The 57,671-nt window shown below is 48.8% G+C and carries 54 protein-coding genes and 1 pseudogene (1 of these 55 running past the window's edge); 4 read left to right on the forward strand and 51 right to left on the reverse strand.

Annotation, left to right across the window (positions count from 1 at the left end):
• The 21 genes from folD to C557_RS0108980 form a co-directional block, all read right to left on the reverse strand.
• Positions 1 to 48, reverse strand: partial view of a bifunctional methylenetetrahydrofolate dehydrogenase/methenyltetrahydrofolate cyclohydrolase FolD gene (folD, locus tag C557_RS0108880; protein ID WP_018751505.1) — the 5' portion only. The gene continues 810 nt to the left of window position 1, outside the view; 48 of the gene's 858 nt are visible here — the first part of the coding sequence; it begins with the start codon at positions 46 to 48; its stop codon lies off the left edge, out of view.
• Positions 49 to 165: 117 nt separating this feature from the next.
• A complete protein-coding gene (nusB, locus tag C557_RS0108885) occupies positions 166 to 615 on the reverse strand; it encodes a transcription antitermination factor NusB (protein ID WP_018751506.1) in 450 nt (149 codons plus the stop codon).
• A 148-nt stretch (positions 616 to 763) separates the two neighbouring features.
• Positions 764 to 997: a DUF2273 domain-containing protein gene (locus tag C557_RS0108890; protein ID WP_018751507.1), complete on the reverse strand. Its 234-nt coding sequence runs from the start codon at positions 995 to 997 to the stop codon at positions 764 to 766.
• 14 nt (positions 998 to 1,011) lie between these two features.
• A complete protein-coding gene (gene amaP, locus C557_RS0108895) occupies positions 1,012 to 1,551 on the reverse strand; it encodes an alkaline shock response membrane anchor protein AmaP (protein ID WP_018751508.1) in 540 nt (179 codons plus the stop codon).
• Between the two features lie 90 nt (positions 1,552 to 1,641).
• The gene (locus C557_RS0108900) at positions 1,642 to 2,049 is read right to left on the reverse strand and encodes an Asp23/Gls24 family envelope stress response protein (RefSeq protein WP_018751509.1); all 408 of its coding nucleotides are present in this window, start codon (positions 2,047 to 2,049) and stop codon (positions 1,642 to 1,644) included.
• Between the two features lie 113 nt (positions 2,050 to 2,162).
• Positions 2,163 to 3,506 (reverse strand): acetyl-CoA carboxylase biotin carboxylase subunit, encoded by a 1,344-nt coding sequence (gene accC / locus C557_RS0108905; RefSeq protein WP_018751510.1) that lies wholly within the window; start codon positions 3,504 to 3,506, stop codon positions 2,163 to 2,165.
• A gap of 72 nt (positions 3,507 to 3,578) precedes the next feature.
• Positions 3,579 to 4,073 (reverse strand): acetyl-CoA carboxylase biotin carboxyl carrier protein, encoded by a 495-nt coding sequence (accB, locus tag C557_RS0108910; RefSeq protein ID WP_018751511.1) that lies wholly within the window; start codon positions 4,071 to 4,073, stop codon positions 3,579 to 3,581.
• A gap of 172 nt (positions 4,074 to 4,245) precedes the next feature.
• Positions 4,246 to 5,028 (reverse strand): SpoIIIAH-like family protein, encoded by a 783-nt coding sequence (locus tag C557_RS0108915; protein WP_018751512.1) that lies wholly within the window; start codon positions 5,026 to 5,028, stop codon positions 4,246 to 4,248.
• A 33-nt stretch (positions 5,029 to 5,061) separates the two neighbouring features.
• On the reverse strand, positions 5,062 to 5,700 hold the full coding sequence (spoIIIAG, locus tag C557_RS0108920; protein ID WP_018751513.1) for a stage III sporulation protein AG: 639 nt from the start codon (positions 5,698 to 5,700) through the stop codon (positions 5,062 to 5,064).
• 35 nt (positions 5,701 to 5,735) lie between these two features.
• Positions 5,736 to 6,500, reverse strand: coding sequence for a stage III sporulation protein AF (gene spoIIIAF, locus C557_RS0108925; RefSeq protein WP_018751514.1), 765 nt, complete (start codon positions 6,498 to 6,500; stop codon positions 5,736 to 5,738).
• 40 nt (positions 6,501 to 6,540) lie between these two features.
• Complete coding sequence (spoIIIAE, locus tag C557_RS0108930) at positions 6,541 to 7,740, reverse strand: stage III sporulation protein AE (protein ID WP_018751515.1); 1,200 nt, start codon at positions 7,738 to 7,740, stop codon at positions 6,541 to 6,543.
• Between the two features lie 73 nt (positions 7,741 to 7,813).
• Complete coding sequence (gene spoIIIAD / locus C557_RS0108935) at positions 7,814 to 8,203, reverse strand: stage III sporulation protein AD (protein ID WP_018751516.1); 390 nt, start codon at positions 8,201 to 8,203, stop codon at positions 7,814 to 7,816.
• 10 nt (positions 8,204 to 8,213) lie between these two features.
• A complete protein-coding gene (spoIIIAC, locus tag C557_RS0108940; RefSeq protein ID WP_009225775.1) occupies positions 8,214 to 8,417 on the reverse strand; it encodes a stage III sporulation protein AC in 204 nt (67 codons plus the stop codon).
• Between the two features lie 61 nt (positions 8,418 to 8,478).
• Positions 8,479 to 8,997 carry a stage III sporulation protein SpoIIIAB gene (gene spoIIIAB, locus C557_RS0108945; RefSeq protein WP_018751517.1) on the reverse strand — a complete coding sequence of 173 codons (519 nt, stop codon included), beginning with the start codon at positions 8,995 to 8,997 and terminating at the stop codon, positions 8,479 to 8,481.
• Entirely contained in the window at positions 8,990 to 9,988 is a 999-nt protein-coding gene (gene spoIIIAA, locus C557_RS0108950) for a stage III sporulation protein AA (RefSeq protein ID WP_018751518.1), read from the reverse strand. Before spoIIIAA ends, spoIIIAB begins: the two co-directional genes overlap by 8 nt.
• An 87-nt stretch (positions 9,989 to 10,075) precedes the next feature.
• Positions 10,076 to 10,342: a YqhV family protein gene (locus C557_RS0108955; protein WP_018751519.1), complete on the reverse strand. Its 267-nt coding sequence runs from the start codon at positions 10,340 to 10,342 to the stop codon at positions 10,076 to 10,078.
• Positions 10,343 to 10,449: 107 nt separating this feature from the next.
• On the reverse strand, positions 10,450 to 11,703 hold the full coding sequence (locus C557_RS0108960) for an aspartate kinase (RefSeq protein ID WP_018751520.1): 1,254 nt from the start codon (positions 11,701 to 11,703) through the stop codon (positions 10,450 to 10,452).
• A gap of 205 nt (positions 11,704 to 11,908) precedes the next feature.
• Positions 11,909 to 12,466: an elongation factor P gene (gene efp, locus C557_RS0108965; RefSeq protein WP_018751521.1), complete on the reverse strand. Its 558-nt coding sequence runs from the start codon at positions 12,464 to 12,466 to the stop codon at positions 11,909 to 11,911.
• A gap of 71 nt (positions 12,467 to 12,537) precedes the next feature.
• The gene (locus tag C557_RS0108970) at positions 12,538 to 13,611 is read right to left on the reverse strand and encodes a M24 family metallopeptidase (protein WP_018751522.1); all 1,074 of its coding nucleotides are present in this window, start codon (positions 13,609 to 13,611) and stop codon (positions 12,538 to 12,540) included.
• 50 nt (positions 13,612 to 13,661) lie between these two features.
• The gene (aroQ, locus tag C557_RS0108975) at positions 13,662 to 14,114 is read right to left on the reverse strand and encodes a type II 3-dehydroquinate dehydratase (protein ID WP_018751523.1); all 453 of its coding nucleotides are present in this window, start codon (positions 14,112 to 14,114) and stop codon (positions 13,662 to 13,664) included.
• A gap of 76 nt (positions 14,115 to 14,190) precedes the next feature.
• Entirely contained in the window at positions 14,191 to 14,730 is a 540-nt protein-coding gene (locus C557_RS0108980) for a YqhR family membrane protein (protein ID WP_018751524.1), read from the reverse strand.
• Positions 14,731 to 14,924: 194 nt separating this feature from the next.
• On the opposite strand from C557_RS0108980, the gene C557_RS0108985 reads away from it, so the two are divergent.
• The gene (locus tag C557_RS0108985; RefSeq protein ID WP_018751525.1) at positions 14,925 to 15,923 is read left to right on the forward strand and encodes a DUF1385 domain-containing protein; all 999 of its coding nucleotides are present in this window, start codon (positions 14,925 to 14,927) and stop codon (positions 15,921 to 15,923) included.
• Positions 15,924 to 15,930: 7 nt separating this feature from the next.
• Positions 15,931 to 16,254, forward strand: a complete 324-nt coding sequence (locus tag C557_RS0108990; protein ID WP_018751526.1) for a hypothetical protein — start codon at positions 15,931 to 15,933, stop codon at positions 16,252 to 16,254.
• A gap of 173 nt (positions 16,255 to 16,427) precedes the next feature.
• Here C557_RS0108990 and C557_RS0108995 read toward each other — a convergent pair whose 3' ends face one another.
• The 23 genes and pseudogenes from C557_RS0108995 to adhE all read right to left on the reverse strand — a co-directional run bounded on the left by C557_RS0108995 (position 16,428) and on the right by adhE (position 48,180).
• Positions 16,428 to 17,402, reverse strand: coding sequence for a patatin-like phospholipase family protein (locus tag C557_RS0108995; protein ID WP_018751527.1), 975 nt, complete (start codon positions 17,400 to 17,402; stop codon positions 16,428 to 16,430).
• 80 nt (positions 17,403 to 17,482) lie between these two features.
• Positions 17,483 to 19,117, reverse strand: a complete 1,635-nt coding sequence (locus C557_RS0109000) for a family 10 glycosylhydrolase (protein ID WP_018751528.1) — start codon at positions 19,115 to 19,117, stop codon at positions 17,483 to 17,485.
• Between the two features lie 167 nt (positions 19,118 to 19,284).
• Positions 19,285 to 19,710, reverse strand: coding sequence for a transcriptional regulator MntR (mntR, locus tag C557_RS0109005; protein ID WP_018751529.1), 426 nt, complete (start codon positions 19,708 to 19,710; stop codon positions 19,285 to 19,287).
• Positions 19,711 to 19,834: 124 nt separating this feature from the next.
• Positions 19,835 to 20,548, reverse strand: a complete 714-nt coding sequence (locus C557_RS0109010) for a cytochrome c biogenesis CcdA family protein (RefSeq protein ID WP_018751530.1) — start codon at positions 20,546 to 20,548, stop codon at positions 19,835 to 19,837.
• A 30-nt stretch (positions 20,549 to 20,578) separates the two neighbouring features.
• Complete coding sequence (locus tag C557_RS0109015; protein WP_018751531.1) at positions 20,579 to 21,382, reverse strand: metal ABC transporter permease; 804 nt, start codon at positions 21,380 to 21,382, stop codon at positions 20,579 to 20,581.
• 75 nt (positions 21,383 to 21,457) lie between these two features.
• Positions 21,458 to 22,222 carry a metal ABC transporter ATP-binding protein gene (locus C557_RS0109020; RefSeq protein WP_018751532.1) on the reverse strand — a complete coding sequence of 255 codons (765 nt, stop codon included), beginning with the start codon at positions 22,220 to 22,222 and terminating at the stop codon, positions 21,458 to 21,460.
• A 34-nt stretch (positions 22,223 to 22,256) separates the two neighbouring features.
• The gene (locus C557_RS0109025) at positions 22,257 to 23,288 is read right to left on the reverse strand and encodes a metal ABC transporter solute-binding protein, Zn/Mn family (protein ID WP_018751533.1); all 1,032 of its coding nucleotides are present in this window, start codon (positions 23,286 to 23,288) and stop codon (positions 22,257 to 22,259) included.
• Positions 23,289 to 23,392: 104 nt separating this feature from the next.
• Positions 23,393 to 23,541, reverse strand: a pseudogene (locus C557_RS25400) (DNA-binding response regulator); the annotation flags it as partial.
• A 331-nt stretch (positions 23,542 to 23,872) separates the two neighbouring features.
• On the reverse strand, positions 23,873 to 25,900 hold the full coding sequence (gene metG, locus C557_RS0109030) for a methionine--tRNA ligase (protein WP_018751534.1): 2,028 nt from the start codon (positions 25,898 to 25,900) through the stop codon (positions 23,873 to 23,875).
• Between the two features lie 432 nt (positions 25,901 to 26,332).
• Positions 26,333 to 26,554, reverse strand: a complete 222-nt coding sequence (gene yidD / locus C557_RS0109035; protein ID WP_018751535.1) for a membrane protein insertion efficiency factor YidD — start codon at positions 26,552 to 26,554, stop codon at positions 26,333 to 26,335.
• Between the two features lies 1 nt (position 26,555).
• A complete protein-coding gene (locus C557_RS0109040; RefSeq protein ID WP_018751536.1) occupies positions 26,556 to 27,011 on the reverse strand; it encodes a Fur family transcriptional regulator in 456 nt (151 codons plus the stop codon).
• A gap of 70 nt (positions 27,012 to 27,081) precedes the next feature.
• Positions 27,082 to 27,552 (reverse strand): sugar phosphate isomerase/epimerase family protein, encoded by a 471-nt coding sequence (locus C557_RS0109045; protein ID WP_154656190.1) that lies wholly within the window; start codon positions 27,550 to 27,552, stop codon positions 27,082 to 27,084.
• A 13-nt stretch (positions 27,553 to 27,565) separates the two neighbouring features.
• Positions 27,566 to 30,871 (reverse strand): glycerophosphodiester phosphodiesterase family protein, encoded by a 3,306-nt coding sequence (locus C557_RS24140; RefSeq protein ID WP_018751538.1) that lies wholly within the window; start codon positions 30,869 to 30,871, stop codon positions 27,566 to 27,568.
• A 371-nt stretch (positions 30,872 to 31,242) separates the two neighbouring features.
• Entirely contained in the window at positions 31,243 to 33,453 is a 2,211-nt protein-coding gene (locus tag C557_RS0109055) for a copper amine oxidase N-terminal domain-containing protein (protein ID WP_018751539.1), read from the reverse strand.
• Positions 33,454 to 33,697: 244 nt separating this feature from the next.
• Positions 33,698 to 35,320 carry a beta-N-acetylhexosaminidase gene (gene nagZ / locus C557_RS0109060; RefSeq protein WP_040676675.1) on the reverse strand — a complete coding sequence of 541 codons (1,623 nt, stop codon included), beginning with the start codon at positions 35,318 to 35,320 and terminating at the stop codon, positions 33,698 to 33,700.
• A gap of 11 nt (positions 35,321 to 35,331) precedes the next feature.
• The gene (locus C557_RS0109065; RefSeq protein ID WP_018751541.1) at positions 35,332 to 36,939 is read right to left on the reverse strand and encodes a response regulator; all 1,608 of its coding nucleotides are present in this window, start codon (positions 36,937 to 36,939) and stop codon (positions 35,332 to 35,334) included.
• A complete protein-coding gene (locus C557_RS0109070) occupies positions 36,914 to 38,758 on the reverse strand; it encodes a cache domain-containing sensor histidine kinase (protein WP_018751542.1) in 1,845 nt (614 codons plus the stop codon). The genes C557_RS0109065 and C557_RS0109070 overlap by 26 nt, the downstream gene beginning before the upstream one ends.
• Before the next feature lie 47 nt (positions 38,759 to 38,805).
• Positions 38,806 to 39,633, reverse strand: coding sequence for a carbohydrate ABC transporter permease (locus C557_RS0109075; RefSeq protein ID WP_018751543.1), 828 nt, complete (start codon positions 39,631 to 39,633; stop codon positions 38,806 to 38,808).
• Positions 39,633 to 40,517: a carbohydrate ABC transporter permease gene (locus C557_RS0109080; RefSeq protein WP_018751544.1), complete on the reverse strand. Its 885-nt coding sequence runs from the start codon at positions 40,515 to 40,517 to the stop codon at positions 39,633 to 39,635. Before C557_RS0109080 ends, C557_RS0109075 begins: the two co-directional genes overlap by 1 nt.
• Before the next feature lie 83 nt (positions 40,518 to 40,600).
• Entirely contained in the window at positions 40,601 to 41,986 is a 1,386-nt protein-coding gene (locus C557_RS0109085) for an extracellular solute-binding protein (RefSeq protein WP_018751545.1), read from the reverse strand.
• Between the two features lie 207 nt (positions 41,987 to 42,193).
• A complete protein-coding gene (gene pflA / locus C557_RS0109090; protein WP_018751546.1) occupies positions 42,194 to 42,934 on the reverse strand; it encodes a pyruvate formate-lyase-activating protein in 741 nt (246 codons plus the stop codon).
• Between the two features lie 118 nt (positions 42,935 to 43,052).
• The gene (gene pflB / locus C557_RS0109095) at positions 43,053 to 45,314 is read right to left on the reverse strand and encodes a formate C-acetyltransferase (protein ID WP_018751547.1); all 2,262 of its coding nucleotides are present in this window, start codon (positions 45,312 to 45,314) and stop codon (positions 43,053 to 43,055) included.
• Between the two features lie 250 nt (positions 45,315 to 45,564).
• The gene (gene adhE, locus C557_RS0109100; protein WP_018751548.1) at positions 45,565 to 48,180 is read right to left on the reverse strand and encodes a bifunctional acetaldehyde-CoA/alcohol dehydrogenase; all 2,616 of its coding nucleotides are present in this window, start codon (positions 48,178 to 48,180) and stop codon (positions 45,565 to 45,567) included.
• A 440-nt stretch (positions 48,181 to 48,620) separates the two neighbouring features.
• On the opposite strand from adhE, the gene C557_RS0109105 reads away from it, so the two are divergent.
• Positions 48,621 to 49,337 (forward strand): Crp/Fnr family transcriptional regulator, encoded by a 717-nt coding sequence (locus tag C557_RS0109105; RefSeq protein ID WP_018751549.1) that lies wholly within the window; start codon positions 48,621 to 48,623, stop codon positions 49,335 to 49,337.
• Between the two features lie 196 nt (positions 49,338 to 49,533).
• Here C557_RS0109105 and C557_RS0109110 read toward each other — a convergent pair whose 3' ends face one another.
• The 6 genes from C557_RS0109110 to C557_RS0109135 all read right to left on the reverse strand — a co-directional run bounded on the left by C557_RS0109110 (position 49,534) and on the right by C557_RS0109135 (position 55,338).
• Entirely contained in the window at positions 49,534 to 50,316 is a 783-nt protein-coding gene (locus C557_RS0109110; protein ID WP_018751550.1) for a formate/nitrite transporter family protein, read from the reverse strand.
• A gap of 72 nt (positions 50,317 to 50,388) precedes the next feature.
• A complete protein-coding gene (gene nirD / locus C557_RS0109115; protein ID WP_018751551.1) occupies positions 50,389 to 50,733 on the reverse strand; it encodes a nitrite reductase small subunit NirD in 345 nt (114 codons plus the stop codon).
• 23 nt (positions 50,734 to 50,756) lie between these two features.
• The gene (nirB, locus tag C557_RS0109120; RefSeq protein ID WP_018751552.1) at positions 50,757 to 53,195 is read right to left on the reverse strand and encodes a nitrite reductase large subunit NirB; all 2,439 of its coding nucleotides are present in this window, start codon (positions 53,193 to 53,195) and stop codon (positions 50,757 to 50,759) included.
• Positions 53,196 to 53,489: 294 nt separating this feature from the next.
• Positions 53,490 to 54,056, reverse strand: coding sequence for an FAD-dependent oxidoreductase (locus tag C557_RS0109125; protein WP_018751553.1), 567 nt, complete (start codon positions 54,054 to 54,056; stop codon positions 53,490 to 53,492).
• A 60-nt stretch (positions 54,057 to 54,116) separates the two neighbouring features.
• Positions 54,117 to 54,434, reverse strand: coding sequence for a winged helix-turn-helix transcriptional regulator (locus tag C557_RS0109130; protein ID WP_018751554.1), 318 nt, complete (start codon positions 54,432 to 54,434; stop codon positions 54,117 to 54,119).
• Positions 54,435 to 54,627: 193 nt separating this feature from the next.
• Positions 54,628 to 55,338 (reverse strand): TerC family protein, encoded by a 711-nt coding sequence (locus tag C557_RS0109135; RefSeq protein WP_018751555.1) that lies wholly within the window; start codon positions 55,336 to 55,338, stop codon positions 54,628 to 54,630.
• A 455-nt stretch (positions 55,339 to 55,793) separates the two neighbouring features.
• Here C557_RS0109135 and msrA point away from each other — a divergent pair, with 455 nt between their 5' ends.
• Positions 55,794 to 56,765: a peptide-methionine (S)-S-oxide reductase MsrA gene (msrA, locus tag C557_RS0109140; protein ID WP_026263388.1), complete on the forward strand. Its 972-nt coding sequence runs from the start codon at positions 55,794 to 55,796 to the stop codon at positions 56,763 to 56,765.
• A gap of 27 nt (positions 56,766 to 56,792) precedes the next feature.
• On the opposite strand, the gene C557_RS0109145 is transcribed toward msrA, so the two are convergent.
• On the reverse strand, positions 56,793 to 57,458 hold the full coding sequence (locus C557_RS0109145; protein ID WP_018751557.1) for a YitT family protein: 666 nt from the start codon (positions 57,456 to 57,458) through the stop codon (positions 56,793 to 56,795).
• Positions 57,459 to 57,671 lie beyond the last annotated feature (213 nt).

Below are 57,671 nucleotides of genomic sequence, written 5' to 3' on the forward strand. Positions count from 1 at the left end.
CCGAATATCCTCTGAGATTTGTTTCCCGTTAATGATAGGTGCTGACATGTCATCTCTCCTCTGCTCTGTGTAAGGTAATTCAAAAAATCTGCTTTTGATCACGAAGCGGGTAAGGCAGCGCGTTCAACGTCGAGTCTTGAATTCACCCCGTGCCAAGCGAAAATTTTATCGTTTGCTCTTCAACTGCTCGACATCCTGAATCATCTTGCCAAGTACGCCATTCACGAATTTACCGGAATCTCCGGTTCCGAAGTGCTTGGCCAACTCAATGGCTTCGTTGACGGCCACTTTGCCCGGAACATCATCACGAAATACCATTTCGTAAGTAGCAAGTCGAAGCACCTGCCGATCCACTTTGGACAATCGGCTAAGCTGCCAGCCCTTCAAATAGTCGACCAACAATTCGTCAATGGCCTCTTTATGCCCCCAGGTCCCCTCAATCAGTTCCAGCACAAACGCTTTGGTTGCATCGATGTCGGACAATTCCACTTCACTTTCATTTTCCCCCGCCGCTTCCGTCAGCAGCATCATCACCGCTTCTTCCGCATCCACCTCATTCATTTCCATCTGGTACATGCTCTGCACCGCAATTTCTCTGGCTAATCGCCGTTTCATGGTTTTCCTCCTAAAATTAATCTCAAGCCGTATATCCTTGGTTGCAAATCGCCCTACCCGGACAAAAAAAGACCCGTAACAGGCTTACTCCACAAAATGGGCAAGAAGGTTCCTCAGCTCTTTTTCTGGAGAAAGCATATTACAGGGATCATTTAAAAGGGCGCCAGCGTGAAGACAACCATTCCCAAATTCGGCCCCAGGGCAAGAAAGGGCCTTCCTCCAAGTCCTTCTGTTTGCCTACAGTATATCCGATAAACAACAGTAAGGCACAGAACAGCATATTCCAAAAATCAAAAAACATATAGATTATCCATAAGAACAAGGCCGTCGCTATTCCGAGCAAGCGTCCTCTATAATTCTCCCATAATTCCTTCCAAAACATCCCGCTGCTCACCTCTATTCAACCCGGCTTTTGATCACCGGTGAATGAACCAGATTGGCGATGTATACCGAGACATACGTTACGGGAATCCCCGTAATCTCCTCTACATGGTCATGAACCTGCTTCTGCACTTCTTCCGTCAGCAACGGAATAGAGCTTTCTCCATCCACCATGGCACGAACTACAATTTCCAGGCCAGCTTCTGTAATGCGAATACGTGTCTTGACTTCCTTAATACCGCGAACACGGGATGCCGCCTTGAACGACAAGTTCTCAATCGTCTCTACCGAAATTTGAATATCGCCGTATTCCGTCCGCTGGTCGATCGAAGACATCGACGTCCGATCTCTGCGCACTGATATGTAGAAAAAGCGGATGCTCAAGAGCAGCAAGATAATGATGACCGTCCACACACTGATGTAATAAGCTTGGTGCTTCAGTACATCGCTATCCAGAGGTATGGCCTTCGTCAGCAAAAGAATCGCGAACAAGGTTAGTATAATAATGCTCAAGCTATAGATAAACAGCAACAATCGATCTAAAATTTTGGCCACGGCAAGTATAGCCTCCTTGGTACAGCGTGTCCACGCTGAAAATTACAGTAAACCCCTGACCCAGAACGGTCGGGGGTTTATGAACCAACATTATTTCACCCGGTGAGCCGGCTCCAATTCTTCAACACGCTCCGTTGCTTTGAAGATGACGTCGTGAATATGTACGTTCACTTCCACTACGTTCAGCCCCGTCATCGTTTCGATCGAGCGTTTGACATTGCGTTGAATTTCGGAAGCTACTTCAGGCAGACGATTGCCGTATTCCACAATCACCGACACGTCCACAGCCGCTTCGCGTTGTCCAACTTCCACCTTGACACCCTTGGACAGGTTCTTTCTGCCAAGCAGTTCAGCAATGCCTCCAGCAAAGCCCCCGCTCATTCCGGCAACACCTTTGACTTCAACGGTAGCCAGACCAGCGATAACTTCAATAACCTCCGGGGCAATCTGAATTTCACCGATCTCCGTGCGTTCAAATTCCGTAGGCAATGTGCTCATTCTATTCATCCACCTCTCAATAAGTATGACGCCGCAATAGCGGGTATAGCTGCGCACTTATTATACATACTATATCATTTCGGGTTCATTATGACAAACGAGCAAGCAGCTTCTTAAATCTCGTTTTCTTCCAGAAATTTAATATCAAAATCACCCTTGAGAAAGGCAGGATGCTCCAGCAATCTCTGATGAAAAGGAATGGTCGTATGAATGCCTTCAATCGCAAATTCGGATAAGGCCCGCTTCATCTTGGCAATAGCTTCTTCCCGCGTTGCTCCCCAAACGATCAGCTTCGCAATCATGGAATCATAATGCGGAGAGATCGTATATCCCGGATATGCCCCGCTGTCTACACGCACGCCCGGACCTCCTGGCGGCAAATAAAATCCGATTTTCCCAGGGGACGGCATGAAGTTGCGTGCAGGATCTTCGGCGTTGATACGGCACTCGATGGACCAGCCGTTCAGTTCAACATCCTCCTGATTAAACGAAAGGGGATTGCCCTCCGCTACGGAGATCATCTCCTGAATCAAGTCAATACCTGTAACCATTTCTGTGACCGGGTGCTCAACCTGAATTCTGGTGTTCATCTCCATAAAGTAGAAATGACCATCCGGGCTCAACAGAAATTCCAGCGTACCCGCCCCCGAATAATTCACAGCAAGCGCTGCGCGTACGGCAGCTTCACCCATTTCACGGCGCTTCTCCTCCGTAAGTATAGGGCAAGGCGCCTCCTCGATCAGCTTCTGGCGGCGGCGCTGAATCGAGCAATCCCGCTCGCCCAGATAAACCGCGTTGCCATGCTTGTCGGCAATGATTTGAATCTCTACATGCTTCATGCCGGTTAAAAATTTCTCCAGATATACGCCAGCATTGCCGAAGGCCTTCTGGGCTTCCTGCTGAGCTGTTGTAATCTGCTTGATCAGCGAATTCTCGTCCTCCGCAATGCGGATTCCCTTGCCTCCGCCCCCGGCCGTAGCCTTGATGATGACGGGATAACCGATATCACGGGCGATCATGATTGCTTCATCGATATCCTCAACGAGGCCATCCGTACCTGGAATAACGGGTACTTTTGCATCCTTCATCGTCTGTTTGGCTACCGCCTTATCTCCCATTCGCGTAATCGCTTCGGGAGAGGGGCCGATAAACGTAATATTGCAGGAGCCACAGATTTCTGCGAAATCGGCATTTTCGGCCAAAAATCCATAGCCTGGATGGATGGCATCACATTCTGTCAAAGTAGCAACGCTCATCAGATTGGTCAAATTCAGGTAACTGTCCTTGGACAGGGTAGGCCCGATACAATAGGCTTCATCAGCCAAACGCACATGCAGCGAATCCTTATCTGCCTCAGAATATACCGCCACCGTGGAAATGCCCAGTTCGCGGCAGGCGCGAATAATCCGAACCGCAATTTCGCCGCGGTTTGCGATTAATACTTTGTGAAATTTCATAAGTGTCTCATGTCCTCCTTTGGAAAGCGACGCCCCTCACTCTTGGACAGGTGCGGGTGCGATACAATCTAGCTACTCCGGCTTCACCAAGAAAAGAGGTTGTCCGTATTCTACCATTTGACCATTTTCCACGAGAATTTCAGCAATTTCACCCTTGACTTCAGCCTCAAGTTCATTCATCAGCTTCATCGCTTCGATAATGCAGACCGTTGTTTTCTCGCCTACCTTATCTCCGATGTTGACAAAAGGCTGGGCTTCCGGGGAAGAGGAACGATAAAAGGTCCCTACCATCGGTGAAACTATCGTATGTAAATTAGCGACCGATGCACTGGCTCTCACCGATTCCTCTGCTTGCTGGGTTGCGGTCTCAGGGACAACAGGTGCGTTGGCGGCGGTTGAGAAATGCGGCATTGCTGCCGGTACGACCGAAGATTGCATGTGAACAACCTCACTGACTCCAGGCTTACGAATACACAAACGAGCGCCTTCATTTTCAATCTCCAGCTCTTGCACGGATGTCTTGTCCAGTAGTTCGATCAATTCTTTGATTTCATTCAGTTTAAACATGTTTTCACTCTCTCCTTCAGCTTTATAGGGAAAGCTTTAGCCCAGTGACAAGCATTTACAGTCCATAACTTTATGTATTATATCACAATCGATCAAAATGGAAAGAGCCCAAGTTTACCCGGGCTCTTTCCAAGCAATTATGGGCTTGCCGCTTCCAAGCTCACCGCTTTCGTTACTGTGTCACGTACTGCACGCTGACCTTGTCTTGAGTGATGTCCAATTCCTTGATAATCAAGTCCATGATGCCAACCGCTTCCTTGGCCTCCATCTTCTCGCTGACAACGACAACCTTGAACTTATCATCCGCCTCGGTCACGACGGCATTGGCATATTGCTGTTTAAGCTTTTCTTCGATGTCATAAATCTTGGCTTCCTTCTCCTCAAGTGCGTTCAATTGCTGCTGGGCCATTGCGGATTCACTCACCGGTTTGTCCGTATCGCTGATGGTTTGCATCAGCTCTTCCTGCTTCTTCATGTTCTCTTGTGTCCGCTCGAATTGATAGGCTGTCAAAGTATCCATAGAAGACACACCCTGAGCTTCCACTTCGCTCAATACATCTTGGTCGGTTACATTTGGAGCAGCGCTCTTTGTTGAGCTTGTATCTGCCTTCGCAGTCCCGGTTGTCGGTGTTTTCTCAGTGGATGTGGTCTCTTCCTTGGTCACCGCGGAATCCTCCGCGCCTTCCTCCTGACCTTCCGGCAAGATTGCGGCATCCTCATCTGTAATTGCGTTGCCGTTCTCACTACTGCCATCCGTTGTTACTTCTGAAAGAATAACATCGTTCCCCAGCGTTTGATCCTCGTTGCTTGGCAATACACCGCTGTCCGCCACCTGTTGCCCGTCAACCGGAGCGGATGGGGAAGGTCCATCTTCCGTAAACAGATAATAAGCGGATAAAATGACCATCAGGCTGAGCATAGACACTAACCAAATCGTTTGTCTTTTGGATTTCATGTTTAAATTCCTCCTAGATAATGGGGTTGTAATTTATTGAGACTGCTTGCGCGGCACGACGGAAATCCGGTAGGCGGGAACGTTCAGACCCTTCTCGACGGCATCCACAATCAGCCCCTTAACCGTCTTGTTTTCCGCCCCTCTGGCCACGACCAGCACTCCTCGAACCTTGGGCTTGATCTTCTTGGTGACGATGGGCTGCTGCCCCACCGAAGCATCGTAAGTGACAATCTGACCGTCTCGTGTATATTGGGTAATATGCCGTTTGCCTCCGTCCGCGTCGCTTTCCTCCGTAAGTTCCTGCGAATCCTTCATATTGCGCTGGACCACGATTTCCTCAGTTGAATCAATAGTCACCAGCACATCGACAGCGCCAACGCCGACAATTTTCTCCAAAATCTCCTTAGTCTTGTTCTCCAGGCTCGACTCAATTCCGACAAAATCATCATTTTCCGGCTCGCCCGCAAGCCCGGGCAACTCTTGCATTACCGGAGGCTCCCTGCTGCCCCCTCCCTCGGTATCCACCTGCTTCACGTTGACAAATGAGTTGAACAACATGATGGCGACACCCACTAGTCCGAGAATCAAGAGCAAACGGAAGGTATTCACCGTCTTCTTGCCTTCTGCTCCGCGGCCTAACCATTGTTCCAGCTTCTTCAGCCATCCCGGCATATGTTTCACCTCCCTGACTTTTTGAACTCTTACTTTTAAGCGGGCGAATCCATAATCGTAACCGTCTCTTCCTCCACGCCCCATTGCTGCCGAAGCAGTTGTTCGATTTGCCGAGTCAACTGATGATCCGAGGTTTGGCTCGTTCCTTTGGAAGCTGCTTCATCGGTTTCTACCGGATCTGTGTTCGCAATCGCTGCCTTGCTGTCTAACGGTCTGCCTGCATCGTCCTCGGTCTGCTGATCGAGTTCGATCTGAATCTTTGGCACCGGTGCAATCGTCACTTGTTCCCGCCGCTTTGCAGCGCGTTGCCCTTCTTCCTCATTTGGCACGATCTGGGCCATGACAACCTCCACCGAAGCGATGATTGGCTGCGGGGGATTAGAATCCTCGGTCCCCGGCTTAGTAGCCAGCTTAACGGTTACGCGATCTACGAAGCGCCCTGTCTCCCGTTCAATCTGATCCTTCATCTGCCTTGCAGCTTCCTCTCCAGCCCAGACCAAGGCTTCCTCTTCCCGTTTTTGCTTCAGCTTCTCTCCTTGCTTTAGAATGGCCTCGGTGCTCTCCCCCAGTTGCTGATCGTCTAGTCCGTCCATGCCTTGGGAGAATGCCACCTTCAATTGCTGTGCTGCATCCGCCGAGAATAGCTTGATGATCGGTGAGAGCAGGGTTAATAAAACCAGAAGGCTGACGACGAACCTGACGTAACGCTCCATAGCGCGGTTAGGCAAGAGCAGCTCGATAAAAACAGCAATCAACACGATAGAAATAATTTCCCGCAGCCATTCGGCCAGCCAGTTCACGTGCTCACCACCTTGTGTTCGTGCATCAGAATGAAGAGGTCTATCTCATCATGACCGTGATGTTCCCCGCTGTAAGCATGATGGTAATGGCCAAGAAAAACATCAGGCCAACCGCCGCCAGGGCGGCAAATACATACAGCATGCTCTTCCCGATGGTCTCCAGGCAGGTCACGATGGGGGAATCCCCTAACGGCTGCATCACCGCTCCCGCCAGGTTAAAGAGAAGCGACAAGGTAATGATCTTAATAGCCGGAAACGCGCAAAGCAGCAACAGAATAATGACGCCCACCAGACCTATGGAGTTCTTGACCAGCAAAGAGGCGGAAATCACTGTATCCGTGGCATCCGCAAACACCTTGCCAACCACCGGAATGAAATTTCCGGTTAAATATTTGGCGGCCCGCAGCGTTACCCCGTCTGCCACCGAACCGGCAATGCCCTTCACGGAAATGATCCCAAGGAAGACGGTCAGCAGGATACCCAGTAGAGCCATGCTAACTGTACGTAACAGATTGGCAAGTTGGGTCAGCTTGTACTTATCCGATAATGAGCTGACGATATGCAATACGGCTGAGAAGAACAACAACGGGAAGATCACGGTATGTACGGCTGTTCCTACCATATGTACCATGAACACTACCAAGGGATGTGTCACCGTAACCGTCACCGCGTTCCCCATGGAGGCCAGCAGGGTAAAGAGCAGCGGGACCATGGCCATCATAAAATCAATCATGCCGCTGATTGCATTCGTCGCATAAGTAATCGACACCCGGAAGCTGTTGATGGCCAACACCAAAATCACCATATAGCAGATGGAGTAAGCCACTTTGCTGACCTGTTTGCGCTCGAATGCGGTTTGAAGCGTCTCCAGAATCAGGCTGAAAATGGAGAGCAATACGATGGTGACCAGAATATGTCCGTTGTAGAGCACCTCATGCCACATATACCGCATTAATCCCGACAAACCGGATTTAAGGCTGAAGCTCTGATCTTGCTGTAACAGCAGCTCCATAAAGGTAGGGACCTTCTGATCGGGGAAAAATCCGCCATACTCCTTCATGAGCTGCTGCCAGTAAGCTTCGACTTGATCAATGGGCAACTCTTCCGCTTGACGCTCCATCCAGTTATCATCCGCTCCCGGAGCGGCGGAGGCCAGAAACGGCACATTCCAGAACAAAATGAAGCCCAGAATGAGCAGGAATAGCGTTTTTCCATGCCCACGTCCGTTGGTGGTCTCCATCCTCTCTCCCCCATTCTCATGCAGTGTTTATTTATCCGTCAGGCGTTCAGCATTCGGGAAGATTGGACGAGCGCTAAGCCGGCAGCAGCTTGATAACAGTTTCCACAATGATGCTGATAATCGGAATGGCAAGCACCATGATGAAGACCTTTCCGGCCATTTCAATTTTGCTGGCAATGCTCTCTTGTCCGGCATCCCGCACAATTTGTGCCCCGAACTCAGCGATATAAGCAATTCCGATAATTTTCAGCAGCGTCTTGAGGTAGATCATCTCGACTCCGGATTTGTCGGCCAAGTCCTCAAGCACCTCGATAATGCCGCCAATTTTACCGATGAGATATAAAAAAATGAGAATTCCGGTACTTGCGGCAATCAGAAAAGCGAAGATCGGCTTGGTTTCTTTAATGACCAGAATCAGTACAGTTGCAATCAGGCCAAGCCCGACAATTTGGATGATTTCCATAGGAATTCACCTACTGAAACAAGAAGATCGATTTAATTTCCTGAAACAGACTGTCAAGCAGCCGGATGACCATGAATAGAACAACGACGAATCCGATCAGCGTCACCCAATGCGCCATGTCTTCCTTGCCCATCTGCTTCAATACAGTATGGATCATGGCGATTATGATACCGATGCCCGCAATCTGAAAGATGGCGTTCACTTCTATGTTCATTGATTTGGCACCTCGCTAACGATTTCACAGGCGGCAATCGGCCGTGGAGGAAATGGGTAATTTAGTAGAATAAAATGACAATGAACGCTCCGCACAGCAATCCTAAACTTCGATACATCTTCTCATAACGGGCCTGGTCTTCACGCGCTGCGGATTCCTCGCTCTCCAGTTGCCGGACCGCTGTGGACAGATGACCCAATTGATCCCGGCGGTCGCTTGTCCCGAGGGTGTAGCTTAACTGCCGGATCACCTCCTGCTCAGCCCCTTTCATAGCGGTATTCCCCCATAGCTTCGCAGCGGCATGCTCCAGACTCTGTTGGGCTGTCCATTGCTGACCTGAATCCATGTTGTCCGCTGCCTTGACGAATAGGGATCTGATCGGCTCTTGGGCTTGCTCTCCGATACGGCGCATCGCATCGGGGAGCGGTGTAAAACCATACATTATCTCGGTCTCCAGGCGTTTCAGAGCCAGAATCAGACGGCGAATCTGATGAGGACGCGCTGCATATTGCCTGGCATGAAGCCATCCGGCCAGCGTGGCTGCCAACAGAACGAGCGCAGCTCCGAACATTTTAACCATGCTCTTCCCTGCCCTTCCACTCCGTTCCCGCCAACGGTATCTCTCTTCGCTTGCTATCCCATAACTTGAATGCCAGTCCTTTCTCCGAGCGCGAGAGCACCACATACATCTGAAAAAAGAAGGTATCCGTTAACTTAGCCAGTGCGGGCCGGGAGGATAAATCGTCAACGCTTGATCCATGCGCCGTAGCGATGACCCGAACCCCGGCATGAAGCGCTTCAGCCAATGCTTCCACATCCTCGGGCCGCCCGATCTCATCCACAATCAACACATCCGGAGACATGGAGCGAATCATCATCATCATGCCTTCGGCCTTGGGACAGCCATCCAGTACATCGGTCCGCGGACCCACATCAAAGCCAGGCACCCCCCGCTTGCTTCCGGCAATCTCAGAACGTTCGTCGATGACGCCTACCTTGCGGCCGGGCCAAGCTGCAGCCGGATGCCCCCAGGTTCCGCTGCTGATCTGACGGGCCAAGTCGCGGATCAAGGTGGTTTTACCATGCTGAGGTGGTGAAAGAATAAGCGTGTGATGCACCGTTCTGTACTTGAAATCCAGCAACTTCGGCAGAAGCGGGTTGGCAATTCCCTTAATCTCTCTGGCGATTCGTACGTTAAATCCACTAATATCCCGTAAGTGCTCTACTTTTCCTCCACTTAGCAAAGTCCTTCCCGCCAGCCCAATCCGATGGCCGCCCGCGATCGTGATGAAGCCTTTCCGAAGTTCCTCCTCCATCGTATACAGCGAATGGTTCGTAATCAGATCAAGCAGACGATTGCTGTCTTGCTTCTCAGGCTTGTACGCCGACTGAGGATTTCTTGTGACCTCTCCCGAAGGTGTCAGGAAGTAATAGTGGCCACCTGTGTTAATCTCAAGCGGCCGCCCCTCTCGGATGCGTATCTCTTCCAATTGGGGAAAGATAGAAGACGGCAGCTTGAGCAGTAGACTTTGGAGGTTGTCGGGAAATACAGCCAGCCAGCTTGGGCCCATGAACACACCCCCTACCAAGCTTGATGTTCTTGATTTTGCTATATCTCATATGTATGCCTGTACTTTGTCTTTATGCTAGGGAATCTATCATTTCTTCAAAATGCCAATTAAGAGACACACAACCCCTAAGCCAATCCATAACATCTTCCCAAGCGACAATCTATCAGCCATGCCGGCAAGTCCGATAAGGGTCGTAACAATCAGTACGGATGGCCCAACAAAGGCTAGTGCCGAATTAACAACCAGGGCCTTGTCGACTCTTCCCAGCTTGAGCATAAGCAGCGCTGCAATAATCTCTATCATTCCTGACGTGATACGCAAGCTTGCCATGCTCGCCACAAACTTATCAAGCATATGAACCTCCCCCTTGTCCCATCTCTTAAACGATATGCCTGGTTTCCCTTATTTAGCATAAAAAAAAGAGCCCGCAGCTCGCGAGCTCTTTGAATCCTCTATATCGTTTACCGGCGATCCTGTGGACCTCCAACAAAAGCCGTATTCTCCGTATCCAGACCATAAGCGCTGTGGAGCGCAGTAATGACCTCGTTCAGCTTGCTTCCGTCAATGACACAAGAGACTTTAATCTCCGATGTGCTTACCATAACAATGTTAACCCCTTGCTTGGAGATAACTTCAAACATTTGGGCAGCCACCCCCGGATGGCTCACCATACCGGCACCAACGATGGACACCTTGACCAGCCCTTCTTCCGAAGTTACCTTATCATAAGGCAGTGCGCCGCGAATCTGCTCCAGAACCTTTAATGCCTTGTCGCAATCGGACAAAGCCACTGTAAAGGAGAAATCCGCTTTGCCGTCCTGTACCCCGCTTTGGACGATAATGTCCACATCAATCTTGGACTCGGCCAATGAACCAAATACCTTGGCCAATACGCCAGGAACGTGCGATACACCCAGAATGCTGATTCTGGCTACGTTCTTATCGTAGGCGATCCCGCTAACTACTACGCCTTGCTCCATCTTGACTTCCTCCTTCACAACCGTTCCTTCATTATTGTTAAAGCTTGACCGTACCACAAGACGAACCTGATGCAGCTTGGCGTATTCTACCGCACGGGGATGCAGCACCGCCGCCCCCAAGTTAGCCAGCTCCAGCATTTCGTCATAAGAGATTTCGTTCAGCTTGCGTGCATTTTTGACGATTCTCGGGTCGGTGGAGTAAATACCATCCACATCTGTATAAATTTCGCAGCAGTCAGCATGGGTAGCTGCCGCCAAAGCAACTGCAGTTGTATCGGAACCACCACGACCGAAGGTCGTGATCTCGCCCTCCTCGGTCATGCCCTGGAACCCGGCTACAATAACGATATTTCCCGCCTCCAGCGATTTCAACACCCGCTCCGGCTGAATATCGGTAATCCGCGCCTTGCCGTGCACCGCCTCTGTACGGAAGCCTGCCTGCCAACCCGTATAAGAAACCGCTTGAGCACCCATTGCCTGAAGCGCAATCGACAACATCGCAATGGAGATTTGCTCACCGGTAGTCATTAGCATGTCCATTTCCCTTGCCGGGGGTTCTTTACTTAACAGCTTGGCCTGATCTATCAGATCATCCGTCGTATCTCCCATAGCAGAAACAACGACCACCACTTGATTTCCTTCCTGCTGCTTCTCGATAATGCGCCGGGCAACCCGCTGCATCCGCTCCGTATCGCCTACGGAACTTCCTCCAAATTTCATTACATATAAAGCCAACTCCAGACCCTCCCTAATGATGCTCCACTTATGTGCGCAACCACTGTTTGAACCAGTAACGCTTTAAACCAGTATAATACGAATGACCCGAAGGTCGTCAATGGTTTACAAAAAAATTCCTCCACCCCAGCAAGGGTGGAGGAGCCTGCGGCAAGCTATGGGCCCGCTAAGCAAGGACCTGCCTGCATTCGCGTAAATTCATGAGTTATGCCCGCGAAATATATTTACCTTCACGGGTATCAATCAGAAGCACATCATCTTCATTGATAAAGAGAGGAACCTGAACGTTGAGTCCCGTTTCTACCTTAGCATTTTTGGTAGCACCGGTTGCCGTATTGCCTTTGATGCCCGGCTCGGTTTCAACCACCTTAAGCTCTACGCTGTTCGGCAGGTTAATGCCCAAAATTTCACCTTGATAGCTAACGATCTTTACATTCATATTCTCCTTGAGGAAATTCAGTTCCCATTCCAGTTGCTCTTCTGTCAGCGAGAATTGATCATAGGTTTCGTTATCCATAAATGTATGCTCTTTCCCACTAGCATACAAATACTGCACATCGCGGTTCTCGATCATGGCACGGCCAATCGTTTCCCCAGCGCGGAACGTTTTCTCCACGGTGTTGCCGTTGCGCAAATTCTTCAGCTTGGAGCGAACGAAAGCTGCACCCTTTCCCGGTTTTACATGCTGGAACTCCAGCACCGTAAAAATGTCACCGTCTACTTCAACGGTCAGGCCTGTCTTAAAATCGTTTACTGAAATCACAAAAGTACCTCCTCAAGTGGGTTAACAACATTTATTAAGATTGTGGATTTAACATACCATAAATACAAGGTTTAGCCGAGTGCTATGAAATCCTTGGTGGATTCTGTCAGCCGACGGTTGCCGGTCTCCGTAATGACGATGTCGTCTTCAATCCGGACGCCGCCAATCCCGGGCAGATAAATTCCCGGCTCTACGGTGACAACCATCCCCGGTTGCAGCACGGTATCGCTGGCCTTCGACACCCGCGGTGCTTCATGAACCTCCATGCCGAGCCCATGGCCTGTGCTATGCCCGAAATACTCCCCGTAACCATAGCTGGCAATACAATCGCGGGCCAAGGCATCCGCTTCCCGCCCCGTCATACCAGGACGTATCCCTTCGACAGCACGCAATTGCGCCTCCAAGGTAATATCATAAATCTCCCGCAACTTCTCGCTTGGAGTCCCGATCGCCACGGTACGGGTAATATCAGAGCAGTAATCATTCATAAGTGCTCCGAAATCCATCGTCACCAGATCGCCAGGCTGCATGATCCGCCCGCTGGCCCTTCCATGCGGCAAGGCCGAACGTTCACCCGAAGCCATAATCGTATCAAACGATGGACCTGTGGCGCCGTTCTTGCGCATGAAGATTTCGAGCTCAAGAGCTGCATCCCATTCACTAATACCAGGCTTGAGAACATCAAGCATGTGCATGAAGGTTTGATCCGCCAAATCAGCGGCTGCCTTCATCAGTTCCAGTTCACCATCGTCCTTGAACATCCGCAGTTCTTCTACCAGACCGCTCACTGGCACAAGTTCAACCGGCTTTAACTCACGCTCATAGGACCGGTAGGCGGCAAATGACATTAACTCCTCTTCAAAGCCCAGGCGTTTAATGTTTGCCCCGCTCAGCACGCTATGCAGCGCTCCGGTAACCGATGCTCCATGGTCTACGATTTGAAAGCCTTGCGCCTGGTCGGCTGCCTGGATTAAGTAACGAAAATCCGTCAACAGCCAGGCATCCTGCAAGGTCACTATTACATAACCTGAACTTCCTGTAAAACCCGTCACATAGCGGCGGTTCACTTCTCCGGTAATCAATACGGCCTCCAGGTTCTGCTTGTTCATTGCTTCACGAAGCCGGATAACACGAGTGTTCGCCATCGTAAACTCTCCCTTAATATATGAACTTTATCAACCGGTCTCCAGATATCCTAGCTCTGGGAATGGGCTTGTTCCAAGTGGCGCTTAAGCGCCATTAAACCCATTTCATAGCCATAGGAACCAAAGCCGGCAATTTGTCCAAGCGCTACCGGGGCAATGACCGACGTGTGCCGGAATGCCTCCCGCTTATGGATGTTGGACAAATGCACCTCAACGACAGGAATGTCTACCGACGTCAAAGCATCGCGAAGAGCATAGCTGTAATGCGTCAGTGCACCTGGATTAAGTAAAATTCCGTCCGAACTGCCATAGGCAGCATGAATCCGGTCAATCAGTTCGCCTTCATGGTTCGATTGAATAAACTCCAGCTCCAGGCCGCTAGTCTCAGCTAGCTGAACCAAGCTTGCTTCAATGTCCCCAAGCTTCTCGGCACCATAGATTCCGGGCTCGCGTACGCCGAGCATATTCAAATTCGGTCCGTTCATCACCAGGATGCGATACATAGCAGCTCCCCCTTCCGAAAATAACCAAAAGTAATTTTAACATAGAAGAGAGTCGCTTGAGAAGCTTTTTTGTCCGTTATTGGAGCGCATGCTTCGTTGTTTTCTTTGGCTCTCTGGCCCGCTCATCCGTATATTCCTCGGCAGCGGTGTAGCCGATAAACAATCCCCATAACAAATAGAGACAGAACTCGCTGATGATGGTCATCACAGGCAGCTTTTCAAATGGAGGGACCATATTTAGCCAAGGACCAAGGAGAACGAACAGCAGCACCCACCAGACCACACCGTATATAAGTCCCGGTATCGGCCCCCTTAGCTTGCGAAGAGCAAGCGTATAAATGGTAGTCGCCAGCAAGGACAGCCCGATAAAAGACGCCCAGCCTACGTAATATCCGGCCTGCGTATGCAGAAATGCATTTTTAAAAAACGGCTCCACCAGATACCCTGGAACCACCTCCGTAAATCCCATGTAAAAAAATAAAGCTTTGACGCCACCCCAGATCAGTCCTGCAAAACAACCAATCTCCAGTGAGAACAACCAGATATTCGTATTTTTTCTCCGCTGCTGCCTCCATGGCTGAGTACGTTCCTTAGCTGCTTGCTTCTGTTGTTTCAACTAATAATCTTCCCTTCTAAATTAGAGGTAGTCCTGAAAAGCTGACTTTTTGAACTCACATTGAAGTTAATTATGTTGGCATTAATTTTTGAAGATTAGTATGCTCATCTCCAGAAAGACTAAACAAACTAGAATTTGACCGTAAAGTCCGTTACAATGGAATCATTACAGAATTCAATAGGAAGGTGACTTATTTGCCTGAGCAAACTGCACCCGTTATTTACGGCGGTCAAGCCGTTATTGAAGGCGTTATGTTCGGCGGCAAGCATGTGAACGTAACGGCCGTACGCCGCAAAAGTGGCGAAATTACCTTTTTGGAAGTACCCAAGCAAGACAAGCAGTGGGTTAAAAAGCTGCGCAAGATCCCGTTGTTGCGTGGGCTGGTCAGTATCATTGATTCGAGTGCCAAGGGCTCCAAGCATCTGAATTACTCGGCGGAAGCGATGGCTGACGATGAGATGGAGCCGGAGGAACGAGCTAAGCAGAAGGAAAAGGACGAGTCGGGCTTCTCCCTGACCATGCTGGTTGGCGTAGCAATCGCCGGGGTCATTTCCTTTATCGTCGGCAAGCTCATCTTCACCCTGGTCCCAGCTCTGCTAGAACAGTACCTGTTCCAGTACGCATTCTCCAGTCAAACCATGCATACCCTAATCGAAGGCGTCATCAAGATTGTATTGCTGCTTGTCTATCTATGGCTGATGTCGCAGACCCCGATGATCAAGCGTTTGTTCCAGTATCATGGCGCAGAACACAAGGTCATCTCCGCCTACGAGGCTGGAGAAGAACTGACACCCGCCAATGTGCAGAAATATAGTCGCCTGCATTACCGTTGTGGCAGCAGCTTTATTATTTTAACCGTTATTGTGGGCGTTATTATTTACTCATTGCCTATCTTTAGTTGGGATAACGTTTGGGAACGGATGTACATTCGTGTATTGCTGCTCCCATTAGTGATTGGTCTTTCCTATGAATTGTTGCGGCTGACAAATGCAGTCCGTGAAGTGCCTGTGCTCCGTTTTCTCGGATATCCAGGGTTGTGGCTGCAATTGTTAACAACCAAGGAGCCTAGCGATGAGCAAGTGGAGGTATCCATTGCTTCATTTAACCGCATGCAGGAGATGGATGCTCGACTGGAGCAAGCGGGTGTTGCGGAGGCAACAGTCAATGCTGCATGGGATCCCTTGAAAGGATGAGATGGGCATGAGAAGACAACGCATCTTTTTATGGATTATCGCGTTTTTGTCGGTATTCGGCCTTATTGACGGCTTGTTTCTCAGCAAGCAAATACCCATAGGCCGTGTAATTATACCTTTAGGGGTAGTTGCCATTGTATTTCTATTGTATAAGTATCCGCCGCGCCGCTACCGGAAGCAACATCCCAAGATCAAACCATCGGCCCGTACGATGGCCAAGGTAGCTGCACAGCGTCGCTCTACTGGCACTGAGAAACGTAAGGCTTACCCGTTTCAGGTCATTGAAGGGCAAAAAGGCAAAGCTGATGAGGATTTGCCCAAATATCATTAAAGCTCATAAGAAAAACATCTATTGATGTACTATCTTTGAAGCCACGTTAAGCGGTAGTTTTTCTTGCGATTATTGAATCGTCCAGCTCCGCTGAAAACTTATAAATTCTATAACCTTAAAAAGGACGGCCCGTGAAGCACGGGTTCCGTCCTTTGCTTGTTCTTCCCTGCCGATTAAACTCGGGGCCTATAGGTCTGCTGATATTTCTGGAACTGTTCCTCATACAGCTTGCTGCTCCATCCCTTAAAGAAACGGTCCCCCGCACGAAAGCCCGACTCGTATAGCAGCAGACTCTCCTCATCGTCGATATCAAATTGCGTGGTGCTGATCCCGAGCGTAGGAATCTTGATCGTCCGATATCGATTGGATTGCTCGATGTACCGTTCATCATGCGCTGATAGCATGGACTCCACGATGGCTTGAAGCATCGAAAATGGACCATAAATATCATGTGGTTTATTCGTATTTTTACCAACCATTTGAAAACCTACCGTAGGCACCCGTCTGCCGGGGGACTGAGACTCCTCCCGATCAAATAACCACAATGGAAAATTGCTGAGCAGACCCCCGTCCACAATATGCAGAAACTGATTGACAAAAGGCCTTCCTTTCTTCAGCCTTGTCGGCAGACGAAGCAGCACCGGATCAAAAAAATAAGGGATACTGCAGCTCATGCGCACGGCGCGTGCCACCTCAAACGATCCCGAGGGAATGCCCATTCTATCCAAGTCATCGGGGAGTACCAGAATTTTGCCGTTAGTAATGTCAGAAGCAATAATCGTCAGCTTCCCCGGCTTCAGATCTCCAAACGTCCGTACTCCCTTGAGTCGCAGGATGTAACGGACCCATTCTTCCAGGGCTTCACCGGAGTACAAGCCCTTGCGAAGCAACACCCTTAGGGCAGGACCAAGGACAGCCAAGTTGAAAATTGGGGAACGCTTCAGGAACCGGGAGAACGACGTATGCATGATGACCTCTTTCATCTCTTCGGCGCTATATCCGGCGGCAAGCAGCGAAGCGACGATGGAGCCAGATGAGGTGCCGGCCACACGGTTAAATTTTCCCCCGTTCACTTCCGCAGCCCGAACCGCACCTGCCAGGGAAATTCCCTTGACTCCACCACCTTCAAACACTGCGTTCATCAGCATCAGGCTAGCAGCACCCCTTCCTATCCATAAGGTCTACTGCTTATGTATGTCGATAGGGGCGTGCATATGCCTGTCCTTGCTTACTGGCCGTAATAAGCTTGCAGCAACGGAATTAACCCTAGCGGGTTCTTACGCAAATCCTTGGCACTGAAGAAGATGCTGCCTCGTATTTCCGGAACCTGACGATTATAGTCCAGTTGGTTGATGATCTCCTGCGCACTCGACCAGCCGATCTCCGGCGTCCCTAGCTTGTATGGCGCGTGTCCGATGTACAGCTTGACGTTCGTTCCCTTGACCTCGCCTGCCCACCAGTCGGCCAGATGGTCGTATTGGACCTCCTTGCGTGACATACTCCAATAAATCTGTGGAGCTACATAATCGATCCATTCACGTTTGATCCACTTGCGAACGTCCGCATACATATGGTCATATGTTGTGACTCCGGCCTTCGTGTCCGAGCCGGTAATATCTACGTCCTTGTTGCGCCATACCCCAAACGGACTGATTCCGAAGGATACCCCCGGTTTGGATTGATGAATGCGTTGTCCCAGCTTCTCTACAAAACGGTTGATGTTATCCCTTCTCCAGTCGCCTTTATCTTTCAGGTTCTGAGCATTATAGGTTTTGTAGGTTGTATCGTCGTTAAATTTCTTGCTGGCGGTCTCACCGGTTGGGTAGAAATAATCGTCCAGATGAACACCGTCAATATCATATCCGTTCACAACCTCCATAATGGCGGAGATTACGTGTTCACGGGCCTGGGGCACTCCAGGATTAATATACAATTTCCCGTTGTACTTGACAGTCCAGTCCGGGTGCTCCTTGGCCACATGATTGGCGGGCAGCTTGCTGACATCTGCCCCGGTACTGGCACGGAACGGGTTAAACCAGGCATGGAACTCCATTCCTCTACGATGAGTCTCCTCAATAAGAAATTGAAGGGGATCATATCCCGGGTCCTTGCCCGCCGTTCCGGTGAGGTAAGCAGACCAAGGAACCAGCTTGGACGGATAGATCGCATCGGCCTCCGGGCGAACCTGTACAAACACAGCATTCATCCCCATGGCCTGCACCTCGTCCAGCAGCCGGATATATTCCGCTTTCTGTACATCTGTCTTACCGTAAGAGCCTTTGGTTGGCCAATCGAGATTGAATACGGTAGAGATCCATACACCGCGCAGCTCGTCAGCAGAGCCACCGGGAGTGGATGGCGGTGACGGAATATCAACGGGTGGAGCATCCGTGCCCGGCTCAGGCTGGGTTACCCCATCACTCGATCCGGAGTTCAACGTAATCGTTCGGTTTACGTTATTCCAGTTCACTGTGAGTCCAAGCTGCTCACTGACAAATCGCAAAGGCACCATTGTCCGTTCCCCGCTGACTTCTACGGAAGCGTCCAATTGGATGGTCTCTCCGTTGACCGTGGCAATTGTGGCTCCACTGGTCAGAACCAGCATATTGCCGTCCTTCTCAATGATGGCTGTCTTGTCCGATTGGGACCAGTCCACTCGTGCTCCCAGGCCTTCGCTAATGACGCGAAGCGGTACCATCGTTACATCGGCTCCAGGCTTGATATACGGGGGAGAATCCGTGGACAATAACGCCCCGTCCAGATAAATGCGAATGTCCGCTGTACCAGCTGCTTCCAGCTTTCCGGTATTCGGCCAGATCAGCATCAGAATGAAGATAGGAATCCACCAAGCGCGTAATTTCATGAGTAACCTCCAAAACATTTTATATGTACAAGCAGAATGCATGCACCCATATTAACGCTTTGAGACACCCAAGAGTTGCGCTTTTTCCAGAAAAAGCAGGTTAACCGAGCCAGCTACATAAGCGCATAGAAAAAGCATCTGCCTTGGCCCTAAGACAGATGCTTCTTCTAGGATTCATTTAATAATTCCTGATGAACATTCTCAAGCTCATTCATGCGGGAGGCATCACGTTTGAAATATTCTACCAGCGTAGCGATACGTGTGATAGAGTCCCAGCTCAAATGATGCTCAATTCCTTCGACATCTTTATAAATATTCTCATGCTCCACACCGATCATGCCAAGGAACTCCTCCAGCAATTGATGGCGGTCCACAAGTCGTTTGCCGATTTTCTTCCCTTTGCTGGTCAGGACAAGACCCCGATATTTCTCGTAAATCAAATATTCATCCTTGTCCAATTTTTGAATCATTTTCGTAACGGAGGAAGGATGAACCTCCAAACCTTCCGCAATATCGGATACACGAGCGTAGCCTTTCTCGTCGATCAGCTTGTAAATCCGCTCCAAATAATCCTCCATACTGGGCGTTGGCATCTGATGATTCCCTCTTTTCCATGAGTTAACGCGGACTTAATGTACGCAAAACATTACTCTGTTAATGATACATGTTATGATTGTCCATTGGCAAGTGCACTTCAGACACTACAATCGTCCACGCCTAGAATTTTAGCCATTCCGGAGTGATCTGCTGAAGCCAGATGGTAATCTGCGCCATACGGTTTGTGAACAGCAGCACACCCATCAGCAACATAAGAGCTCCTCCGATTTTCATAATCACCGCAGAATATTTCAGAATCCATTTGGTTGAGCCGATAAAAAAGGCCAGTATGAAAAATGGCAGCGCGAAGCCCAGCGTATATGCTGTAATAAGTCTGATCCAGGTGTTTGGTTCCGTCACCGCCATAGCGATAATTGCAGCCAGAATCGGCCCCACACAAGGCGACCATCCCGCCGAGAAGCCGATTCCAAAAATAAATGAACCAATATATCCGGCAGGCTTGGATGTCAGGTTTATTTTCCGTTCCTTCATCAGAAATTGCGGCTGGAACAAGCCTAATAAGACCAAACCCATGACCATGATTAATATAGCTGATAATTGCCGAATCAGCACGCGGTATTGATTGAAGAACTCTCCGAACAGGCCGGCCCCAAACCCCAGCGTGTAAAATACAACCGAAAAGCCAAGGATAAACGCCAATGTATGCGTCATCGTCCGGAAGCGAACTTCCCGCTTCCCCTGCTCTGTCTTGAGCTGCTGCACGGACAATCCCGTAATATAAGACAGGTAAGACGGATACAACGGCAGGCAGCAGGGGGAAATAAACGACGCTATCCCCGCACCAAAGGCAATGCCGAGATGAATATCAGCCATTCAGACCTCCTATGTATATCCCGGGTAGGGCTACGCGGAGAACCCCCGTTTTCCCAGCAGGGTTAATATAAGCATCCCAATCAGCAGCAGCACAATCGTCGCCCCGGGGGCCAAATTCCAGATACCCGCTACCATCAGCCCTGCGACTACAGCGATTTCTGCAATAATGACCGAGAAAATCACCGAAGACCTGAAGCTTCTGGCAATCAGCAAGCTACAAGCTGCCGGAATTGTCAGCAAAGCGGAAACAAGCAGCGCCCCCACAATTTTAATGGCTGTACTGATAACAAGAGCCGTCATGACAGTAAGCAGCAGATTCAGCATCTTGACCGGCAGGCCGCTAACCGATGCCGCATCCTCTTCAAAGGTAAGCAAGAAGAATTCCTTAAAGAAGGCAAATACGATGACAATCACCACGATAGTAACGGCAAAAGCTACATATAAATCCATCGTGTCCAGTGTAAAGATGCTGCCAAATAAATAACTGGTTACATCTGTATTGTAGCCCATCCCCAGCGTAAAGAACAAGGAAGCCAGAGCCACGCCGCCGGACATAATGATGGCGATGGATAGCTCGGCATATCCTTTGTAAGCCTTGCGCAGCTTCTCGATGGCAAAGGAAGCCACCACGGCAAAAACCAAGCCCACCCCAACAGGATATGCCCCAACCAGCAGCCCCAGGGCAACCCCGGCAATGGTCACATGAGCAAGCGTATCTCCAATCATGGACAAGCGCCGCAGCACAAGGAAAATGCCAATAAGCGGGGCCGTCAGCCCAATCAGCAGCCCTCCGGTCAGCGCTCTTTGAAAGAAATCAGCAGTTAAAATTTCCAAAAACCACAACTCCTAAAGGTTTTGCCAAGCAAAACCAACTTCGTATGTCTTTTTTGCTTTGATTGCTTTATTCAACTACACCAAGGAATGCTGCAGGTCCGGTATCGCACAGTCCTGATCATGCGAATGCCGCACATAGAACTTGATTCCGCCGCACTGCTTGCGAGGCTCTTGTCCCAAGCGCCCTTCGATCAGAGCAATATCATGGGACACCATCAGAAAAGTCATATGATGATGAGCATGCAAATGGAAGATTAACTCAAAAAAGTCGGCCTGCGTCTGCGCGTCAATCCCCACCGTCGGTTCATCGAGGATCAGCAAATCCGGCTTATTAATCAAGGCTCTGGCTAAAAAGACGCGTTGCTGCTGTCCCCCGGATAGCTGCCCGATCCGCTTGTCGGCAATGCTGCTGATGCGCATCACTTCCAGAGCATCTTCACATTTCTTGTGCTCTGCACGACCAACTCGGCGGAAAATTTGCCGGTTATGATAAAGACCTGATAATACCACCTCACGCACCGTTGCGGGAAACAGTGGGTTAAAGGCATTCTTCTGGGGCACATAGCCTATTCGCTTCCAATCGCGAAATCGCCTGATGGGTTGACCAAACAAGCGAATCTCTCCCTGCGTCGGCTGCAGGAGACCAACCATCATACGCAGCAATGTCGTTTTCCCGGCTCCGTTGGAACCAATCACGCCAACGAAATCCCGTTCATGCACCTCAAAGCTAAGATCAGTGATGACCTTCTGATCCTGATAGGAGAAGGACACCCGATCCAGTTCAATGATGCTGTCATGACAAACGGCCTCTTCGGCCGCGTTAACATTGTATTTGATCATTAATAGCATCCTTCCACATACTGATGTCTACTATCTATTGTAGAGCCAGCACCAGATTTTGCAAATTATTCTCCATCAGTGTGAAATAATTATCCCCTGCCTGCTCCTGATCCTTCGTTAAACCTTCTACCGGGTTCAGGACAAGAGTTTCGACACCCGCTTCAGCAGCCAAGGTCTTGGCCAGCTTATCGGACACCAGCTCTTCAAAGAAAATATAGCGTATGCCTTCTTCCTTCACCTTCTTCGTCAGCGCGATTAAGTCCTGCGCTCTAGGCTCTGCTTCGGGGGAAAGCCCCATAATAGCATGTTGAGTTAAGCCATAATCGCGGCACAGATAACCAAAGGCCTGGTGAGACACGACAATTTCCTTCTTATGCAAAGACGCTAGCTGTTCAGTAAACTTAGCATCCAATGCCCGCAGCTTGCTGACAAGCTCTTCGTAGCGAGCTTCATATAACTCCTGATGTACAGGATCTGCTTCAACATAGCTGTTCTTGATATTCTCCGCCATGATCATCGCCGATTTCGGACTAACCCAAGTATGGGGGTCAACAGCATGGCTATTCGTTTCTTTCTCGGACTCATGATTGGCATCATGCTCCTCATCCTCGTGGTCGTGGTTATGTCCGGTCTCTTCCCCCTCCGGGGCGTGCCCGTGGCCATGCCCATCATCGCCAGCAGCTTCAATCAACTTGATGCCCTGGCTGACCTCAACCGGCTTCACAGCCGCATCGGCATTCAGTCCCTTTAAGAAATTAGGCACCCAGCCTTCCAGACCTGCCCCGTTATAGAAGAACAATTGCGCCTTGGACGTATTTAAAATATCCTGACTCCGCGGGGTCCAATCGTGAGGCTCTACACCTGTGGGCAGCAGATTGATTACGTTGGCTTCCTCACCGCCAATCGTCTTGGCAAACTCATATATCGGATAAAAGCTGGTAATGACATTAACCTTACCCTCTACGACGCCCCCGCCTGCGCTTTTTCCACAAGCAGACAACACCAACAGCACCGCGAGCAGCAAGGCTGCAAAGCCAGCTCTCCGTTTCAACTTGGGCAAAACCATTTAAAATCCTCCTCGTTACAAATCGTAATGATTACCAAAAGGATTATAGGACTTTTGCGCAAGCCTTGTCAACTTAAAATATATTCGGCGGCGGTTATACTGGCATTATATGTTTGATACCGACGCAGTTGGGCTTTTACCCTGGCAATCAATTCAAGAGGTCGAAACCGTTGATCTCCGGCATGATAATATCCAAAATGGCAAGGTCAAGCTCGGTGGTTTCTATGCAGGCAAGCGCCTCACTTGCAGAATACTAGTGATTTTTACCTGAAGAAATTCCTAAGATTTTCATAAGGTTAATCTAGGCTCCAAGCTAAAATCAGTGGTTGACGTTTGGACGAAGGGGAAGCTGCGGGCAGGGTTCTTCCAATCGCTGTTGTTCATCGATTTCTTTATTCCCTAAATTCAAATGATGTAGAAATCCATTCACAAAGGCGACCACTCCGTTTTTCCAGAATCCCTACAACCCTCCGCTGCATAGAGGCCTGCTGTCAACCGCTAGTCTTAAGATAGAACAAAAAAACCGCCGGAATGGCTATTCCTGGCGGTCAGCTAATTAAACGCTAAGTATGAATATGGAATGTCTATTTCACAACTGCTCCATTAGGCATGGAATCCGGGACCGTAGCCAATGTCAGCTGATCACCTTGAGAAGCGGCCAAAATCATGCCTTGCGATAGCTCCCCACGCAGCTTGACCGGTTTCAGGTTGGTAACACAAATGACTTTGCGGCCCACCAGCTCTTCTGGCTGATAGAACTTGGCAATGCCAGATACGACCTGGCGTTGCTCATAACCCAGGTCGAGCTGCAGCTTAAGCAGTTTATCAGCCTTCGGAACAGGTTCGCAAGCTACTACCTGCGCTACGCGAAGATCGACCTTAGCAAAATCGTCGATACCGATTTCTTCCTTAAGCTCCGGCTTCTCCACCACATCAGCAGAAGCTGGCGACGCCGCGGTCCCAGAAGAGGAACCCGCTGCTTCCGCCGCTGGAGCTCCGCCCGTCATCGAGTCGGCAATAAACTGGATTTCCTGGTCTACCTCAAGACGCGGGAAGATTGGATCGCCCTTCACCAGCTTTGTACCCGCTGGAAGCTGGCCAAAGGTCTTCAAGCTGTCCCATGAGGTTAATTCCCCTTGAGCAATCCCAAGCTGAGCCCAGATTTTCGCCGGAGCCTGGGTCAGGAACGGCTGCAGCAGGATCGAAGCAAAACGCAGCGATTCGGCAAGATGCGCCATTACAGACGCCAATTCTCCACGCTTCGCTTCCTCCTTCGCCAGCAGCCATGGCTGCGTCTCATCAATATATTTATTGGTGCGGCTAATGAAAGCACCAATATGGGTAAGTGCTACAGAGAACTCCATATTCTCCATCACTTCCTCAACCTTGCGAACCGTCTCATAAGCCACCTTGACCAATTCCCCGTCAAAAGCGGTCACATTGGGCACATACGCCGGTGCCAGACCATCAAAATACTTGTCTATCATCGCCACCGTACGGTTGAGCAAATTACCAAGATCATTGGCCAGGTCCGAATTAACCCGTTGCACAAAGCTTTCCGGCGTAAAAGAACCATCTGAACCAAAAGGTACCTCGCGCAGCAAGTAATAACGGGTAGCATCCAACCCATAACGGTCAATTAATACGTTAGGGTCCATCACATTGCCTTTGGATTTGGACATTTTGCCGCCCTTCATCAACAGCCAGCCATGGCCAAAAACCTTTTTGGGCAGAGGCAGCCCCAACGCCATCAGCATAATTGGCCAGTAAATCGTATGAAAGCGAACGATCTCTTTTCCCACCAGATGCACATCTGCCGGCCAATACCGTTTATAATTCTCGGCGTGCTCCGTGCCATAGCCAAGCGCCGTAATGTAGTTGGTTAAAGCGTCGATCCATACATAAACTACATGTTTGGGATCACCCTTCACCTTGACGCCCCAATCAAAAGTGGTGCGCGAGACGGCCAAATCCTCCAGTCCCGGCTTAATGAAGTTGTTGATCATTTCATTCTTACGCGATTCCGGCTGAATGAAATCCGGATTCTCTTCATAATATTGCAGCAGTCGGTCCACGTACTTGCTCATCCGGAAGAAATAACATTCCTCCTTGACCAATTCAACGGCATGCCCACTTTCCGGGCTTTTCCCACCGATGACCTCGTTGTTGTCATTACGAACGACATCCACAAGCTGCGATTCCGTATAATACGTCTCATCGGGGATGCTGTACCAGCCTTCATATTCCCCTTTGTAGATATCTCCCTGCTTCAGCAGTTGGTCGAAAATTTTCTCAACAACCTGCTTATGCCGCGGTTCCGTGGTACGAATAAAATCATCGTAGGAAATGTCAAGCTTCCCCCACAATTGCTTGATTCCGGTCACGATGCCGTCGACAAATTGCTGAGGGGTCTGCCCTTTCTCCTTGGCCTTCTGCTCAATCTTTTGACCATGCTCATCGGTTCCCGTCAAATAACGAACATCAAAGCCGCAGAGCCGCTTATAGCGCGCCATAGCATCTCCCGCCACCGTCGTATAGGCATGGCCGATATGCAGCTTATCACTTGGATAATAAATCGGTGTTGTGATGTAAAAGGTTGGTTTGTCAGACATTACACTTCAGCTCCTTCTGTAAAATGACAACAAAAAAAACTCCCATCCCCTATGGGACGAGAGAGTTCTCACGTGTTACCACCCAAATTCCCTGCTTCTTCACAGAACACAGGCTCCGTTGGTCATGACGACCTGCCGTTAACGCCGGCCCATGCGCCACTCCCTTACCGATTGTTTTTTGCAGACTTGTCGGCTCGAAAGCAGTTCCTCCCGGACCATCTTCCAAAGAAACTCCAGGCCGGTTTGCAGCTTCCCCGGCTCTCTGTAGCTGGATTATCCCTTGTACTCATCCGTTCACTGGAAGTATATAGATATCCCTTATAATAAAAGTTGTTCCATGACGTGTCAAGCCGCCATCTGCTCAAGGCTTATGGCTTGGCCTGATCACTCCTCAGTGGAGAGGTTATCTCTCCGCCCTGCCGCTTCTCTGCCTTAGGGGGGAACCGGATCAATCCCTCCAGGATGAAACGGATGGCATTTGGCAATCCGCTTGGCGGCCAGCCATGAGCCCTTCAGCGGCCCATGGACTTCAATCGCTTCCAGAGCATAAGCCGAGCAAGTCGGATAGAACCGGCAGGTCGGCGGTTTGAGCGGCGATATCAGCTTGCGGTAAACATAAATCGGAGCTTGAAAGGTCTTGCGAACAATGCCCATCTTATGCCCCCTCGTGCTGCTCCGGCGACGGCTGTGCTTTGCCGTCCGTGCGGCAGTTTTTACAATACCCGAACACTTCGAACTTATGCTTCACCACCTGGAATTGCTCAGGCGCATCCGTCAGTGGCATCGGGCAGAATTGAATGGGGTAAGTCTTCTCACATTGCAGACAGATCATATGGTGATGATGATGCCCTTCGCTGCAACCCGCTCGAAACTTAAGACCATCCTCAAAAACAACCTGTTCAAGTACACCCAGCTCCTCCATGACCCGTAAATTGCGGTACACGGTATCAAAGCTAAGCCCACTATATTGCTTGCACATATATTGGTAAACATCTCTTGGCGTGAGGTAAGCATCCCGTTCCGCGAACAGCTTGGCCAAGCTTCTGCGCTGATCGGTAATTCTCAATCCCCGGCTAGACATTACTCTGATAATTTCCTCTGTCGACAGCATGTGACATTCCTCCCGTCTACATCCTACCTCCATGCGTCTTATCTAATAATGCCCCAAATTCGCGGCTGCGTCAATGAAGGGGGATGTCGAGACACTCATTCATCTGGCGGATAGACGCGTAGGCATCTTCCAGGCTGCCTGTCTCAATTATAATCGCTCCTGAGTAAGCCTTTTGCTTAACCATATTCATCAATTCCAGCCACGGCACATTTCCCATACCCAGTCCGACATGATCATCATGGACGCCCTGATTGTCACTAAGATGAAGGCCAATCACATAAGGCAGCATCTTCTCCAGAATGGCCTGGGCTTGTCCCTTTCCACATAGATAAGCGTGTCCACAATCATACATAAGGCCAACCCGGGGTGAGTTCAATTGCTCAGCCAGCTGTACCAGGAAACCTGAATTCTCCACCTCTGGATCTTCCGCGATATTGAGCGTGCGAATCACCATCTTCATCACTTCCTGAACCAGGCCTGCCCAGTAGGTAACTTCGCCCGGACAGCTTCTATCCGATCTGCCCGGGCGACAAAGTATCAAATAGCAACATTCATTAATTTGCGGCGACGATAATCGTTACTGGCTCTGTATACAAATCATAGGTATCCTTCTCGGCAGTCGCGGTATACCGAAGCACAACATGTGCCACACCCGGCCCCTTGGCAGTAATTGTGTCTCCGTTAACTTCAATGAACTCTCCACCATCCAGTACAACAACCTCTGGAGCAGCCTCACGGACCGTACGATCATACGTCTTCACTTCAGCCACTAACTGCTGCTCCTGGCCGGAACGTAATGTATAAAGATGATCCTGGGCATTTACGGAAGCCGCCCAGTCTGACATCCACAACGCGTAATCCGTAGTCAAGCCATAGGCCCCCATTTTGAAATATTTAATTAATCCGGATTTCGTGTTAAGTGTCCATGGCGATACCAGCAACCCCCGGTGCTTGGAAGCCTCCAAAAACTTCTCTCCAAGCCCGGAATAGCTTGTGTTGAAGGTGGCATTAAGGGGCTGTACCAATTTCAGCGTTTCCCGCAGTGAATTAAGTACATTGTTTTCGCTTGCATAGCCGCTGACCAGCAGACCTAAGGGCATCTCCGGCATAAGTGCAGCAATACGCTGAAGCTGATCCTTGTTAAAGGACATCAAATTGACGGCAGACTCGGCGTCCTTCTCCCGGACAATTCGGACAAAGGCTTCCGTGCCTTGGGGTTTACTGGTTTTGATCTCCGCATACAGCATGATATTATTATCCTTCACCAAGTCCAACTGCTCTCCGAGTGTAGGTATTTTCACATCGGGAAAGCCCCGTGGATAAGGACGGTTGGCATTCAGCTTCTTTAATTCCTCCACCGTATAATCCTCGACATTTCCCCAGCCATTGGTAGTCAAACTCAATAGTGAATCATGGATAATGACCAAATCCTGATCCTTGCTCAAGTACATGTCGTTCTCAATAAAATCGGCCCCTGCCTCATAAGCCAGCCTATTGCTCTCAAGGGTATTCTCCGGAGAATTCGCCGGCATCCCCCGGTGTCCAATCAAATATGGCTTGCGTACCAGCGTAGTATCATGATCGTAAATCTCCAACGCCCTGAACCCGGCTTCCGGACGGGCTGTCACCATGCCGTTGACTCCAGCCGTAATTAAACGATGCAAGGAAAGTTCTCCCGCCAGCTCTTGCTCATCCTCCTGTGCCCAGACGACAATCGTCCGTTGCTGCAGGTATTCGGTGTTATAACGGGTTGCCGCGCTTGACGAAAGCAAGGCGATCTTGGCCCCGCTGACCGTCACTGTTCTTCTGACATCCAGCAGTTCTTCCTCGCTAAGCAACGCGCGATCCCGATAATCTACAATCCCCCGAAGCATCGGCATCGCTGATCGAGCCTGCTTGACCAGGTCACCATCTGCCGCTATAACGAAGGCATCCTCAATACGCTGACGAACGAGATAATCAGTTAATGGCGATACAGCACGTTCATCTTTTAAATAGAATGCCGGAATCATACGGTTCCCTATCAGGTCCAATACCTCGTCCAGGCTGCCGATGATATGGCTTTCGGATGCGTCAGTGACTTGCAGCTCCCGGTTCACATGGATGATCAGAGTAGCAGGTAAAGCTTGTCCTTGAACCACAGGCGCGATGTCTTTACTGCTTTGCAGTTCCGTAATCACCGATGGAGCCATGGCTATCTGTGTATCAGGCTCCATCACCTGCACGAACCGCTGACCTGTCAACGGCGGCAAGGGAGCCTCCAGTAAAGTGATGCGAATGTTCTCCACCCGCAAGGCACTGCCATTGGCTTGCAGCCCTATTCCTCCTTTGGTGTAAGCAGTAGCCGTATCGGTATCGATGATCAAATGGTTATCAATCGACTCCTGAACGCGATTACCTTTCACCTTGACCGTATATTGATAGGTTTGCTCATATTCCATGGGTGCTTGGTAAGCGCCCCGTTTAATGACATGCCAGTTATTACTGCGATTGCGCTCGGCGAACTCCACGCCATTACTGGCCTTTGCATTTTTGCGCACAGCCATTTGATAATAAGGGTAATTATTATTTTGTATACGGAACATCAACGAATTCCATCTCGTATTCTCATTCGCCTTCAGGAAAGCCATATCCGCCTCGATCTTGTAATCCCCAAATAAGTGAAGATAGTCTGGGAGCAATACCCGGGAAGGATTATCAGGCGAAGCCGTGGCATCGATCTCGAAGCCCCCCGCCTTGACTCCGGCATTGGCAGCCTTCTCCAGCCTTGTCCATCCCTCCGGCATTGTCCCATCAGCTAATTGCTCGAAGTCTTCTTCATAAAGCACATAATTTAAATCATTGGCATTTTTTGCTACCAGGAGAACTTGGGCCGTTGCCTCATCTCTAACCACATCAACTATATAAACCCCTTTACGGTGAATCTCCAGATAACCGTCCACGATCGAAATGCCATCCCCCTTCAATTGCCACTCCAGATCACCACCGTTCAATTGAACCTGTGATGAATCTGCTTGTTGCGCTTGAAACGTTAAGGATTGCAGCTCTACGGGCTCGCCCGTTGTTGCCAGAACGTAAGGCTGGTCAGGCGTTAGCGAGACAACTGCAGCACCGTTGTAAGCTTGCCCCAGCAGTGGAGCAAGAGAGCTTGCTCTAAGAGAGTCAAAATACACGATACCGTCCAGTCCACCTATCCCCGCTTGTCCCTTGGGCCATGCCCCCTCATTTGCCTGATAATCCAAAATGACCGCAAGCTCATGTTCACCCTCCCTGCCCAACTCAGCAGTAAGCCGATGGTCATAAACGTTAAGCCGCAGCAAGTAGTCCTGATTTAAGCTCAGTGGTGCAGTTGTTCCCTCAGCGATCACCTTCCGCATTCCTTCTGCTTCCAGGGTTACAAGCTGATAGCTTCCCGAGGGGTGAAGAAGCAGCGCATTCAGGTGCGAGTCCTCTCCTTCAGAGCCGCCAAACAAAATGGCAGCACTTCCCGGTTGCTCCTCGGCAAAGCGAAACCTAGTCTCAATGCTATACTGCTCTGCCTGTATGGGAGTCAGGATCGCCTCCAGTGTATCAGCCTCTGGTCTTCCTATACGCAGCTCATTATGACCATACGTATTTTGAGTTACACTAACAGATTCATCTGTATAACCACCTATAAATATCCATTTATTAGTCAAATCAAAAATACCTTCAGGGTAAGCATTAAAATTTTCCTCAATAAGTACATGAGCTTGTTTCTCTTCAACGCCCCCTTGCTCGGCTTGGGCATAGACCTTCATCATACCTAATTCCGTACTCAGTAAACCGCAGATCAACATCATAATGATTAGTAGCTTGGTTCCACTCACCTTGTTCTTCACATTCTTCCTCCCTTTCCCTTTAAAATAGGACTACGCCAATTCAACAAGACAATGTTGTGCGCCCTCTGCCACTTCCTCCCTCGTCGGGTCCATACCGGGGGGGAATCTTACGAAACGCAAATAACCCTCTCCTTAAGCAAAGGAAAGAAGCCAGCGCTGCACTTGCAACGCACTTCATTTGCTTAAGAGAGGGTTTTCTCCACGACTCGTACCCCGTATATTCGTTTATCTTGTTTCAGGGTAACTATAGCAAAGAATTGTTAGGGGAAAACTTGAAAACTATGAAATCTGTGTAAGTGGACTTAATTACTTGCTTTGCGAAAAAAAAAAGACACAGCGCAACTCAACGCTGTGTCTTGGTTGTTACCTAATTAATTCTTTTTCTCCGGCATTTGCTCAAACAGCAAATTCACAGACAAGAAGCTACCTGGTGCAGCGGTAAATACCAATTCGACCGATTGCTCCTGTTGGCCTACGCGGAAAAGTACCGCTGTTTCACTCGGTGCATTTAATGGAGCACCATCTGGTACATTCACAATACTTCCATTAACCATAATCACTCCTGAGTAAATGCCACCTCGCGGATTAAACGTAATCAGCGTATTAGGGGCCACACGCTGCAGCTTAATTTTATACAGCACACCAAAATTCCCGGCATTCATCCGGTATTCTCCAGTCGGGCCGTCATAACCTAACAAGAATGGATCACTGACATTGTCTCCAAGCAAAAATCTGGAAGTTTTGTCGCCAATAAGATCTGTATACTCTATATTGCGGTTTGCCTCCATATACGTACCACGATTATGGATGTCAGGGGCAAGTACACTCAGGTACGGTAAAGCTGCGAACGGATCCTTATCCTGATTAATTATAATGACAGTATAATCCAAAGTTTGGTCGCTACTTACATCCGCAAACAACGAAATCACTTCACTAGGCTTCAACGGTCTTTCGCTTAATTCATCAAAGATAATTTTACTCTCACCCGGGGCAAACAAAGTTTCCTTATACTTGCTTCTAGTTTGCATAGATTCAAAATAGCGTTGCACCGACATTTTCCCGGCTGCCGTAGCAAACTGGCTTGGGCCGGCAAAACCCAGATTGCTTTGTACTAGACGAGCGCTAGCCTCATTATTATTCGTTGCAATAACATACATTTTCATAGGGCTACCTGTAGCATTAATATGGTGAATCATAAAACGTGTATTGCCGGCAGCCTTCTCCCGGTACACAATTCCTTCCTGATACACATTTTCAGGACTGTTGCTGCGAATCAGGGTAACCGGTTCCGAGGTATGAGAATATTTAATACTTTCCAAGCTCGGCACCTGCGATCCGTCAAAGCTGTACTTCTCACCGATCGGAATAAACAATTTGTTAAAATCATCCTGCGTATACAAGGTTTCATCCGTAATCGTAATCGTCTTTTCAACGGTCGACTCCAAACCAAATGGGTTCACGACTCTCAGACGAATGGTCACCGGGCCAGGCGTAAAGTAAGCCCATTGCTTATTTTCCCAACGACGCTCGGTAATACTGACCTCATCCGTACTCAAATCCGCATAGGTGATCAGTTCACCCATTTTGTACGTATCTTTATCCGTCGTAAAGTTGGCCACCGGCGGTGTATGAGGCTTGTTCACGCGAATCGTTAACGTGAAGGGCTTACTCCATTGACCGCTGGAATCCTGGACCCGGTAACTAACCGTATAATCGCCTGGGGTTTCAAACATTTCCTGGCGTCCGGTCCATTCTTCGTTGACAATAGCAAGGCCGATTGGAGAAGTGGCATTGGTAAGATACTGTACCTGTGTTTCTCCCGCTATAATTTCTTTATTGCCAATCGTAAAAGAAGCTTCGGGCAGTGTGGACACATCAACGATGACCTTCTTCCCTACCGCATCATACGAATAAGTGATATTTAAGGCTTTAGTAATTGCCGTTAACGGCACCATGAAATTATCATTCGCCGAATAGGATTTACCTCTCATCGTTTGCACAACACCATTAACTTTGTAGCTGGTGGTATCTAGTTGAAAGCGAAGCTCGTCTGTCCCCCGCGTGATAATCGTTTCTTTAGTTGTATTGTCAAAAGAAAGATGAAATCCCGCGCGCTCTACAATGGCACGAATCGAGATATAAGATACACCGTCCTTCACTTCCATCGGATGGCCGGCAAGATATTCCTTACCGTTCTGGTACATCTTATTGCTGTTCACCATCAGGACGAGTTGGCCAGAGTTGCTGGTACTATTCTCATCTATATTGGTAGGCACTTCGGGCGGAAGCACGACTTCGCCATTTTCCTCAGTTCCTTGCTGAGTTTCTTCGGTTACCCCTTCGCCTTCGTGTTCCCCATTCACGTCAGCGTCAGGATCATTTGCGCTTTCTCCGGCCTGTGTTTCACCGGTAATCTCTTGCTTTGGGCCTTCTTGATTTGATGCACCGGACTCTGTTCCTTGATCGGTCATGTGGACCTCCGGCTGGTTCCCCTGGCCCGATTCTTCCGCACTTGCCGGAAGAACCATGGCAACTTGCGATGCTGCCAAAATCGTGGTGATTAACAATCTTTTAAAATTCATCCTTAAACTCCTTTTGCTCTCCCATTTTGTATATCTAATTTACTCACAATGTATTAAACGCAGGTAAACTCGAAAAGTTTCTAGCTTAGCCGACAATAATCAAGTGAATCTCGCATATTATTTATTTAGCTCTTCTTTTGAGTCAAAACCGAAATATGTGCTTGCCGATATCATTAAAATTAAAGGAGGTCCTTAAAATCATCCTGTGATGATTTTAAGGACCTCCCTTTTTTGGAACTACCTCTTACTTGCCATTCATAGTCAGGCTGACTGGCAAAACGCCTTGCGGCTGCAGGCGGCCGACGAGCACTCTGGCAACGGCATCAAGTGCGGGTGGCCGATTCTCGTACAAGCACAAATAAGTGCCCACCTCCGGAAATGCCCGTAGATCATAAGGATTACGTGTGGAAACGACAATGATCCGCTTGCCCCCGAATTGCTGCAGCAATCTCTGTACCAGGGTTTGTTGTCCCTGATCCAGTTCTCCTACCGCTGTATAGGTAGCTATTACAACCTGGGCGAACTCAGCGCTCCGTTCCAATACGGTATTGATCTCCTGCTCTGAAGCGTACACGCCGATGACCGCCACCTCTACCTGGTAATGCAGTGGTTGTAAAGCCTCGGCCAACGTATACGTATACACCGCCGGCTCATCTACCTCGGTCGTATGCCGAAGCTCAGGCCAGACCACCAACACCGGCTGATCCAGCCGAATTGGCAGACTCCCATCATCACGCACCAGCGTGACGCTTCCCTCTGCCGCACGGCGCAGGATATCCCCGCTCTCTGCTTCCGGCGTTAACGGAATGGTTGCCGCACCCGTGCTAGCTTCCAGCGGCCGCGAGCTGCCTAGCCGCTGCTGCTTCAAGGCCAGGATACGTTCGACGGAGCGGTCGATGTGCTCTTCGCTAATTCGTCCGCTGCGTACGGCTGCGGTCACCGCTTCAATCGCAGCGATCTGGTCTGCCAACGTATGGCTTACCAGTACCAGATCGGCTCCAGCTTCAATGGCCCGTACCGCTCCCTCTCCCACACCGAAATGGCGAGCGATGGCCTGCATTTCCAGACAATCAGTGATGATCACTCCATCATAACCTAATTCACCGCGCAGTAGATCCGTCAGAACCCGCCGCGACAGGGTAGCCGGAGCCTCCTCCGGTTCAAAGGCCGGGAAGATGACGTGAGCGGTCATAATGGCGTCTACCCCTGCCTCAATAGCCGCACGAAACGGCAGCAATTCCACCTGCCGCAGCCGTTGCCTATCATGAGGAACACTGGCCAGGCCCAGATGAGAATCCACATCCGTATCCCCATGGCCGGGAAAGTGCTTGGCCGTCGCAATGACCCCCTCATGTTGATACCCGCGGATGGCCGCCGTACCGTGAGCCGCCACCCGATTGGGATGCTCGCCGAACGAGCGAACCCCGATTACCGGATTAGCCGGATTATTGTTCACATCGACACAGGGAGCAAAGTTGAAGTTAATGCCCAGCGCCAGCATTTCCCGTGCCGCAAGTCTGGCAACCTCCTCCGTTAACATGGGGTCATTCGCCGCTCCCAACGCCATATTGCCGGGAATCCGGCTCATCCCTTCATGATCCAGCCGGGCGACCATGCCCCCTTCCTGATCAATAGAGATGAAGAGCGGCACCTCCTGATGATGACGCGAAAGCTGCTGCAGGCTTTGCGACAAATCGGCAAGCTGAGCTGCGGATTTAATATTACGCCGGAAATAAACGATCCCCCCAACATGATAACGTCCTACCAAGGTCTGGATTTGCTCGTCGGGCTCCGGACTGTGGAACCCACAAATAAATAGCTGGCCCAGCTTCTCTTCCAGACTCCATTTTGTTAAATTCACCTGCATCCCCCATTCCTTCAAGACACGCTTGTTTCCTTGATCCGAAAGTCCGATGGGGTCATCCCCGTATACTTCTGAAAAACCTTGGTGAAGTAACGACGTTCCTGGTAGCCAATCGAGCTGCCGATTTGGGCAATGGAACGCTCACTGCTGCGCAGCAAGCACTTGGCTATCTCCATACGCTGTTTCGTCAAAAACTCGACAAAGGTTTCGCCAAAATGATTTTTGAACAGCAAGCAAAAGTAGCTGCTGCTAATTCCTAAATAATCGGCAATATCCTCAATTCCGAAGTCATCGCCCAAGTGATTTTGAATATAGTTCTGCGCTGACATCATCAACAATTCGGAGGATTTCTTGGCTGAGAGAGAGCTTCGGGACTGATCAATAAGCGACACAATCAGGGATAGCAGCTCCTGAATATCCAGCGGATGCTGCAGCCTTTGCCATAAGGCCGCCTCCTGTTCTCCTGACAGCATATGCAGTTCGCGCATCTCCCTCAGCAAATGAATCAGTAAGTAGTGCAGCAGCTTCTCCGCCGTCCCTGCCCCCTGTTCTTCCAAGCAACCGACATAAGTTCGCAGCTCTGAGGCAATATGCTCAAGCGCTTCATGGTTGCCGTTACGCAGTACGGTCCCAAGCTGCTCAATCCATCCCCAGCGGACCTCCGTTCGGCTTGATTCTGACGGTTGTTCGTCTATCCCATGGGCTTTAATTTCCACTAGCCAATCCTGGTCTTTGTTCAGAATTAAATTCTTTCTTAATTGATGATAGACCATGGATAATTCCTGTAAAGGATGGGGGCGGGACTCCAGACAGATGCGAACCGGAAAATCTTCCTTGTCTCGAACCACGCGTTGTATCCGCTCATAGCCGGGGTATAGAATTTCCTTAGTCAAAGGCTCGTCTCCAGGCTGCATGGCAAATACGAGACACCATTCGCCCTCCCGAATTTGCAGAACTGTCATACCTGGCAGCATTTCCCCAAACCGCTCTCTGAGCGCATGCCTGATGTGCAGATTCCACGCCTTCCGCTCATGAAGCGTCCAAGTGATGGAACGATGGGAGTACCCCTCCAGATCAATGAGCAGCATGGCGTAAGAAGGTTGCAGCATCACTCCATCCTCTTCCTCCCAAAGCAGGTCCTCCCGATCCGTCTCCTGACCCAGTAAAGAATGCAGCAGAAAATTCTCGTTTGCCAAATCGACAACTTGATTCAACCGCCGCTCCTTATTGAGCGTTTTGCGTTTTTCCCGGATTTGCCTGGCAATGCCGCGCACGGTGTCCTCAAGCTCCACATAATTGATGGGCTTGCATATGTAGTCCTTGACGCCATACCGTATCGCCGTACGCGCATATTCGAATTCCTGATAGCCGGTCAGCAGCAGGAACTCGCAGGTGATCTTCCGCTCTCTGACCTGCTGCAACAGCATGATTCCATCCATAATCGGCATACGAATATCGCTTAAGATCAAATCGGGATGATGCTCGGAAGCCGTTTCCAATGCATCCCTCCCATTTTTCGCCAAACCAACGATTTCAAATCCCATGTCTTCCCAAGGCAGCACCTTTGAAAGGTTGCTCAGAATATGAATCTCATCGTCAACCAACAGCGCCTTCAATCTCATCGGTATCACCCGCCCCATATCTAGGTATTACACACTGTATTATCGTTCCCTGTCCAGGCTGCGAACAGATAAACAAGCCGTATTTCGCCCCATATTGAAATCTCAGTCGATCGTAGACACTGCGAAGTCCAAGCCCTCGCCGCTCGTGACTCGGATAGGGGGCAAGCGTCTGATCTGCCGACTCGTCTATCTCCGCATACTGAATGCTGGCCAACTGCTCACTGGTCATCCCGATTCCATTATCTTCGACCCGCAGTAAAATTCGCTTCGGCTCCAGCGTTCCAGTCACGATGATTTGCCCTTTATAATCAATCCCCTCAAAGCCATGTTGAATCGAGTTCTCTACCAACGGCTGAAGGGTCAGCTTAAGCAGCAGGCAATCCATCATTTCGGCCGGCACATTCAGCTTGTAATCAAACAAATCATCGAAACGGAATTTTTGAATTTCCAGATAGTTGCGTAAATGCTCCACTTCCAGCCGCAGTGCGATCTCTTCCTTATCCTGAATGCTGATACGCAAAATGCTAGCCAGACGCAACACCATCTCACTTACCTTGCGTCCTTCATTCTGCACGGCCAGCACATTGATGGATTCCAAGGTATTGAATAGAAAATGCGGCTTGATCTGCGCTTGCAGCACCCGTAGCTCCGCATTCGCCTTTTGCAATTGCTCACGCTTGACCTGCTCGAACAGTTTATTAATTTTGTCCATCTGATTATTGAAGCCCTTTTGCAGCAGCAACAGCTCGTCATCGCCCTTTTCATCCACTCGTGCGCCCAGATCACCGCTTTCTACCTTACGCATGAAGCGAACAATTACACCGATTGTCCCGGTAATTCGATTCATGAAAATAAAGTTGAACAACATCGCCGTCAACACACAAATACAGATGATCGCTACGAACCATTTGGCAAAGGTCATCACCTCCTGAGATAAATAGCTCCAGGAAGTAATGGACACCAGGCTCCACGAGAAGTCCTGCAATTTGTAAATGGAGACTACGCTCTCCTGACCGTTAAACTTGCTCTTAAAGCTTCGATAAGCTTGACCGGACTGCCACTCTCTAGACATATAAGCGCTTAGTTGCTGCCCGTCCAGTTCATCCTGATAGTCGTATAGAATCAGTCCATCATTGTTGACCAGCATAAAACGGGTATCCCGCATATTGCTGCCCAGCTTCAAATTCGTAAAAATCTTCTCAAGCTCCCAATTCTTGATTTGCACCACTAGTACGCCAACTCGTTCCAGGTTGCTGAGCTCCTTGATCAGACGAATTTGTGTAAATACCTTGTCAGACCCGGTAAATTCGGGATATTCGTGCGGAGCAATCCACTTCGGCTGACCATTTAAAGACATAACCTCATGGTACAAAGGATGCTCGCGAAATTGCTCAAAGGGAAGTGTCGCAAAATTTTCTTTATTAAAAATGGCTGTTACATTCGACTTCCTTCCCCCGTGGATATTGTACAAGAAAGCGTAGTCAATAGCAGGGTGGCTATAGAGCAGAGAGCGGAAGTTTTTTTGATTGGCATTTAGCTCTAACTGAGTTGTTGCCGTCAAGTCCTGAGTATCAGGGTCCTTGGCGGATAGTGCAGCCTGAAACACTCCCTTGGCAATCCCGTTATCCGTCACATTATCCATCTCTTGAAATACATTCTTGATGCTATAGCCAATCGACTTAAGTGAATATTCCGTCTGCTGGCTATATTTCGTTTCGATCGAACGGAATGTAACAAAGAAGGTAATAATACCCAGGATGAACAAAGGAATGATAACCAGGCCCAGAAAAGCGGTAAATAATTTAATCCGCAGGTTCAATGGCAGCAGCTCCCCATAGATTGTAACTCTATTTTATCACGATGCCGCTACCCTTTTACGCTGCCCGCCGTTACACCTTCAATAATTTTTTCCTGCAATATCGCGTAAATCACCATCACGGGCACCACGCTAAAGACAATTCCCGCCGACATTTGCGCATAGTTGGTATTGTAAGCGTCGCGGAAGCCGACCATCCCCACCGGGAGCGTACGCAACGCATCATCGGACAGAAAATAGTTGGCGAGCAGGAATTCATTCCAGTTGCCGAGGAAATTGATGATAAACACCGTGACAATAGCTGGAACCGTGAGCGGAATGATGATGCGGACAAACACCCCTGCCGAACCAAGTCCATCCATGACAGCCGCCTCCTCAATCTCGCCCGGAATTGAACGCATGAAGGCCGCCAGAATAATGACGGAGAAGGGAATGGCGTTCGCCACATAAGGCAATATCAGCGCCATATGCGTATCCAGCACACCCAGCTTGCTCATAATGCCGTAAATTGGCAAGAGCAAGGAATTGTTCGGAATCAGCATCCCCAGCAATACGAGTTGGAAGACGATGGCACTGATCCGGTTATAGCGCATTCTTGTGACCGCAAAGGCCAGCATCGCCGCCAACAGAATCGAGAGACATGCAGACAATACCCCAATATACAAACTGTTAAAAAAGTAAGTGCTGATCCGCGCATTCACCCACGCATTAACGTAATTGTCAAAAGTAATGGATGATGGCAAGCCAAAGGGGTTAGAGGCAATTGCCTGGTTATTTGTCTTGACGGATGAGAACAACACAAACAGAAAGGGATAGAGGATAACGAGCAGATATGCCATCAGAAATATATGCGGAATGGTCTTTTTCAGCACTCTCATCAGTATTCAATCCTTTCTGTACGTCGTGCTACAACTATCTGATACACTACGGTAATGATGATGGTGAACAAGAAGATTAGCACGGCAATCGCATTGCCAAAGCCATGTCGGAAGCTGGTGATCGCATACCGGATCATATAGGTCGCCATGACATCTGTGGAGCCAGCCGGTCCCCCCTTGGTCATAACCAACACAATATCCGCTGCTTTCATCGCTCCGGCCATCGACAGCATAATGACCACCGAGATAATCGGCATGATCAGCGGAAGCGTTATTTTCCAAGCTCGCTGGATACCGTTGGCACCATCAATAGCTGCCGCTTCATCCAATTCCCGTGGAATCGATAAGATCGCAGCCAGTACCATCACGATATAGAAGCCGGTCCATTGCCAGGCATTGGTGATCAGAATGGCGATCATAGCCCAGTTCTTGTCGGAAAGCCAATAGATGGGATCAATACCAAAAATACCGAGCACTTCATTCATCAAGCCGAAGTCAGGATTGTAAATAAAGCCCCACAAAATACCGATAACCGCTGTAGACATAATGGATGGCATAAAAACAGCCGTCTTGTATAGACCTTTGAATTTCTTGACATTAGCAATCAATAAGGAGAAGAAGATAATCAAGGGTACCTGAATCAAGCATGAAAATAAAATGAAATAGACATTGTTGCGCACCGATTTCCAGAAGGCCATATCCTGAAAAGCCATCACATAATTATCCATGCCGATGTAGGTTACGTTCTTGGAAATCCCGTTCCAACTAGTGAAGCCGTTGTTAATTGCTGTAAATATCGGATAAATAAAAAATGCCAAAAACAATATAAATGCCGGAAGAACAAACAAGCTGTAAATCAGCGGGTTCCTGAGCGCCTTGTTCATGCCATAACCTCCGTGGTTGGAAGTAAGAGCGTCCCCGCTTATGGCAGGTGACGCCCTCGCTTCAACTCATCAATGTAATTGCTTTATTCCCCTGTCGCATTGGCAGCTTCTTGAGCTGCTTGCACATTCTCCAGCATCTTGGCCGGTTCGATTTCACCGCCAATGATTTGTTGAATCCCCATGCTAAGCGCTGTATTTACTTCCGCCTGCACCAAAGCATCAAATGCCGGGAAGGAGGTGCTAATTTCACTGACACCCTTGAAGATATCTTGCATGAGCGGATCATCCGATGCCGTCTTCATTTGCTCCAGATCCATCTTCATCGCTGGCAATACGCCATCTTCCTTCAATCCACGCAATTGCATTTCCTCGGTCCACATATTTTTGATGAACTGCTTAACAGCTTCCAGCTTACGAGGATCTTCCGATACGGCATTCGAGAAGCCATATCCGTTGTTAGCGTCCTGCATAACCACAACGGGGTCGCCTGCGTTAACCGGAGGCATACTAAAATAACCAATCTTGCCTACCATATCACCAGCTTGCTCCGGATCACGGAATACCGAGTTAGCCCAGGAGCCATCCATCATCATCATGGCTTCTCCAGTAATAATCTGATTTCTCATATCCGCATATTCAAAGCCCAGTTCACCTTTCTTATAGTAGCCCTTCTCCACCCATTCCTTATGTTTGGCAATCGCCTGAATCATACTGTCGTCCGTCCACTTCGTTTTCCCTGTCTTGAAGCCGTAAGTAATTTCCGGCCCGGCATAATACGACCACAGGTTGTTGGTGGTCATTAACGGAATCCATGCATCCTTGGACGATTGCGCAAAAGGAATCTTACCGTCAGCTTTGATCTTCTCGGCGATTTGTTCCAGCTCGCTTAACGTCTTTGGAACAGTCAAGCCTTTTTGCTCAAAGTATTCTTTATTATAGAAATAGCCTTCAATCGATCCCCCGATCGGCAAGCCATAAACCTTGCCTTCATGAGTAAAGGGATCCAGTGTCGTAAATTTATCTTTGATACCTAATTCCTCAATAATTGGTGTGAGGTCCAGCATCAGGCCTTCCTTGGCATAGAGAGCAGCATCCGGGCTACCGAATACATCGAACACTTCCGGTGGTTTGCCAGCAGCCATTTCACCACGCAGCTTCTCCTTGCGGTTAACTTCGGAATCCACCGCATCCAGCTTGATCGTCAAGCCAGGTACAGCCGCTTCCGTCTGCTTCACAACATCTTCAAGCAGCGCCAAGCGGAATTTCTTGGATTCCCCCACTTGAGTGTGCCGAATCGTAATCTCGAACGGATCATCCTTCGCTGTGCTCTCACCTGCCCCGCTGTTCGTCGTCCCCTGGCCTTCATTGGCAGGAGTATTATTTGTTTTGTTTCCGGAGTTTCCACAACCCGCCAATATCGCGGATGCGATGAAAACAAGAGACAGCAGCAATACTAAACTCTTCTTCATGTTTCTAGACCCTCCTCAAAAGAACAAAATATTGGAATACCCTCATTATAGGAAGCACAAGCGCCTTTGGTAAGGAGGACATTTTTCTATTAAGGGGATAATATCATCTAAAATACAAAATGAAAACGGTTAAACCTGACATATAAATGAAAGGTCTAACCGTTTCGGCTAAAAATATGAGGTTTTATGTTAGAATACATTACATTCTTATTTATTGATAACGGCTTGTTTTTCTCCCTCATGGATCAGTCGGTATGCCCGCTCCACCTCTTCATCCGTAGGAGAAGGTACCCCTTCCAGCGGATAATCCCAGCCTAATTCCTGCCACTTATAAACACCCATTTGATGGTAAGGCAGTATTTCAAATTTGTCCACGCCACGAAGACTGCCTACAAAACGTCCAAGCTCCAGCAAATCCTGCTCATCATCATGAATGCCTGGCACGTATACATGGCGAATCCACATAGGATGATCGTGATCAGACAGCCAGCGAGCCATCTTCAACATCCGATCATTGGGTTTACCCGTCAGCTTGATATGCTTCTCGTTATCAATATGCTTCAAATCCAGCAATACCAGATCAGTCACATCAAGCAAATCCTTAATCTTGTCCCCATCATTGTAGCCGTTGGTATCCAATGTAGTATGCAGATTCCAGCGTTTCTTCACTTCCCGGAACAACTCCGTTACGAAGGGAGCCTGCAATGTCGCCTCGCCCCCGGAAACCGTGATCCCTCCACCGGAAGTACGATAATAATTCAAATAAGGTTCGATCTCCGCTAATACTTCCTCCACCGTCATCTCGGAGCCTTCAGTCAAACTCCATGTGTCCGGATTATGGCAATATTGGCATTGAAGCAAACACCCCTGCATAAAGAGCACGAAACGAATCCCTGGCCCATCTACCGTTCCGAATGTCTCCAATGAATGTATTCGACCTTTGAGCATTCTCCGTCACCCTCTCCATAATCATTCAAATGATAAGCAAATGAGGAGAAAGGCACGCCTGCCACTCTCCTCATCCCTTTATTTGAACTATTTAACTGCCTGTCAACGGACAGGTTACTTACATTTTACCGTGGAATGTGCGGTTTACAACATCCAGTTGTTGTTCGCGAGTCAGCTTGATGAAATTAACTGCATAACCCGAGACACGAATTGTCAATTGCGGGTAGTTCTCAGGATGATCCATCGCGTCGAGCAGTTGCTCCCGGTTAAATACGTTAACGTTCAGATGATGCGCATGGCTACCGAAATATCCGTTCATCATCGATACAAGGTTTGATTTACGGGAATCTTCATCTTTACCCAGTGCTTTCGGTACAATGGAGAAGGTATTGGAAATACCATCCAGACTGTGCTCGTAAGGCAGTTTTGCAACAGAGCTCAGGGAAGCCAGTGCACCCTTCTTATCGCGGCCATGCATTGGGTTCGCACCTGGAGCAAATGGTTCGCCCGCTTTACGTCCATCTGGCGTAGTTCCTGTCTTCTTACCATATACAACGTTAGATGTAATTGTCAAGATCGATTGTGTTGGCAGAGCATCACGGTATGTTGGATGTTTACGAATCATACTCATGAATTTTTCAACCAGATCAGCGGCAATTTTATCAACACGGTCGTCATTATTACCGTAGCAAGGATATTCACCCTCAATTTCAAAGTCAACCGCGATTCCGTTTTCGTTGCGAATCGGTTTAACTTTGGCATATTTGATCGCGCTCAGGGAGTCGGCTACCACTGACAAGCCAGCGATACCGCAAGCCATGGTACGCAGAATGTCGCGGTCATGCAGCGCCATTTCGATACGTTCGTAGTTGTATTTGTCATGCATGTAGTGAATTACATTCAGCGTGTTAACATACAGCTTAGACAACCATTCCATCATGGGAACAAAGCGTTTCATGACTTCATCGTAGTCGAGGTATTCAGAAGTCACGGCTGGATATTCTGGAGCTACTTGCGTGCCGTATCTTTCGTCCTTACCACCGTTAATCGCGTACAGCAAACATTTTGCCAGGTTCGCACGAGCACCAAAGAATTGCATTTGTTTGCCGATTTTCATTGCAGATACGCAGCAGGCAATACCATAGTCATCGCCATAGATTGGGCGCATCAGATCATCGTTTTCGTATTGAATTGAGCTGGTTTCGATCGATACTTTAGCGCAATATTTCTTGAAGGCTTCTGGCAATTGTTCGGACCAGAGAACCGTAAGGTTTGGTTCTGGAGCAGCTCCCAAGTTGTCGAGCGTATGCAGGAAGCGGAAGCTGTTCTTTGTTACGCGGGTTACGCCTTGAACGGACATCCCGCCGATAGATTCAGTTACCCAGGTAGGGTCACCACTGTAAAGCTCATTGTATTCTGGAGTTCTCAAGAATTTGACGATACGCAATTTCATGACGAAGTGGTCAACCAGTTCTTGAGCGGACTCTTCAGTCAACACGCCTTCAGCCAGATCACGTTCAATGTAAGCGTCAAGGAACGAAGATACACGTCCAAGGGACATTGCAGCGCCATCTTGTTCCTTCACAGCAGCCAGATAGCCAAAGTACAGCCATTGGAAAGCTTCTTTCGCATTGTTAGCTGGTCTGGAGATATCGAATCCGTACATTTCACCCAATTGCTTCAACTCGCCCAAAGCGCGAATTTGCTCGGACAGCTCTTCACGTTGGCGAATTACCGCTTCGTTCATCACGTCAACTTCAAGCTCTTTAAGTTCTTGTTTCTTTTGTTCAATCAGGAAGTCCACGCCGTAAAGAGATACACGACGATAGTCACCAATGATACGGCCACGGCCGTAAGCATCTGGCAAGCCTGTGATAATCCCTGTATGACGGGCATTTCTCATATCTGCAGTATAAGCGTCGAATACGCCTTGGTTATGTGTTTTGCGAACATTGGTGTAAAGGTCTACAATCTCTTCTGGAAGCTCGAAGCCATAGGCTTTACAAGCGGTAATAACCATCCGGATCCCGCCGTTAGGACGAATTGTCCGTTGGAAAGGAGCAGAACCTTGTACGCCAACGATTTGTTCTTTTTCTTTATCCAGATATCCAGCAGCATGAGAAGTAATGGTGGAAGGTGTATTCACATCAACATCCAGCACACCGCCAGCTTCTCTTTCTTTCTTCGACAAGCTCGATACGATTTCCCACAGTGCTTTCGTGTTGGCAGTTGCACCTTTCAAGAAAGCTTCGTCACCATGGTAAGGCGTGATGTTCGTGTCAATAAAATCTTTAGTATTTACTTCATTCATCCACTTGCCGGGTTTAAACCCTCTCCATGCAGCTTGCACATCTTTAACTTCTTTTTCGATCACCGACATCTTTATTCCCTCCATATTATATAGTGGTCGCGGACTGAAGGATTTATTCCGCGCCTCATGATCCCTTAAAATTTGTGATACTTTTCACAACTTTTACAAAAGTTGCGCCCGGATATCACTTCCGGGTCCAGTCCGTCATAAATCTATGAGGGATCATTTATACTGTAATCATAGCTTAACTACCCAAAAAAGATTGTGACAAACATCACATTAAGTGATATTTGTCACGTTTCCAAACAGGTTTGTTCACTTATTTTTCAAATCTTCCGTAGAAGGCATCGCGGTAGACTTCAGCCAGTTCGGTTACGAGTGGCAGCTTAGGATTGGCCGTTGTACATTGGTCTTCAAATGCACGGTCTGCCAGGTAGTCAACACGCGATTCGAAATCCTTTGGATCAAATCCAAGCTCTTGGAAAGTTTCCGGAATGCCCAGCTTCTTATTCATATCGCGAATAGCTTTGATCAGGCTCTTGACGCCTTCTTCAGTAGTCCGGGCAGGCAGACCCAGAATACGAGCAATCTCTGCATAACGCTCATCAGCAATAAAGTTGGTGTACTTAGGCCAAGCGGCAAATTTCGTTGGCTTCATAGCATTGTAGCGAATGACATGCGGCAGCAGAATCGCATTGGTGCGTCCATGAGCCGTATGATATTGGCCGCCCCATTTGTGCGCCAAGCTGTGGTTAATGCCCAGGAATGCATTCGAGAAAGCCATCCCGGCAATAGTTGAAGCATTATGCATTTTTTCGCGAGCCAGCTTATCTCCAGTCAATGCTGATTGTTCCAGATATTCGAACACCAATTGAATCGCTTTGATGGCTAACCCGTCTGTATAGTCATTGGCCATTACGGACACATAAGCTTCAATAGCATGAGTCAATACATCCATACCGGTGTCAGCCACGGCTGTCTTCGGCAAGCTGTAGACAAATACAGGGTCGATGATAGCCACGTCTGGCGTCAGCTCGTAGTCAGCCAAAGGATATTTGGTGTTACCATTGATTTTATCAGTGATTACGGCAAACGAAGTTACTTCGGAGCCTGTACCGGACGTTGTCGGAATCGCTACGAATTTAGCTTTGCGTCCCAGTTTTGGATACTTGTAAAGACGTTTGCGGATATCCATAAATTTTTGTTTCAGGTTAAAGAAGTCTTCATCCGGATATTCGTAGAACAACCACATTCCCTTGGCAGCATCCATCGGCGAACCGCCGCCGAGTGCGATAATGCAGTCCGGCTGGAACCTTGCCATCATCTCAGTACCACGTTCTACCGTTGTTGTCGATGGATCAGGCTCGACCTCGGAGAATACTTCGATAGCGACTGGTGTTTGACGTTGACGCAGGTAATGCTCCAATCTTTCTACATATCCCAGCTTAACCATCATTGGGTCAGTAACAATCAATACACGCGAGATATCCGGCATTTTGGCAAGATACTGAGTCGAGTTCTTTTCAAAGTAAATTTTGCTTGGCACTTTAAACCATTGCATATTCACGGTACGACGATTCACCCTTTTCACATTGATCAGATTGACGGCTGTTACGTTTGACGATGTGGAGTTGCGTCCATAAGATCCGCAGCCCAGTGTCAACGACGGCAGGTTGGAGTTGTAGATGTCGCCGATACCGCCTTGCGAAGAAGGCTGATTGACCAGGACCCGGCATGTTGGCATCCGATCAGAGAAGCTTTGAATGATGTCCTCGTTATTCGAATGAATGACCGAAGAGTGACCCATGCCTCCGAAATGAACAATCTCAAGCGCACGCTCGATGCCTTGCTCGGCATTTTTCACTTTGTAGCAAGCCAGAACCGGGCTCAGCTTTTCGGCAGACAGCGGGAATTTCGTTCCAACACCTTCGATTTCAGCTACCAGAATTTTAGTGCCTGCCGGTACATCAATGCCGCACATTTCGGCAATTTTGCTGGCTGGTTGCCCAACGATCGCCGGATTTACAGCACATTTCTCAGCAATGATAGCGCCTGCGGTTAATTTAGCTGCTTCATCCTTATTAACGAAGTAACAGCCATTAGCGATCATTTTCTTCTTGACTTGATCGAAGACAGGCTCTTCGATAATTACCGCTTGTTCAGAAGCACAGATCATGCCGTTATCAAATGTTTTGGAAAGGATCAGGTCGTTAACCGCTTGGTTAATATCGGCACTTTTCTCAATGAAGCAAGGCACGTTACCAGGACCTACGCCAAGCGCCGGTTTGCCGCAGCTATATGCCGCCTTCACCATCGCCGAACCCCCGGTTGCCAAAATGCAAGCCACATCAGGATGATTCATCAACGCATTGGTACGGTCCATCGACGGATTCTCAATCCATTGGATGCAATCTGCAGGAGCGCCATGCTTCACCGCAGCTTCCAGCAATATTTTAGCGGCTTCCGCGCTACAAGCTTGTGCGGATGGATGGAAGCCGAAGATGATCGGATTACGAGTCTTGATTGCAATTAAGGCTTTGAAGATGGTCGTCGAGGTCGGGTTGGTTACCGGAGTAATCCCCATGATGATTCCGACGGGCTCGGCAATCTTCTGGAAGCTGTCGAAATCGTTGTCTTCGATAACGCCTACCGTTTTGTCATATTTGATGCTGTGGTAGATGTACTCGGTAGCAAACATGTTCTTGATGATCTTGTCTTCGTAAACACCACGTCCGGTTTCTTCAATCGCCAGCTTTGCCAGGTGCATATGCTTGTCGAGTCCAGCCAGCGCCATAGCTTGTACGATGCTGTCAATTTGCTCTTGGTTCATGCTCATGAAAGCCTCGGATGCTTTTTTACCCTTGTTGATCAAAGTTTGAATGTAGTCCTCTGCAGTGGGTTGAGTTTTTGCTGCCACTTCGTTTTTAACGGCCATCTCTCTCATCCTCCTAAAAGTAGTAAGGAAGTGCCTGCTGTGGGTGAAAGTTTCTAATATAGTGAAAATTTTCACTTACAGGTCCAACCTTCGGAAGCTGATGTGCTTCTCTTTATGGTTTGATCATATCACAGCGTTTTTCGTTTGTATAGTGAATTATTTCACATACTTTAAAAAGATTGAAACTTTTCACTTGTTCTGATTTTATTTTCATATATACTTTACATTAGTGTTGTTTTTTCAGGTCATTCAAGCAGCCTTTTTCTGCCTTTATTTTTGCCGTTGGGATTGCGTATGCTTTTTTTTATAAAGTGAATTTTCTCACAATGTTGAAATTTCGACACTTTTTCAGCCTTTACGAGTCCCAAAAATCAAAAGAAACGTTATATAATTAATTTAAAATTTTCAGAAAAATTTGGAGTACAAAGGGGAAATCAATGATGAGTGAAATTGTAAGTGCCACCCTGCCCCGCGGCAATACGAGCTGTTTCACAGAGCAAAACTTCAACCGCCTTCTTGTCACAATGAAAGACAAAGCATATCCCGAGGGAACGCATTTGTTCTGGGAAGGTGATTTTTCCGATAAACTGTTTTACATCAAGCGTGGCCGTGTGAAATTGACCAAATCCACCGATGAAGGCAAGGAATTGATTCTTTATATGTACGGTCGCGGCGATATGGTTGGGCAAGCCGACCCTTTCTTCAGTACGAAGCACAGCTTCACCGCCGAGATTATTGAAGATTGTGAAGTTGGCGTGATCGAGCAGAAGGATCTGGAGATTATGATTTGCCAGCATTGCGATTTTGCCATCGACTTTATGAAATGGATGGGTATTCATCATCGGTTGACGCAAACCAAGTTCCGTGACTTGATGATGTACGGCAAGCCGGGTGCGCTCTGCTCCACACTGATTCGCCTCAGCAATACGTATGGCGAGCCGCATGGAGACAACATTTTGATCAACAAGAAGATAACGCATACAGATTTGTCTAATATGATTGGCGCTACGCGAGAAAGTGTTAACCGTATGCTAAGTGATCTTCGCAAGAAAGATGCATTGGAATACGAGAACGGCATGATTGTAATCAAAGACCTCGTTATGCTGCAGGATATTTGCCACTGCGAATTGTGCCCTAATGAAATTTGCCGCATTTAATCCATCGGCTTTGCTATAGCTCTCAGCCTGTTACAACCGTCCCCCCGGTTTGTTGGTGACGGTTTTTTTGCTGTGCAGTGGTTCTTAGCTGCAAGCTGCGATTAATAATCAAGGCTCCGCTGCTAAATGCAGAGGAGCCAGATTCCGTTCTATTATAACTTGGCCTTATAGCTCATTGAACATAGGTTGATACGCTCTATGGTCGTTTACGCAGCGGAGAGACAAACCAGTAGGCCATGCCTACGAATACAGCGCCGCCGACCATATTCCCCAGCGTAACCGGCACCATATTATGCGCCCATCCCGCAAGCGTAATTGTCTCTGGATGATTGGGCAACAAGAGTGACAGGCTTAATAATGTCATGTTGGCTACACTATGCTCGTAACCACTCGCGATAAACGCATAGAGGCACCACCACAGCAGCACCAGCTTCGCGATATCTTCCTTTGTCCGATTAGCCATCCATAAAGAAAGACATACCAGCCAGTTACACAGAATACCCCGGAAAAACAACTCCGTCACAGGCGCGCTCATCTTTTTAGCAGAAGCGGCAAATATTAAGTGCTCCGGTGTGGCGCTCTTGAATAGTCCGCTACCGACAATTAACAGGCAGAGCAATACTGCCCCGGCCAGATTGCCCAAAAATACGAGACTCCAGTTCTTGGCCGTGTCGCGCACCGTCGTACGTCTTGCCAAGGTGCTTATGGTAAAAAACATATTATTGCCCGTAAACAACTCAGAGCCAGCAAAGACAACCAGGGTCAATGCCAAGCCAAAGGACATCCCCATCAGCATCATTTGATAGGGGGACTTCTCAGCCGCAAGTGGAGCCCCGATGCTAAAGATTAAAATAATGGCTAAGCCCACATAAGCACCGGCCATCATTGCCGATACAAAATACCTGAGCAAGCTTTCATTCATTTTATCCTTCTTTTTGACGGCTGATTCCACTAGCGCTTCTATATTAGAAGAAAACAATGGCTTCCCCTCCCTGTAAATATACATAAGCGCGGTGTTCCGATTCTTCCCACCGCGCCCAGATGATCGCTTTTAAACCTGTTCCTGCAGCGCTGCTACCCAGACCTGATCGTTCTCCACCTTGACTGGTACTATATGAAGCTGCCCGCTATCCGGAGCTTGAACCTGGCCGCTTGTCAAATCAATCTTCCAATCATACAGCGGATCGTATAAATAATGACCTGACACGATTCCTTCAGCAATAGGCCCTCCCTTAGGATGCGGGCTTTGATTCAACGCGGCGAAGATTTGATCATTCGAGGTGCGGAAGACTGCAATCTGCTGTCCTTCTACTTCAATTACTCGCCCGATTTGTGGCAGGAATTCCTCTACCGGACCTGCCAGATAAAATTGTTCTTTCATCTCCCGACTCTTCATCGTCATGCTCTCCCTTCGTATCATTAGTTCAACTGGTTGCTGACTTCCAGGCTGTGGAACAATTTGTCCCGGCTTCCTTCATCCTTTAACATCTTCTTCCATGGGTCAGTCACCTGCTCCAATGCAAATTCGATCCGTCCCATAAGCTGCTTCCGATTCTCGATATCCTCAACTATTACGGCATGGATATGCTCCAACCCCATGCGCTCTACCCATTCCGACGTTCTTTCCAGATAATTGCCGGTTTCGCGGTAATATTGCATGATGGCTCCGCATAATTCAATCAGCTCTTCGTCCGTCTTGACCTTGCAAAGCGAATCGGCCAGTCGCGCCTTGATGCCACCGTTGCCGCCGATAAAGACCTCCCAGCCCCCATCGTTACCCACAATGCCAATGTCCTTGGTACATGACTCGGCACAATTGCGTGGGCAGCCGTTAACAGCCATTTTAAACTTCGCAGGAAAATCAAGCCGCTCAAATTTACGCTCAAGCAAGGCTCCCATCCCCATTGAATCCTGGGTACCGAATCGGCAGAACTGGGAGCCAACGCAGGTTTTCACCGTCCGCAGCGACTTGGCATAGGCGTAGCCTGAAGGCATGTTGAGCTCCTCCCATACTTTAGGCACGTCTTCCTTCTTCACTCCGATCAAATCAAGGCGCTGGCCGCCCGTAACCTTTACTACCTTCACGTCATATTTGAGGGAAACATCAGCAATTTTTTTCAAGTCCTCCGGTGTCGTAACCCCCCCATACATCCGCGGCACAACCGTATACGTACCGTCCTTCTGAATATTGGCACTCATTCGTTCATTGACAAAACGTGATTCCTTCTCGTCCTCATGCGTATCCGGATATACCATGCCCAGATAATAGTTGATGGCCGGCCGGCACTTGGAGCAACCCTCCGGTTGATCCCAGCCCAGTACATTCATGACCTCTTTGGTCGTTTGCAGACCCTTCTCCTTGATTTCCGCAACAATCTCATCCCGGCTCAGTGTTGTGCAACCACAGATGCCCTGCTTGGCCGTTTGCGTGAAGCCATCGCCCAATACATATTGCAATATTTGCTCAACGACCGGTTTACAGCCGCCGCAGGAGCGGGTAGCCCCTGTGCAAGCCTTAATTTCATCCACCGTCGTCAAGCCTTGGGTCGTAATGACCTCGACAATAGTCCCCTTTGTTACTCCGTTGCAGCCGCACACAATTTCATCATCGGCCATCGCTTCCACAGAAGCGCCCTTCTTGCCGCCTTCACCACAGCAACCGGTTCCCATTAATGAGCCGTATAATTCCTCGGTCATCTCCGCCTGCTGCTTGATCAGCTTTTGAAGCTCGGCTGAATCGGAAATATCTCCAAAGAGCACCGCGCCCACCAGCTTGCCATCTTTCAGCAATATTTTCTTATAGGTACGCTTCCACTCGTCCTTGCTTACAATTACCGTATGCTCTGGTCCATCCAGAAACTCTCCGGTAGAGAACACGTCAACTCCGGAAATTTTCAACTTGGTCGATACGACTGAACCAACATACGGAGCAGTCTCGACCCCACTGATATGCTTGGCCATCACCATGCCCTGCTCGAACAACGGAGCAACCAGTCCATAGCAAATTCCCCGATGCTCCGTGCATTCTCCAACCGAATAGACGCCTTCCAGCGACGTTTGCATGAAATCATCGACTACGATTCCCCGATTGACCGCAAGTCCGCTTGCTTGGGCAACCGCTACATTAGGCTTGATGCCTACCGCCATCACGACGAACTCGGCTGCAAGCTCAGTTCCATCGGCGAACCGCAGACCAGTTACCCTCACATCCCCCAGCAGCTCCGAGGTTTGCGCACCCATCTTGAATTTAATTCCCTGACGTTCCAGTTCAGCCTTCAACATGCTTGAAGCTTGGGGATCAAGCTGACGTTCCATCAGGTCGTCCATCAAGTGGACCACCGTTACGTCCATGCCCAGCTGAACCAGCCCTTTGGCTGCCTCTAAACCAAGCAATCCGCCACCGATAACCGCAGCCTTCTTGTAGGTTTTTGCCGCATCCAGCATCTGCTCACAATCGGCGATATCACGGAATCCCACAACTCCTTCTTTATCGCTGCCGGGAATCGGTAATATAAATGAATTTGAGCCAGTAGCAATCAATACCTTATCATAAGGTACGCGTTGCCCATTCTCCGCCACAACCTCCTTGGCCTCTGCATCTATACGCTCCACAATTGTTCCGAGATGCAATGTAATGTCATTGTCCTTATACCAGTTCAAATCATTCAGTACAATATCATCCATTGTCTTACTGCCTTCAAGTACATACGAGAGCATAATCCGGTTGTAATTGGGATAAGGCTCACTACCAAAGACGGTAATATCGAACTTTGATGTCAATTTGAGTATTTGCTCCACCGCGCTCATTCCGGCCATTCCGTTACCAATCACTATCAATTTCTCTTTGTCTTTATTCATTGATTTGCCTCCTCCTGTTCAAACTGACTTCACATCATGCAGCTTAAAGCTTCAAAATGAATCCTATACTAAAAGTGTATAACTCCAGAAAGAAGTTATTGTGATTCCATTCACAACTTTTGTGAAACGAATCATAATATACTGTCATACTTTTATCGATTATTGTGATATTAGTCATTGCTTTTCTCGACAAAAACTTTAATATCAGCGATGAATTCAGAGCAAAATAAAGAGGCCTCCCTTTCGGAAGACCTCTCTTGCAAGCGTAATAATTAAATCATGTATAATGAATGATCATTTAAGTACATCATGGTCCACGTAACGTTCGCCATTTAATTCGCTGATCAATTCAATCGCAACCTTGGCGCCATCCCCGGCGGTAATGATTGTATGCACACTCACACCAGCCACAGTTCCTGCTGCCCAAACACGCGGTATGCTGGTACGGCCTTCACCATCTGTAGCAATCACTTTCTTGATGCGAGGTTCGCGACCTTCCTTAAGCTCCAGGCCGGTAGCGCTTGCAAGTTCCGTGATCGCACCTGTTGCCAGAATGATATGAGAGGCTTCGTAGCTGCGGCCAGATTCCGTCTTCAGGGTGACCTTGGAGCCACCATTGGTATCGATCGCAATTACCTTTTCCTCAATGAATTTAGCGCCGAATTTCTCAGCCTGTTCCCGTCCGATCTTCAGCAAGTCAGGTCCGGAAATCTCCTTGGCACCATAATGATTTTCAATCCATGCCCGTTTAGTCATGCTGGCGTTGCCGTCCAGGACGAGCGTCTCTTTCCCCGCCTTGGCCAAAAAGAGTGCTGCACTGGCTCCGGCCGGCCCTGCTCCAATTACAATAATCTCAGCCACAAGTACACCCACTTTCTATATTATTCATGCCGTTTCAGCTAGCCTGAAACGGCATGCCAATCACTTAATCCATTCCGAAGCCCAACTCTGAACCTCTTCCATAACCGGACGCAATGCTCTTCCCTTGTCCGTCAATTCATATTCAATCCGCACCGGCGTTTCGGGATACACATGTCTTATTAGAATTCCTTCACATTCCAAATCCTTCATCCGTTCCGATAGCATCTTATCACTCATGGAAGGAATCTGATTGGAGATATCCTTGAATCGCTTCGGCCCGCTCATCAGTGTCCTAATGATCAACCCGTTCCAGCGCTTGCCCAGAAAGGAAAAAGCCGATTCGAAACGCGGACACATCGCATGAGAATGCTCTTCCATAACATCACCTCATTAATCATGGCCAGCTAAATGCTTACATTTAGTTAGTATATATCATATTAGCATATTTAAACGAATAAAGTAAGGGGGAACCTTTCGGTTTAAAAAAACGGCCGCCTTGGCGACGGCCGCTAATTACTATAGTATATTACATTCGCAGTGACTTATACCGGGCATACTTCAGGGCGAATTATCACCGCGAGGCTTGTGATGCTTGAGCAGCCTGAAGCGCATCCTGGCGCAGCTTCTCTCTTCTTTTCTTCATTTGCGTACCCAATCCTACAACAGCGAGGATAACCAGGATTTCAAAACTGTATTTAAGCCATCCGCTGGCAAACCATCCATGAATTATCGGTTCGGCCACAATCATCTTGGATGCGGTCCAGGCCAGCACAGCAGCACCGATAGTAATGACGACCGGAAAGCGTTCCGTCAGCTTCAGGATCATCGTACTGCCCCAAACCATGATCGGAACAGAAACAGCAAGTCCCATAATGACAAGAAGATTGTCACCATGGGCCGCACCAGCCACAGCCAGAATATTGTCAAGCCCCATCATGGCATCAGCAATGATAATCGTGCGAATGGCTGCCCACATCTGGTTACCTGCTTTGATATCATGACTTTTCTCGTCGACCAGCAATTGATAAGCGATCCATATCAAGGCAAGCCCTCCGGCAAGTCGCAAGCCAGGAATCAAGAGCAGTTGTACCACTAGCAAGGTCATAATAACCCGGATGACGATGGCACCCACCGTCCCCCATACAATAACCTTTCTCTGGTCTTTCTTCGGAACATTTCTGGCGGCAAGGCCAATGACAATAGCGTTGTCCCCGGCAAGGACGAGGTCGATCAGAATGATGGATAATAACGCCATCCAAAACTCAGGTGTCAATAATTCCATATTTTCTCCCCTTTCTATTTCTCCATGCTGGGAACCCTTCTTAGTCGGAGGAATTCTTCTGTGCGAAGCCGCCACTACCGCAAACAGAATTAGTTTTGCTGTCAGCAAAGCATTTCATGCAGCCAAAGCTACGGGAAGAAACTCCAGCCTTCCTCCAAAAAAATACGCCGTGTCCGTATCGGGCACGACGCAAAATCCGCATCAAAAAACCCTTACCCAATACTCGCTAGGGCAAAGGTCTCGCTAACAACTCATTGGTTGCCAATAAAGCCGGGGTATGTATGACTCCCGTATTGACGACTTTATTGTAACAGCTACTCCCCTTTGGGAACCATGCATGATCAACGGGATTATTATAGCACGTGCCCCCCAAGAGCACCAGCCTTTTTAAAACGCATTTTGGGTTTTCAGGAAAAGCCGCTATAATGAAAATACGAAACGGAGGGATCTAGGCGATGAATTCAGAATCAAATTCCCACTTTAAATTGGCCACTTTTGCAGGAGGCTGCTTCTGGTGTATGGTCTCCCCATTTGAGGAACTGCCCGGCATTCATGCCATTATTTCCGGTTACACGGGCGGACACACATCCAATCCGACTTATGAGGAAGTCTGTGCCGGTAACACCGGACATTATGAAGCCGTACAGATTACGTATGATCCGGCTATATTTCCTTACCGCAAACTGCTTGAGCTTTTCTGGCAGCAGATTGACCCCACCGATGAAGGAGGGCAATTCCATGACCGCGGCGAATCCTACCGTACGGCCATTTTTTACTACGACGAGCAACAACGAATTGATGCCGAAGCTTCCAAGCAGGAGCTTGCGCAAAGCGGTCGGTTCGATAAACCGATCGTAACCGAAATTCTTCCTGCGGCAACCTTCTACCCCGCCGAGGAATATCATCAGCAATATCACCACAAGAATGCAGGACATTACAAGCTCTACCGCAAAGCTTCCGGTCGCGAGGACTTCCTGGCCCAGCATTGGTACGGCCCGTCCGATCCCGAAGCATTGAGGAAGCAGCTAACTCCTATTCAATTTGAAGTTACGCAAAATAATGCCACCGAACGTCCCTTTACCGGAGCATATTGGGATACGGAAGAAGAAGGAATCTATGTCGATATCGTCTCAGGCGAGCCCTTATTCAGCTCCCGGGACAAATATGATGCCGGTTGTGGCTGGCCTAGCTTTACCCGTCCTCTGCAAAGCTATGCCATCAAAGAGAACACCGACACCAGCCACGCCATGATTCGCACTGAGGTGCGCAGTAGACTGGCAGATTCCCATCTGGGTCATGTGTTCGAGGACGGCCCCGAGCCAACCGGGTTACGATATTGCATCAATTCGGCCGCCTTGCGGTTCATATCCAAGGACAACCTCGTCAAGGAAGGATACGGAGAATACCTGTATCTGTTCGAGGATTAAAGCACCAGAAAAACGGCACAAGCCCGATTAGGCTCGTGCCGTTTTTTCCTTCACCCGTTGATAGGGTAAACGCATGGGTGCCATTTGTGCCTGCCCATAGTGTACCGTCCAGGTAATCACCTTACCGGCAATAACAATGGCCATAATCGTGAACATCGTTTCCTTAAATGGCAGGAATAACAATGAGATCATTAACACTACGGCATCCATCAATACAAAAACAGTGCCGATTTTTAGCCCGGACCATTGGCTGAGCATCATGGACAAAATATCGTCTCCTCCGCTAGCCGCGCCCGCCCGAAGCACCAGACCTGCTCCAAAGCCGGTCAACAGGCCAGACAATAAAGCAGCGAGCGGTAAATTGTCCTGCATGTTCATCGTCAGGGGCGAGTATCTTTCGCATAAATCGTATACTAAGGAGAAAGATAACGAAGATACCAATGTATACACAACAAATTTGTAGCCCTTCAACCAGCAGGCCAATGCCATCACTGGCAAATCCAGCAAAATAATGGTTAATGCCGGCGGCAAGCCAAACAAATACTTTCCAAGCAAAGCCAGGCCTACAAAGCCGCCCTCCGACAGTCCGTTCTGAAAGTTAATATGATAATACGTAAATGCCAATAAACAAGTGCCCGCTAACATCATCAACAACCGAATTCCGTCAACTTGCCATTTTTCTTTTGTCCTCATTTAATATCCCTCTTATTCGTAGGTTTGGTTGACCTTTCGGCAACACCTACGGAGGAAAGTTCTCGAGGAGTTCATCCTTCGCATAAATTCACTCTTCTTTCGTAGGTTTGTCGCCTTTACCGACTAACTACGAAAGGAGCTAAGTATAAGAGAGATCACAACGTTTCCAAATCGTCCTTTGGGATTTCGTCCTTCGGGGACACATGGTATCCT

The sequence above is a fragment of the Paenibacillus sanguinis 2301083 = DSM 16941 genome (genome assembly GCF_000374825.1).
Taxonomy (GTDB): Bacteria; Bacillota; Bacilli; order Paenibacillales; family Paenibacillaceae; genus Fontibacillus; species Fontibacillus sanguinis.

Excerpts from the sequence above, each read along its gene's own strand:
- C557_RS0109135 (WP_018751555.1), bottom strand. The coding sequence starts at position 55,338 with ATGGAATTATTGACACCTGAGTTTTGGATGGCGTTATTATCCATCATT.
- C557_RS0108970 (WP_018751522.1), bottom strand. The coding sequence starts at position 13,611 with ATGGCGAACACTCGTGTTATCCGGCTTCGTGAAGCAATGAACAAGCAG.
- pflB (WP_018751547.1), bottom strand. The coding sequence starts at position 45,314 with ATGTCGGTGATCGAAAAAGAAGTTAAAGATGTGCAAGCTGCATGGAGA.
- accB (WP_018751511.1), bottom strand. The coding sequence starts at position 4,073 with ATGTTTAAACTGAATGAAATCAAAGAATTGATCGAACTACTGGACAAG.
- spoIIIAG (WP_018751513.1), bottom strand. The coding sequence starts at position 5,700 with ATGCCGGGATGGCTGAAGAAGCTGGAACAATGGTTAGGCCGCGGAGCA.
- C557_RS0109020 (WP_018751532.1), bottom strand. The coding sequence starts at position 22,222 with ATGATCAAATACAATGTTAACGCGGCCGAAGAGGCCGTTTGTCATGAC.
- C557_RS0109040 (WP_018751536.1), bottom strand. The coding sequence starts at position 27,011 with ATGCTGTCGACAGAGGAAATTATCAGAGTAATGTCTAGCCGGGGATTG.
- C557_RS0109000 (WP_018751528.1), bottom strand. The coding sequence starts at position 19,117 with ATGAAATTACGCGCTTGGTGGATTCCTATCTTCATTCTGATGCTGATC.
- C557_RS0109025 (WP_018751533.1), bottom strand. The coding sequence starts at position 23,288 with ATGGTTTTGCCCAAGTTGAAACGGAGAGCTGGCTTTGCAGCCTTGCTG.
- spoIIIAC (WP_009225775.1), bottom strand. The coding sequence starts at position 8,417 with ATGAACATAGAAGTGAACGCCATCTTTCAGATTGCGGGCATCGGTATC.
- mntR (WP_018751529.1), bottom strand. The coding sequence starts at position 19,710 with ATGCCAACGCCCAGTATGGAGGATTATTTGGAGCGGATTTACAAGCTG.
- accC (WP_018751510.1), bottom strand. The coding sequence starts at position 3,506 with ATGAAATTTCACAAAGTATTAATCGCAAACCGCGGCGAAATTGCGGTT.
- nirB (WP_018751552.1), bottom strand. The coding sequence starts at position 53,195 with ATGAATAAAGACAAAGAGAAATTGATAGTGATTGGTAACGGAATGGCC.
- spoIIIAA (WP_018751518.1), bottom strand. The coding sequence starts at position 9,988 with ATGGGCCCAAGCTGGCTGGCTGTATTTCCCGACAACCTCCAAAGTCTA.
- spoIIIAE (WP_018751515.1), bottom strand. The coding sequence starts at position 7,740 with ATGGAGACCACCAACGGACGTGGGCATGGAAAAACGCTATTCCTGCTC.
- spoIIIAB (WP_018751517.1), bottom strand. The coding sequence starts at position 8,997 with ATGGTTAAAATGTTCGGAGCTGCGCTCGTTCTGTTGGCAGCCACGCTG.
- nirD (WP_018751551.1), bottom strand. The coding sequence starts at position 50,733 with ATGAAGAGTCGGGAGATGAAAGAACAATTTTATCTGGCAGGTCCGGTA.
- nagZ (WP_040676675.1), bottom strand. The coding sequence starts at position 35,320 with ATGCAGGTGAATTTAACAAAATGGAGTCTGGAAGAGAAGCTGGGCCAG.
- C557_RS0109010 (WP_018751530.1), bottom strand. The coding sequence starts at position 20,548 with ATGGCTGATATTCATCTCGGCATTGCCTTTGGTGCGGGGATAGCGTCG.
- yidD (WP_018751535.1), bottom strand. The coding sequence starts at position 26,554 with ATGGGCATTGTTCGCAAGACCTTTCAAGCTCCGATTTATGTTTACCGC.
- metG (WP_018751534.1), bottom strand. The coding sequence starts at position 25,900 with ATGTCTGACAAACCAACCTTTTACATCACAACACCGATTTATTATCCA.
- C557_RS0109085 (WP_018751545.1), bottom strand. The coding sequence starts at position 41,986 with ATGAAGAAGAGTTTAGTATTGCTGCTGTCTCTTGTTTTCATCGCATCC.
- C557_RS0109105 (WP_018751549.1), top strand. The coding sequence starts at position 48,621 with ATGAGTGAAATTGTAAGTGCCACCCTGCCCCGCGGCAATACGAGCTGT.
- C557_RS0109145 (WP_018751557.1), bottom strand. The coding sequence starts at position 57,458 with ATGAGGACAAAAGAAAAATGGCAAGTTGACGGAATTCGGTTGTTGATG.
- C557_RS0109080 (WP_018751544.1), bottom strand. The coding sequence starts at position 40,517 with ATGAACAAGGCGCTCAGGAACCCGCTGATTTACAGCTTGTTTGTTCTT.
- C557_RS0108915 (WP_018751512.1), bottom strand. The coding sequence starts at position 5,028 with ATGAAATCCAAAAGACAAACGATTTGGTTAGTGTCTATGCTCAGCCTG.
- C557_RS0109065 (WP_018751541.1), bottom strand. The coding sequence starts at position 36,939 with ATGAGATTGAAGGCGCTGTTGGTTGACGATGAGATTCATATTCTGAGC.
- spoIIIAD (WP_018751516.1), bottom strand. The coding sequence starts at position 8,203 with ATGGAAATCATCCAAATTGTCGGGCTTGGCCTGATTGCAACTGTACTG.
- msrA (WP_026263388.1), top strand. The coding sequence starts at position 55,794 with ATGAATTCAGAATCAAATTCCCACTTTAAATTGGCCACTTTTGCAGGA.
- C557_RS0109055 (WP_018751539.1), bottom strand. The coding sequence starts at position 33,453 with ATGAATTTTAAAAGATTGTTAATCACCACGATTTTGGCAGCATCGCAA.
- nusB (WP_018751506.1), bottom strand. The coding sequence starts at position 615 with ATGAAACGGCGATTAGCCAGAGAAATTGCGGTGCAGAGCATGTACCAG.
- C557_RS0108890 (WP_018751507.1), bottom strand. The coding sequence starts at position 997 with ATGTTTTGGAAGGAATTATGGGAGAATTATAGAGGACGCTTGCTCGGA.
- C557_RS0108995 (WP_018751527.1), bottom strand. The coding sequence starts at position 17,402 with ATGCTGATGAACGCAGTGTTTGAAGGTGGTGGAGTCAAGGGAATTTCC.
- C557_RS0108990 (WP_018751526.1), top strand. The coding sequence starts at position 15,931 with ATGAGAAGACAACGCATCTTTTTATGGATTATCGCGTTTTTGTCGGTA.
- C557_RS0109075 (WP_018751543.1), bottom strand. The coding sequence starts at position 39,633 with ATGAGAGTGCTGAAAAAGACCATTCCGCATATATTTCTGATGGCATAT.
- adhE (WP_018751548.1), bottom strand. The coding sequence starts at position 48,180 with ATGGCCGTTAAAAACGAAGTGGCAGCAAAAACTCAACCCACTGCAGAG.
- aroQ (WP_018751523.1), bottom strand. The coding sequence starts at position 14,114 with ATGTATCGCATCCTGGTGATGAACGGACCGAATTTGAATATGCTCGGC.
- C557_RS0108955 (WP_018751519.1), bottom strand. The coding sequence starts at position 10,342 with ATGCTTGATAAGTTTGTGGCGAGCATGGCAAGCTTGCGTATCACGTCA.
- C557_RS0108900 (WP_018751509.1), bottom strand. The coding sequence starts at position 2,049 with ATGAGCACATTGCCTACGGAATTTGAACGCACGGAGATCGGTGAAATT.
- C557_RS0109130 (WP_018751554.1), bottom strand. The coding sequence starts at position 54,434 with ATGGAAGAGCATTCTCATGCGATGTGTCCGCGTTTCGAATCGGCTTTT.
- pflA (WP_018751546.1), bottom strand. The coding sequence starts at position 42,934 with ATGCTCAAAGGTCGAATACATTCATTGGAGACATTCGGAACGGTAGAT.